The 56,339-nt window shown below is 64.1% G+C and carries 55 protein-coding genes (2 of these 55 cut by a window edge); 24 read left to right on the forward strand and 31 right to left on the reverse strand.

Annotation, left to right across the window (positions count from 1 at the left end):
• The 9 genes from ccmI to ccmA form a co-directional block, all read right to left on the reverse strand.
• Positions 1–1,164, reverse strand: the 5' portion of a protein-coding gene (gene ccmI, locus EL335_RS12070; RefSeq protein WP_126447250.1) for a c-type cytochrome biogenesis protein CcmI. The gene continues 69 nt to the left of window position 1, outside the view; 1,164 of the gene's 1,233 nt are visible here — the first part of the coding sequence; its start codon is at positions 1,162–1,164; its stop codon lies beyond the left edge, outside the window.
• A 56-nt stretch (positions 1,165–1,220) separates the two neighbouring features.
• The gene (locus EL335_RS12075) at positions 1,221–1,673 is read right to left on the reverse strand and encodes a cytochrome c-type biogenesis protein (protein WP_126447252.1); all 453 of its coding nucleotides are present in this window, start codon (positions 1,671–1,673) and stop codon (positions 1,221–1,223) included.
• Complete coding sequence (locus tag EL335_RS12080; protein ID WP_126447254.1) at positions 1,670–2,197, reverse strand: DsbE family thiol:disulfide interchange protein; 528 nt, start codon at positions 2,195–2,197, stop codon at positions 1,670–1,672. Before EL335_RS12080 ends, EL335_RS12075 begins: the two co-directional genes overlap by 4 nt.
• Entirely contained in the window at positions 2,194–4,149 is a 1,956-nt protein-coding gene (locus tag EL335_RS12085) for a heme lyase CcmF/NrfE family subunit (RefSeq protein ID WP_126447256.1), read from the reverse strand. Before EL335_RS12085 ends, EL335_RS12080 begins: the two co-directional genes overlap by 4 nt.
• A gap of 9 nt (positions 4,150–4,158) precedes the next feature.
• Positions 4,159–4,599, reverse strand: coding sequence for a cytochrome c maturation protein CcmE (gene ccmE, locus EL335_RS12090; RefSeq protein ID WP_126447258.1), 441 nt, complete (start codon positions 4,597–4,599; stop codon positions 4,159–4,161).
• Positions 4,596–4,781, reverse strand: a complete 186-nt coding sequence (ccmD, locus tag EL335_RS12095; RefSeq protein ID WP_126447260.1) for a heme exporter protein CcmD — start codon at positions 4,779–4,781, stop codon at positions 4,596–4,598. The genes ccmE and ccmD overlap by 4 nt, the downstream gene beginning before the upstream one ends.
• Positions 4,778–5,581 (reverse strand): heme ABC transporter permease CcmC, encoded by an 804-nt coding sequence (gene ccmC, locus EL335_RS12100; RefSeq protein ID WP_126447262.1) that lies wholly within the window; start codon positions 5,579–5,581, stop codon positions 4,778–4,780. The genes ccmD and ccmC overlap by 4 nt, the downstream gene beginning before the upstream one ends.
• Positions 5,582–5,853: 272 nt before the next feature.
• Positions 5,854–6,519: a heme exporter protein CcmB gene (gene ccmB / locus EL335_RS12105; RefSeq protein WP_126447264.1), complete on the reverse strand. Its 666-nt coding sequence runs from the start codon at positions 6,517–6,519 to the stop codon at positions 5,854–5,856.
• The gene (ccmA, locus tag EL335_RS12110) at positions 6,516–7,127 is read right to left on the reverse strand and encodes a cytochrome c biogenesis heme-transporting ATPase CcmA (protein WP_126447266.1); all 612 of its coding nucleotides are present in this window, start codon (positions 7,125–7,127) and stop codon (positions 6,516–6,518) included. The genes ccmB and ccmA overlap by 4 nt, the downstream gene beginning before the upstream one ends.
• Positions 7,128–7,574: 447 nt before the next feature.
• Here ccmA and EL335_RS12115 point away from each other — a divergent pair, with 447 nt between their 5' ends.
• From EL335_RS12115 to EL335_RS12150, 8 genes are read left to right on the forward strand one after another with little or no spacing between them, the layout of a single operon-like run.
• A complete protein-coding gene (locus tag EL335_RS12115) occupies positions 7,575–8,453 on the forward strand; it encodes an RnfABCDGE type electron transport complex subunit B (RefSeq protein ID WP_126447268.1) in 879 nt (292 codons plus the stop codon).
• 33 nt (positions 8,454–8,486) lie between these two features.
• Complete coding sequence (locus tag EL335_RS12120) at positions 8,487–13,409, forward strand: 2-oxoacid:acceptor oxidoreductase family protein (RefSeq protein ID WP_284155362.1); 4,923 nt, start codon at positions 8,487–8,489, stop codon at positions 13,407–13,409.
• Complete coding sequence (gene rsxC / locus EL335_RS12125) at positions 13,409–14,782, forward strand: electron transport complex subunit RsxC (RefSeq protein WP_126447272.1); 1,374 nt, start codon at positions 13,409–13,411, stop codon at positions 14,780–14,782. Before EL335_RS12120 ends, rsxC begins: the two co-directional genes overlap by 1 nt.
• Positions 14,779–15,957 carry an RnfABCDGE type electron transport complex subunit D gene (locus EL335_RS12130; RefSeq protein ID WP_284155363.1) on the forward strand — a complete coding sequence of 393 codons (1,179 nt, stop codon included), beginning with the start codon at positions 14,779–14,781 and terminating at the stop codon, positions 15,955–15,957. The genes rsxC and EL335_RS12130 overlap by 4 nt, the downstream gene beginning before the upstream one ends.
• 5 nt (positions 15,958–15,962) lie before the next feature.
• On the forward strand, positions 15,963–16,670 hold the full coding sequence (locus EL335_RS12135; protein WP_284155364.1) for an RnfABCDGE type electron transport complex subunit G: 708 nt from the start codon (positions 15,963–15,965) through the stop codon (positions 16,668–16,670).
• On the forward strand, positions 16,667–17,311 hold the full coding sequence (gene rsxE / locus EL335_RS12140; protein ID WP_126447274.1) for an electron transport complex subunit RsxE: 645 nt from the start codon (positions 16,667–16,669) through the stop codon (positions 17,309–17,311). Before EL335_RS12135 ends, rsxE begins: the two co-directional genes overlap by 4 nt.
• The gene (locus EL335_RS12145) at positions 17,304–17,882 is read left to right on the forward strand and encodes an electron transport complex protein RnfA (protein ID WP_126447276.1); all 579 of its coding nucleotides are present in this window, start codon (positions 17,304–17,306) and stop codon (positions 17,880–17,882) included. Before rsxE ends, EL335_RS12145 begins: the two co-directional genes overlap by 8 nt.
• Positions 17,879–18,064: a hypothetical protein gene (locus EL335_RS12150; RefSeq protein ID WP_126447278.1), complete on the forward strand. Its 186-nt coding sequence runs from the start codon at positions 17,879–17,881 to the stop codon at positions 18,062–18,064. The genes EL335_RS12145 and EL335_RS12150 overlap by 4 nt, the downstream gene beginning before the upstream one ends.
• 382 nt (positions 18,065–18,446) lie before the next feature.
• Here EL335_RS12150 and sixA read toward each other — a convergent pair whose 3' ends face one another.
• Positions 18,447–18,911, reverse strand: a complete 465-nt coding sequence (sixA, locus tag EL335_RS12155; protein WP_126447280.1) for a phosphohistidine phosphatase SixA — start codon at positions 18,909–18,911, stop codon at positions 18,447–18,449.
• Positions 18,912–18,942: 31 nt separating this feature from the next.
• On the reverse strand, positions 18,943–20,508 hold the full coding sequence (locus EL335_RS12160; protein ID WP_126447282.1) for a CYTH and CHAD domain-containing protein: 1,566 nt from the start codon (positions 20,506–20,508) through the stop codon (positions 18,943–18,945).
• Between the two features lie 140 nt (positions 20,509–20,648).
• On the opposite strand from EL335_RS12160, the gene EL335_RS12165 reads away from it, so the two are divergent.
• Positions 20,649–21,110: an EVE domain-containing protein gene (locus tag EL335_RS12165; RefSeq protein WP_126447284.1), complete on the forward strand. Its 462-nt coding sequence runs from the start codon at positions 20,649–20,651 to the stop codon at positions 21,108–21,110.
• Positions 21,107–21,901, forward strand: a complete 795-nt coding sequence (locus EL335_RS12170; protein WP_126447286.1) for a sulfite exporter TauE/SafE family protein — start codon at positions 21,107–21,109, stop codon at positions 21,899–21,901. Before EL335_RS12165 ends, EL335_RS12170 begins: the two co-directional genes overlap by 4 nt.
• Before the next feature lie 31 nt (positions 21,902–21,932).
• Here EL335_RS12170 and EL335_RS12175 read toward each other — a convergent pair whose 3' ends face one another.
• The 7 genes from EL335_RS12175 to EL335_RS14520 form a co-directional block, all read right to left on the reverse strand.
• A complete protein-coding gene (locus tag EL335_RS12175) occupies positions 21,933–23,639 on the reverse strand; it encodes a potassium channel family protein (protein ID WP_126447288.1) in 1,707 nt (568 codons plus the stop codon).
• A 53-nt stretch (positions 23,640–23,692) separates the two neighbouring features.
• A complete protein-coding gene (locus EL335_RS12180; protein ID WP_126447290.1) occupies positions 23,693–24,076 on the reverse strand; it encodes a DUF6394 family protein in 384 nt (127 codons plus the stop codon).
• A complete protein-coding gene (locus EL335_RS12185; protein WP_126447292.1) occupies positions 24,073–24,714 on the reverse strand; it encodes a ParA family protein in 642 nt (213 codons plus the stop codon). Before EL335_RS12185 ends, EL335_RS12180 begins: the two co-directional genes overlap by 4 nt.
• 196 nt (positions 24,715–24,910) lie before the next feature.
• The gene (locus EL335_RS12190) at positions 24,911–27,214 is read right to left on the reverse strand and encodes an NADP-dependent malic enzyme (RefSeq protein WP_126447885.1); all 2,304 of its coding nucleotides are present in this window, start codon (positions 27,212–27,214) and stop codon (positions 24,911–24,913) included.
• A 321-nt stretch (positions 27,215–27,535) separates the two neighbouring features.
• On the reverse strand, positions 27,536–28,312 hold the full coding sequence (pcaD, locus tag EL335_RS12195; RefSeq protein WP_284155365.1) for a 3-oxoadipate enol-lactonase: 777 nt from the start codon (positions 28,310–28,312) through the stop codon (positions 27,536–27,538).
• The gene (locus tag EL335_RS12200) at positions 28,302–29,195 is read right to left on the reverse strand and encodes an alpha/beta hydrolase (RefSeq protein WP_126447294.1); all 894 of its coding nucleotides are present in this window, start codon (positions 29,193–29,195) and stop codon (positions 28,302–28,304) included. Before EL335_RS12200 ends, pcaD begins: the two co-directional genes overlap by 11 nt.
• A gap of 1 nt (position 29,196) precedes the next feature.
• Positions 29,197–31,533, reverse strand: a complete 2,337-nt coding sequence (locus EL335_RS14520) for a 3'-5' exonuclease (protein ID WP_284155366.1) — start codon at positions 31,531–31,533, stop codon at positions 29,197–29,199.
• Between the two features lie 120 nt (positions 31,534–31,653).
• Here EL335_RS14520 and EL335_RS12215 point away from each other — a divergent pair, with 120 nt between their 5' ends.
• The 8 genes from EL335_RS12215 to xerD all read left to right on the forward strand — a co-directional run bounded on the left by EL335_RS12215 (position 31,654) and on the right by xerD (position 40,536).
• A complete protein-coding gene (locus EL335_RS12215; protein WP_126447296.1) occupies positions 31,654–31,986 on the forward strand; it encodes a hypothetical protein in 333 nt (110 codons plus the stop codon).
• Between the two features lie 190 nt (positions 31,987–32,176).
• Positions 32,177–33,199 carry a GGDEF domain-containing protein gene (locus EL335_RS12220; protein ID WP_126447298.1) on the forward strand — a complete coding sequence of 341 codons (1,023 nt, stop codon included), beginning with the start codon at positions 32,177–32,179 and terminating at the stop codon, positions 33,197–33,199.
• A 273-nt stretch (positions 33,200–33,472) separates the two neighbouring features.
• A complete protein-coding gene (gene leuS, locus EL335_RS12225) occupies positions 33,473–36,055 on the forward strand; it encodes a leucine--tRNA ligase (RefSeq protein WP_126447300.1) in 2,583 nt (860 codons plus the stop codon).
• Positions 36,055–36,555 carry an LPS-assembly lipoprotein LptE gene (locus tag EL335_RS12230; RefSeq protein ID WP_126447302.1) on the forward strand — a complete coding sequence of 167 codons (501 nt, stop codon included), beginning with the start codon at positions 36,055–36,057 and terminating at the stop codon, positions 36,553–36,555. The genes leuS and EL335_RS12230 overlap by 1 nt, the downstream gene beginning before the upstream one ends.
• Before the next feature lie 4 nt (positions 36,556–36,559).
• Positions 36,560–37,888, forward strand: coding sequence for a DNA polymerase III subunit delta (holA, locus tag EL335_RS14370; protein WP_172600098.1), 1,329 nt, complete (start codon positions 36,560–36,562; stop codon positions 37,886–37,888).
• A 2-nt stretch (positions 37,889–37,890) separates the two neighbouring features.
• Entirely contained in the window at positions 37,891–39,147 is a 1,257-nt protein-coding gene (locus EL335_RS12245; protein WP_126447304.1) for a glutamate-5-semialdehyde dehydrogenase, read from the forward strand.
• The gene (locus EL335_RS12250) at positions 39,144–39,644 is read left to right on the forward strand and encodes a methylated-DNA--[protein]-cysteine S-methyltransferase (protein WP_284155367.1); all 501 of its coding nucleotides are present in this window, start codon (positions 39,144–39,146) and stop codon (positions 39,642–39,644) included. Before EL335_RS12245 ends, EL335_RS12250 begins: the two co-directional genes overlap by 4 nt.
• The gene (gene xerD / locus EL335_RS12255; RefSeq protein WP_126447308.1) at positions 39,631–40,536 is read left to right on the forward strand and encodes a site-specific tyrosine recombinase XerD; all 906 of its coding nucleotides are present in this window, start codon (positions 39,631–39,633) and stop codon (positions 40,534–40,536) included. The genes EL335_RS12250 and xerD overlap by 14 nt, the downstream gene beginning before the upstream one ends.
• Here xerD and EL335_RS12260 read toward each other — a convergent pair whose 3' ends face one another.
• A complete protein-coding gene (locus tag EL335_RS12260; RefSeq protein WP_126447310.1) occupies positions 40,537–40,887 on the reverse strand; it encodes a dihydroneopterin aldolase in 351 nt (116 codons plus the stop codon).
• A 32-nt stretch (positions 40,888–40,919) separates the two neighbouring features.
• Between EL335_RS12260 and plsY the strand changes: the two genes are divergently transcribed.
• Complete coding sequence (gene plsY / locus EL335_RS12265) at positions 40,920–41,519, forward strand: glycerol-3-phosphate 1-O-acyltransferase PlsY (RefSeq protein ID WP_126447312.1); 600 nt, start codon at positions 40,920–40,922, stop codon at positions 41,517–41,519.
• Here the strand turns inward: plsY and tsaD are convergent.
• Positions 41,509–42,525, reverse strand: a complete 1,017-nt coding sequence (tsaD, locus tag EL335_RS12270) for a tRNA (adenosine(37)-N6)-threonylcarbamoyltransferase complex transferase subunit TsaD (protein WP_126447889.1) — start codon at positions 42,523–42,525, stop codon at positions 41,509–41,511. The two genes, plsY and tsaD, sit on opposite strands and share 11 nt — an antisense overlap.
• Positions 42,526–42,607: 82 nt before the next feature.
• Between tsaD and rpsU the strand changes: the two genes are divergently transcribed.
• The 4 genes from rpsU to rpoD all read left to right on the forward strand — a co-directional run bounded on the left by rpsU (position 42,608) and on the right by rpoD (position 47,433).
• On the forward strand, positions 42,608–42,820 hold the full coding sequence (rpsU, locus tag EL335_RS12275; RefSeq protein ID WP_126447314.1) for a 30S ribosomal protein S21: 213 nt from the start codon (positions 42,608–42,610) through the stop codon (positions 42,818–42,820).
• A gap of 68 nt (positions 42,821–42,888) precedes the next feature.
• A complete protein-coding gene (locus EL335_RS12280; protein WP_126447316.1) occupies positions 42,889–43,338 on the forward strand; it encodes a GatB/YqeY domain-containing protein in 450 nt (149 codons plus the stop codon).
• 19 nt (positions 43,339–43,357) lie between these two features.
• Positions 43,358–45,091 carry a DNA primase gene (gene dnaG, locus EL335_RS12285; RefSeq protein WP_126447318.1) on the forward strand — a complete coding sequence of 578 codons (1,734 nt, stop codon included), beginning with the start codon at positions 43,358–43,360 and terminating at the stop codon, positions 45,089–45,091.
• Between the two features lie 452 nt (positions 45,092–45,543).
• Positions 45,544–47,433, forward strand: coding sequence for an RNA polymerase sigma factor RpoD (gene rpoD / locus EL335_RS12290; protein ID WP_126447891.1), 1,890 nt, complete (start codon positions 45,544–45,546; stop codon positions 47,431–47,433).
• A 215-nt stretch (positions 47,434–47,648) separates the two neighbouring features.
• Here rpoD and EL335_RS12295 read toward each other — a convergent pair whose 3' ends face one another.
• The gene (locus tag EL335_RS12295) at positions 47,649–49,115 is read right to left on the reverse strand and encodes an NAD-dependent succinate-semialdehyde dehydrogenase (RefSeq protein WP_126447320.1); all 1,467 of its coding nucleotides are present in this window, start codon (positions 49,113–49,115) and stop codon (positions 47,649–47,651) included.
• Here EL335_RS12295 and EL335_RS12300 point away from each other — a divergent pair.
• Positions 49,114–49,665, forward strand: coding sequence for a C40 family peptidase (locus tag EL335_RS12300; RefSeq protein WP_284155368.1), 552 nt, complete (start codon positions 49,114–49,116; stop codon positions 49,663–49,665). The genes EL335_RS12295 and EL335_RS12300 overlap by 2 nt on opposite strands.
• Before the next feature lie 194 nt (positions 49,666–49,859).
• On the opposite strand, the gene EL335_RS12305 is transcribed toward EL335_RS12300, so the two are convergent.
• The 10 genes from EL335_RS12305 to EL335_RS12350 form a co-directional block, all read right to left on the reverse strand.
• Positions 49,860–50,282, reverse strand: a complete 423-nt coding sequence (locus tag EL335_RS12305; RefSeq protein WP_126447322.1) for a hypothetical protein — start codon at positions 50,280–50,282, stop codon at positions 49,860–49,862.
• Positions 50,283–50,357: 75 nt separating this feature from the next.
• Entirely contained in the window at positions 50,358–50,702 is a 345-nt protein-coding gene (locus EL335_RS12310; RefSeq protein WP_126447324.1) for a hypothetical protein, read from the reverse strand.
• A gap of 72 nt (positions 50,703–50,774) precedes the next feature.
• Positions 50,775–51,635: a dienelactone hydrolase family protein gene (locus tag EL335_RS12315; protein ID WP_126447326.1), complete on the reverse strand. Its 861-nt coding sequence runs from the start codon at positions 51,633–51,635 to the stop codon at positions 50,775–50,777.
• Positions 51,636–51,676: 41 nt separating this feature from the next.
• The gene (gene rng, locus EL335_RS12320; protein WP_126447328.1) at positions 51,677–53,125 is read right to left on the reverse strand and encodes a ribonuclease G; all 1,449 of its coding nucleotides are present in this window, start codon (positions 53,123–53,125) and stop codon (positions 51,677–51,679) included.
• Positions 53,122–53,739: a Maf family protein gene (locus tag EL335_RS12325; RefSeq protein WP_126447330.1), complete on the reverse strand. Its 618-nt coding sequence runs from the start codon at positions 53,737–53,739 to the stop codon at positions 53,122–53,124. The genes rng and EL335_RS12325 overlap by 4 nt, the downstream gene beginning before the upstream one ends.
• Before the next feature lies 1 nt (position 53,740).
• Positions 53,741–54,211 carry a 23S rRNA (pseudouridine(1915)-N(3))-methyltransferase RlmH gene (gene rlmH, locus EL335_RS12330; protein ID WP_126447332.1) on the reverse strand — a complete coding sequence of 157 codons (471 nt, stop codon included), beginning with the start codon at positions 54,209–54,211 and terminating at the stop codon, positions 53,741–53,743.
• Complete coding sequence (rsfS, locus tag EL335_RS12335) at positions 54,208–54,564, reverse strand: ribosome silencing factor (RefSeq protein WP_126447334.1); 357 nt, start codon at positions 54,562–54,564, stop codon at positions 54,208–54,210. The genes rlmH and rsfS overlap by 4 nt, the downstream gene beginning before the upstream one ends.
• 3 nt (positions 54,565–54,567) lie before the next feature.
• A complete protein-coding gene (nadD, locus tag EL335_RS12340) occupies positions 54,568–55,242 on the reverse strand; it encodes a nicotinate-nucleotide adenylyltransferase (protein WP_284155369.1) in 675 nt (224 codons plus the stop codon).
• Positions 55,235–56,032 carry a BPSS1780 family membrane protein gene (locus tag EL335_RS12345; RefSeq protein WP_126447336.1) on the reverse strand — a complete coding sequence of 266 codons (798 nt, stop codon included), beginning with the start codon at positions 56,030–56,032 and terminating at the stop codon, positions 55,235–55,237. Before EL335_RS12345 ends, nadD begins: the two co-directional genes overlap by 8 nt.
• A 16-nt stretch (positions 56,033–56,048) precedes the next feature.
• Positions 56,049–56,339: the 3' portion of a DUF2782 domain-containing protein gene (locus EL335_RS12350; RefSeq protein ID WP_126447338.1), read on the reverse strand. Its footprint extends 63 nt past the window's final position; the window shows 291 of its 354 coding nt (coding positions 64–354); the start codon falls outside the window, past its right edge; the stop codon is at positions 56,049–56,051.

The raw sequence follows: 56,339 nt of genomic DNA on the forward strand, positions 1-56,339 counted from the left end.
CAGGTCGCCCGGCTGCGGCAGAGCCTGCCCGCTGGCCGAGACGCGCGCTTCGATCAACAGTTCGGCGAACTGGGAAGGCTTCCTATCCGGGCTCATCGCCAGGCTGTCGTCGAGCGTGAATTCGAGTGGCGACTTGCCGAGTGGCGCGCGCAACACGGCCACCGGCATGCGCGAACCGTCCGTCGGACGCGCCACCACCATCAGCACGCCATTGGCGGGAACCTTGCCGGTAAGCTGGCTGGCGATCTCGACGCGCCCCTTGATGGTCGGCGCTGCCGCGGGTGCCGTCTTGTCAGCGCCGAGTTTCGGCGACTTGCGTGGCGCGGGTGCCAAGCCGCCCAGCTGGCGCGCCTCGGCGATGTTGGCCTCGACCGCCTTGGCATCCTCCGAGCCCGGCTCGAGCTGCGCGAGCAGCGCCTGCCAATCGGTGACAGCCTTCTCATACTGCTTGGCTTCGAAAGCAGCGGTGCCGCGCAGCCACAGCCCTTGCGGCTGTTGCGGGTCGATTTTGAGGGCGCGCTCCAGCACGGACATCGTCTTGGCGTCGAAGCCCTGTGTCGCTGCCAAGGTATCGGCATAGTCGACCAGCAGGTCGGCGCTCGATTCGAGCAGCGGGCCGCTGCGCTCATAGGCGCGCGCCGCCTCGGGGAAGCGCCCCAACGCCTTGTAAGAGCGACCGAGCATCGCCCAGCCTTTGTAGTTCTCCGGCTCGTTTTCCAACTTGGCGGCGAAATCGCTGACCAGGCGCTCGATTTCGGCCTGGGTGAAGCGTTGCTGGTGCGCGCCGGCATTCGCCGAGGCCTCGATCGCACCCGGATTGCCGAGCAGGAAATAGAGTAATGCCGCGCCCAACGGCAGAATGATGGCGAGCGCGACCGCGGTTGCGCGGCTGGCGGGTATACCCCTGCCTGCAACCCCTGCCTCGGCCTGGCTGTCTTCCAGCAGACGGCGCTGCAATTCGGTCTTGGCGACGTCGTAATCGGCTTGTGAGAGTTCGCCCAAGGCAAGATCGCGGTCGAGCTCGGCCAACTCGTCGCGGTAGATCGCGGCATTGATCTCGCGTCGCGATACCTCGCCGGACGCGCTGCCACGCCGCAACGGCCACAACAGCAAGGCCAGTGTGATCAGGGTGAGCAGCGCCGCACCGATGAGGAAAAAGGTCATGGCTGGTTACCCCAGATTGTCCATTGGAATGTAAGCGGATTTCATTGCCGTAGGGGTTACTTCAAGAGCGCCTCGGCGCGGCGACGCTCCTCTTCGGTCAGCGGCGCTTCTGTGAGCTGTCGATTGCGGCGGCGCAGATAGCGCATCAGGGCAAGAATGCCGGCAATCAACAGCAGAAACGGCCCACTCCAGAGCAGATAGGTCACCGGCTTGACCCGCGGGCGGTAGAGCACGAAATCCCCATAACGGCTGACGAGGAATTCCCTCACCTCGTCGTCCGACTTGCCGGACTTGATCAATTCGCGCACTTCCTGCCTGAGATCCTTGGCGAGATCGGCTTGAGAGCCAGCGAGCGATTCGTTCTGGCAAACGAGGCAGCGCAGCTCCTCGGTGATCTTCACCATGCGCTGCTCGACGGCCGGGTCCTCGGCCAACGGCGCGGCTTCCTTCGCCAGCGCAGCTTGGGCGAGCAGCACGAGCGCCGCCATGACTGCAATGAGCCACTTCATTTGTCGAGCTCCTTGACGAGCGGCAATATCTTCTTCTCCATCACTTCCGGCGTGATCGGCCCGATCTGTTTGAAGCGGATCACCCCGGCCTTGTCGATCAGATAGGTCTCCGGCACACCATAGACGCCGTAATCGATACCGACGCGGCCGTCGGCATCGAAGGCCGACAAGAGATACGGGTCACCGAAGCGCGCCAGCCAACGCAGGCCGTCTTCGCGCTTGTCCTTGTAATTGAGTCCGACGACCGGTGGCAGCAGCCCTTTCATCGCATACTCGACGATCACCGGGTGCTCCTCGCGGCAGGAGACGCACCATGAGGCCCAGACGTTGAGCAGCCAGACCTTGCCCAACATCTCCTTGGGCGAAAATTTGCGAGCGGGATCGGCAAGCTGCGCCACTTCGAAGGCCGGTGCTGGCTTGCCGATCAAGGGCGATGGCACTTCGCGAGGATTCAGATTGAGCCCGACCGCGAGCAGGCCGACGAGAAGGATGAAGATGACCAGAGGCCAGGTGAATTTGTTCATGCCACAGCTCCTGCCGGAACGCTCGCCGCGCGCGTAACGCGCAGGCGGTAGCGGCGGTCGCTGGCGGCGATGAGGCCCCCTAACGCCATCAGCAGACAGCCGCCCCAGATCCAGTCCACGAAAGGCTTGTAATAGACACGCACCGCCCAGGCGCCGTTTTCCTTGTCATTGGCAAGCGGCTCGCCCAGCGAGACATAGACGTCACGAGTGAAGCCGGCATCGATCGCGGCCTCGGTCATCGGCATCGAGCCAAGACCATAGTCGCGTTTTTCCGGATGCAGCGTGCGCAGCATACGACCATTGCGAAAGAGCTCGAAACTGCCCACCGACGCACGATAGTTCGGGCCGTCTGCCTCGCGCACGCCGAGGAACTTGAATTCGTGGCCGCCGACGCTGACCGTGTCGCCCGGCTCCATGCGCACATCGCGCTCTTCCTGGTAATTGGAGACCATCGTCACGCCGACGACGAAAGCCGCGAGACCGAAGTGCGCGAGCTGCATGCCCCACCAGGAACGCGTCGGCGCGCCGGGTTTCTTCAAGCGGTCGGCTGCTTGCAACACGATGGCGGCGGCCATCCAGCCGACCAGCGCCAGCCCCAGTGCCACGGCGCCGTTCCAGCCGCCGGCAAGGAAAGGCAGCGCAATGCCTGCCACTACGGCGACGATGGCCGCCGGCCAGAGCCTGGCGAGGATAGTTTTCAGGTCGTCGTGCTTCCAACGTGCGACCGGCCCGATGGCCACCAGGACCAGGAGAGGCAGCATGATCGGCACGAACACGGCATTGAAGTAAGGCGGGCCGACGGAGATCTTGCCCAAACCCAATGCATCGACGATCAGCGGATAGAGCGTGCCGAGCAACACGCTGGCGGCCGCGACCACCAACAGCACGTTGTTGACGAGCAGGAAGGTTTCGCGCGAGACGAGCGCGAAGCCGCCGCCCAAGCTCACCTTCGGTGCTCGTGCCGCGAACAGCAAAAGCGAGCTGCCGACGACGATCGCCAGGAGGATCAGGATGAAGATGCCGCGGCGCGGGTCGGTAGCGAAGGCATGCACCGAGGTGAGCACGCCGGAGCGCACCAGGAAGGTGCCCAACAGCGACAGCGAGAAGGCCGCGATCGCCAACAGCACGGTCCAGTTCTTGAAGCTGCCGCGCTTTTCGGTCACGGCCAAGGAATGGATCAGCGCGGTGCCGACCAGCCAAGGCATGAATGAGGCGTTCTCGACCGGATCCCAGAACCACCAGCCGCCCCAGCCGAGCTCGTAGTAGGCCCACCAGGAACCGAGCGCGATGCCCAGCGTCAGGAAGATCCACGCGGCGGTGGTCCACGGGCGCGACCAGCGCGCCCAGGCGGCATCGAGCTGGCCGGCGATCAGCGCCGAGATCGCGAACGCAAAGGCGACCGAGAAGCCGACATAACCCATGTAGAGCATCGGCGGGTGAAAGACGAGCCCCGGGTCTTGCAGCAGGGGATTGAGCGAGCGGCCCTCGGCCGGCGGCGGAAAGACCCGGTCGAAGGGGTTGGAAGTGAACACGACGAAGGCGAGCAGCCCGACCATCACCAGGCCGAGCACGCCCAGCACGCGCGCGACCATCGCCTCGGGCAACTGGCGCGAAAACGTGGCGACGGCCAGCATCCAGCCGGCGAGCATCAGAACCCAAAGCAGTAGCGAACCCTCATGACCACCCCAGACCGCGGAGAGCCGGTACATCGTCGGCAGCTGGGTGTTCGAGTGCGCGGCGACATAAAGGACGCTGAAATCGTTGCCATAAAAAGCCCAGCCGAGACTGGCGAAGGAAAAAGCGATCAAGAGGAACAAGGCCAGCGTCGCCGGTCGGGCCAGCGCCATCCATTGCGGCTTGCCGCGCTGGGCGCCGGCCAAGGGCAGGATGCCCAGTACCAGCGCGACGAACAGGGAGAGCAGCAGGGCGAAATGCCCGAGTTCTGGAATCATCGCAATGCCTTATTGTCGAAGGGTTTTTTGCGCTTTCTGCGCTTGCTCGATGGCGTGGCCCGCCTCTGGAGGCATATAGTTCTCGTCATGTTTTGCGAGCACTTCGGTGGCGGTGAAGGTGCCGTCGGGGTTCATGCGGCCCTGGGCTACCGCGCCCTTGCCTTCCTTGAACAGGTCGGGAAGGATGCCGGTGTAGATCACCTTCACGTCGCGGGCCGTGTCGGTGATCACGAAACTGACGGTCAGGTTGTCGCGCGTGAGCGAGCCTTCCTTGACCATGCCGCCGACGCGGAAGGTCTTGCCCTGCGGCGCCTTGCCTGCGGCGATTTCGGAGGGCGTGACGAAGAAGGCGAGATTGCTGTCCAGGGCGTTGAGCACGAAGGCGGCGGCTAGCCCGAGGGCGGTAAGGCCGCCGACGATCAGAGCGATGCGTTTGTGACGTGGTTTCATGGCGTTGTCTCGAAGGATTCGGCCAGCCGCTCGCGGCGGAGGATGCGCAAAATGTTCTTGTGACGCTGACGGACCAGAATTGGTTCCGTGATCATCAGCAAAGCGCAGACGCCAAAGCTGCCCCAGACATAGAGGCCGTAGCCACCCATCGCGAAGAATTCGGCCGCTGAGCCCCAGTTCATGCGTTTGCCCCTTTCACTTCCGGCAGTTCCTTGGCCCATTCGGTGTGCGCCTCGCGCTCCAGGATGATCGCGCGCACGCGCGTCAGGATCACGGCGATCGCATACATCCAGAACGCCAGCGCCATGATCAGCATCCCAAGAAGCATCGTCGTCGCCATCGCCGGCGCCTTGTTGATCGCCACCGAGGCGCCCTGATGCAGCGTGTTCCACCATTTCACCGAGAAATAAATGATCGGCACGTTCACCACGCCGACCAGCGCGAGGATCGCGCCGGCCTTGTCGGCACGGCGCGCGTCGTCGATCGCCGCCTGCAGTGCGATGAAACCGATGTAGAGGAAGAACAGGATCAGCGAGGAGGTAAGCCGCGCATCCCACACCCACCAGGCACCCCACATCGGCTTGCCCCAGAAGGCGCCGGTCCACAGCGAGAGGAAAGCCATCAGCGCGCCGGTCGGGGCGATGGCCTGTGCCATCATCCCGGAAAGGCGTGTGTTGAGCGCGAGACCAATACCCGCCCAGCCCGCCATCACGCAGTAGAGGAACATCGACATCCAGGCCGCCGGGACGTGGATGAAGATGATCCGGTAGCCTTCGCCTTGCTGGAAATCGGTCGGCGCGACGAAGAAGCTGATATAGAGCCCGACGACCAGGAAGATCGCCGCCAATCCCCAGAACCACGGGATCATCTTGCCGGCGAGAGGGTAGAAGCTCTGCGGGCTGGCGAACTTGAACCAGTTGATGAACCCGCCCCCCTTCGCCCCCCTCGCGGGGGGTTCCAGACTGGCTCGGTTTCCTCGCATACTCAAGGGGCTCTCCGTAGTCAGATCGTTGCGGTTTGCGGCTTCGCCGCGTGCCGCGTCGGCTTGGGGCGGCCCGGCACCGACGCTACGCAGTAGTTTTGCGACGGCCCGCCCCCCTTCGCCCCCCTCGCGGGGGGTTCCAGACTGGCTCGGTTTCCTCGCATACTCAAGGGGCTCTCCGTAGTCAGATCGTTGCGGTTTGCGGCTTCGCCGCGTGCCGCGTCGGCATGTATCGGCCCAGCGCCGACGCTGCGTGGTTCAGCTCGTTTTCGTTACTCAAGCGCAATCCTCAAAGCGGCCGTGGTCGCCCACGGCGCGAAAAACACTGCCAGCGCCAACAGCGCGGCCAACAAAGACAAATGTCCGGCGGGGCTCAAACCCGAGACGACCATCTCCACCGCACCGGCGCCGAAGATCAGCGTCGGTACATAAAGCGGCAGCACCAGCAGGGACAGCAGTACACCGCCGCCACGCACGCCGAGAGTGAGCGCCGCGCCGATCGCGCCGATCAGCGACAAAAGCGGCGTGCCCAGCAGCAAGGCTACCACCAGGATGCCGAGCGCCTCGGGTTCGAGATCGAACTGGATGCCGAGCACCGGCGCGAGCAGCACCAGCGGCAGTCCCGTCGTGAGCCAGTGACTGATGATTTTACCCGCGATCAGCAGGCCCAACGGGTTGGGCGAGAGCGCCATCTGCTCGAGCGTGCCATCGGCGTGGTCGGGCGCGAACAGACGCGTCAAGCCGAGCATCGTCGCAAGGAGCGCCGCCACCCAGAGGATGCCCGGTGCGATCTTCCTCAGCAGGGCTGGTTCCGGGCCGATGCCCAGCGGAAACAGGCTGACGACGATGATGAAGAAGAACAGCGCGGTGAGCACCTCGCTCTTCCGGCGCGCCGCCAGCAGCAGGTCGCGGCGGATGACGGCCAGCACCGCCTTCATGTGCCCACCTTGAGAACCTTGCCATTCGGCAGCGGAATGCTCTGGTGGCTGGTCAGGATCACGATGCCGCCGCTCGTGACGTGCTCGACGATCAAGCCGGAAAGCAATTCGACGGCCTTGACGTCGAGCGCGGTGAAGGGCTCGTCGAGGATCCACAATGTGGCCTTCTTCACCGCCAGTCGCGCGAGCAGCACGCGGCGCTTCTGGCCGGCGGAGAGAAAGCGCACCGCCAGGTCCTCGCGGCCTCTCAAGCCAAAGCGCGCCAAGGCAGCAAGCGCCTCGGCATCTGAAAGCCTGACCCCGTCGAGCAAAGCGGAGAAGGTGAGGTTTTCCAGCGGTGTGAGCTCTTCCTTGACGGCACCGTGGTGGCCGAGGAACAGCAGATGGCGATGGTACTCCTCGGCCAGCTCCCGGATCGGCTCATTGCGCCAACGCACTTCACCGGCCGCCGGTGGCGAAAGGCCAGCGAGGATGCGCAACAGGCTCGTCTTGCCGGCACCGTTCTCTCCTTGCACGTGCAGCCACTCGCCCGGGCCGACCGCGAGATCGAGCCCGGCAAACAGGCGGCGTTCGCCGCGCACGCAGGAAAGGGCGTTGGCTGTCAGCATGGAGGGCGCATTTTGCCTGATCCCGGCGCCGCTGGGCTTAATGCGCGTCAAGTCCCTGCGCAAAACTCGGCGCTGGCGGGACGGCACTTCGTGTAACCCATCTGGAAAAACGGTTTCTATGGTAAGCATAAAAACCATTGTTTGCTGCAGTGCCGCAAAGCTGCTTATACTTTGTTCGTCACGAACGCGCGCGGGGCGCAACCCTGCGCGTGGCAGTCTGGAAAGGCGATACGCCGCCTTTTCACCCCCGTGGCCGGAAACCACCGGCCGCGCCGTGATGGCCACCGAAGCGCATGCCCGCAAGGCGTGTGCTTCGAGTGGCCGGAATTCGCTGTGCGCTTGGTTCGTGCCCGTGTCACCGACGGGCGCAGGCGGGTACGCAGAGTTTTTTGGATCACGGCGCGGATTATTGCTGCGCGTCAATTTTGACGGGGTGGTGCGAGATTCATGGAATCGGTGTCGAATCTGGCGGTGGCGGGTGGATTCATGGCTGCGTTGGGGACCGTCTTGGCGGCGATCCTCGCGTTTGCTAGCCGCAAGCTCTTCGTCCGCGAAGACCCGCGTATCGAGCAAGTCGAGGAGCTGCTTCCCAAATCGAATTGCGGCGCCTGCGGGATGCCGGGCTGCCGCGGCTTCGCCGAAAAGGTCGTGGCGGGCGAAGTCGTGCCCGCGCAATGCACGGTGAGCTCGCCGCAACAACGCAAGGACATTGCGCATCTGCTCGGCGTCGATCCCGGCAACATCGAAAAGAAAGTCGCCCGGCTCGCCTGCGCCGGTGGCCGCCATGTTGCCTATCAGCGCGCGCGCTACGCCGGACTGAAGACCTGCCGTGCTGCGGCAGTGGTCGGCGGTGGCGGCAAGGAATGCGCCTGGGGCTGTTTGGGGCTGGGGGACTGCGAAGCCGTCTGCGATTTCGACGCATTGCATCTCGACGAGCATGGGCTACCGGTGGTCGATGCCGACAAATGTGCGGCCTGCAACGACTGTGTCGAAGTTTGTCCCAAGGGCCTGTTTTCTCTGGAGCCGGTCAGCCGTAAGCTTTGGGTGGCTTGCAAGAACCACGCCGATGGCGACACCGCCGAACGGGCCTGCGAGGTCGCCTGCACCGCCTGTGGCAAATGCGTCGCCGATGCGGCGCCAGGGCTGATCCGTTTGGACGACAACCTCGCGGCGATTCGCTACGAACTGAACCAGTGGGCGACACGCACGCCGATCGAACGTTGCCCGACCGGCGCGATCGTCTGGTTCGAAACACCGAACAAGGCGGTCAAAGGCGCGGCCGCCAAAAAGATCCTGCGGCAGGACGCCCTGCCCTTGCTGCAATGAATATCCTCAACCAGAGGGAGTGGAGAAATGTTGATGAAACTGTTCAAGTCCGAGAAGAGCGCGAGCGGCCAGCAGGCCCCGCAGGTCAAGTATCCGGGCATCCGCGATGCGGTCGATGGCAACACTGCGGTCATTCATGTCGAGCGTGAGGCGTCGGATGCCGCCGGCGCCTATCCGATCACGCCTTCGACACAGATGGGCGAATACTGGGCGGAAGAGGTCGCCAAGGGCCGTCTGAACATTTCGCAGCGGCCGCTGGTCTTCATCGAGCCGGAATCCGAGCACGCCGCCGCCGGGGTCACGGCCGGCATGGCAATGGCGGGCTTGCGGGCGACGAACTTCTCCTCGGCGCAAGGTGTCGCCTTCATGCACGAATCGCTCTACGGCGCGGTTGGCAAGCGCCTGCCTTATGTGCTCAACATGGGCTGCCGCGCGATCACCAAGGCCTCGCTGAACGTGCATTGCAGCCACGACGATTATCACTGCGTCGATGACACCGGCTTCATCCAGGTGATGGCGAAGAACGCCACCGAATGCGCCGATTTGAACCTGATCGCGCGCAAAATCGCCGAACTGTCGCTCACCCCGGCGATCGTCGGTCAGGACGGCTTTCTGACCACCCATCTGATCGAATCGACGTTGCTGCCGGAACGCGAGCTGATCGAGGAATTCGTCGGCCGGCCCGATGACATCATCGACACCCCCACTCCTGCGCAGGCCATGATCTACGGCCCGAAGCGCCGCCGCGTGCCGGCGATCTGGGATGTGGATGTGCCACTCGTTTCCGGCGTGGTGCAGAACCAGGATGCCTACATGCAGGCGACCGCCGGCCAGCGGCCTTACTTCTTCGATCACATCGAGGAAATCGCCGATGCCTGTATGGCCGAATATGCGGCGTTGACTGGGCGGCGTTACGGCCGCATTTCCACTTACAAGACCGAAGACGCCGACTGGCTGATCGTCGGGATGGGCAGCATGGTCGTCCAGGCCGAATGTGTCGCCGACTATCTGCGTAAGACGCGCGGCCTTATGGTCGGCGTGGTGAATGTCACGATGTATCGTCCCTTCCCCGGCGATCTGCTCGGCAAGGTTTTGAAGGGCAAGAAGGGTGTGGCGGTGCTCGAACGCACCGACCAGCCGCTCGCCGAAGATCTGCCGCTGATGCGCGAGGTGCGCGCCACCGTCACCAAGTGCATCGAGAACGGCCTGGCGCTCGATGGGGAGAAACCTTACCCCGGCTATGCGAGTTTCGCGGCGGGCGAGATGCCACGCCTGTATTCCGGCTGCTATGGCCTGGGCTCGCGTGACCTGCAACCCGAAGGGTTGATCGCTGCGGTCGAGAACATGCTGCCCAATGGGGCCAAGCGCAAGTTCTTCTATCTGTCGATCGACTTCGTGCGCGATCCGCTCAACCCCAAGGACGAGGTGCATCAGCAGGAGCTGCAGGAAAAATATCCGCAGATCCGCGCCTTGGGCATCCGCGGCAGCGAAAATCCCAACCTGCTGCCCCAAGGGGCGATCACGGTGCGCATGCACTCGGTGGGCGGCTGGGGCGCGATCACCACCGGCAAGAATCTGGCGATGACCCTGTTCGAGCTGCTCGGCTGGGACATCAAAGCCAACCCGAAATACGGCTCCGAGAAGAAGGGGCAGCCGACCACCTATTATCTTTCGGCCGCGCCGGAGCCGATCCGCATCAATTGCGAATATACCTATGTCGATGTCGTGCTCGCGCCCGACCCGAACGTGTTCGGCCACTCCAATCCACTCTCCGGCCTGAAGAAGGGGGGCGTGTTCATCATCCAGTCGAATCTGGGCGATGAAACCTGGGCCAGTTTCCCGGTCTGGGCGCAGAAGTTCATCGTCGACAACGATATCCGCGTCTTCTATCTCGATGCCTTCCAGATCGCGCGCGAAGAAGCCGGCTCGGCCGACCTGCAATTGCGCATGCAGGGTATCGTCTTCCAGGGCGCGTTCTTCGCGGCAAGCCCGGTGATGCAAAACGCCAAGCTTGGCGAAGAGGCGCTGTTTGCCGCGATCGAGGCACAATTGCAGGCCAAGTTCGGCAGCAAGGGCGCCCGCGTCGTGCAGGACAACCTGCGCTCAATCAAGCGCGGCTACACGGAACTCAAGGAGATCACCGCCAAGGAGGTCGGCAAGACGCGCAAGCGGCTGGTCAAAAAGGATGCCGGCCTGCCGGTGATGCTGAAAGAATTGCCCGCCGCCGATGGGCACGTCGCCGACATCCACCGTTTCTGGGAGCAGACCGGCCACTTCTATCTCACCGGCAAAGGCTCCGACAATCTCGTCGACCCGTTCATCGGCACTTCATTGATGCCAGCCGCTTCCGGCGTGTTCCGCGACATGACCGGCATCCGCTTCGAGCATCCGGTATGGATCGCAGAGAACTGCACCGCCTGCGGCAACTGCTACACCGAGTGCCCGGATTCGGCGATTCCCGGCCTGGTGAGCACGATCGGCGACGTCTTCAATACCGTCGTCAACCGCATCGAGACCGCCGGCACGCCGACGCGCTTCCTGCGGCGCGGCGTGCGCACGCTGGAAAAGAAGCTGCGCGCGCTGATCGGCGACAGCGACGGCGTCGCGGTGCGGCCGCTGATCGACAAGGCGATCGAGGAAACCATCGCCGAGGCGGACGAGGACGATTGGGAAAGAATGGGCGCCGAGTTCAAGCTGTTTGCCAGCGAACTCGGCGACTTCCAGTTCGCTACCACCAAGCCCTACTGGAGCCTGAAGGAGAAAAAGGCCAAGGGCACAGGCGGCCTGTTTTCGATCACCATCAATCCCTACACCTGCAAAGCTTGCGCGCTGTGTGTGACGGTGTGCGAGGACGATGCGCTGAAGATGGTGACGCAAACCGACGAAACGGTCGAACGCTTGCGCCGCGACTGGAATCTCTGGCTCGATCTGCCGACCACGCCGAAGGAATACAGCCGCATCGACAGCCTGGATGAAAAGATCGGCGCGCTCGAAACTCTGCTCCTCGACAAGCACAACTACAACTCGATGAACTGCGGCGACGGCGCATGTCTCGGTTGTGGCGAGAAGACGGCGATCCATCTGTTCACCTCGACGGTCACCGCGCTGATGCAACCCCGCGTGAAGGCCTTCGTCGCCAAACTCGATGACCTGATCGCGCGCCTCGAACAGCACATGCGCATCAAGCTGGCTTCCGCCGTCGACCTCACCGACACCCAGGCGGTGCTCAAGGCCGTCGAAGCCACTGGCCAGCATGACCTGACGCTGTCGAACCTCGCTGCCAAGCTCACCGAGAACAAACCTTCGCAGCTGCTCGACCCAGTGTGGGTGAAGAACACTGCCCAACTGCTGGAAAAACTGAAAGACCTCAAGTGGCGCTATGTCGCCGGCCCGACCGGCCGCGGCCGCGCCGAGATGGGCATCGTCAACTCGACCGGCTGCACCTCGGTGTGGGGCTCGACCTACCCCTTCCATCCTTATCCCTTCCCGTGGACCTCGCATCTATTCCAGGATTCGCCTTCCGTCGCGATGGGCCTGTTCGAGGGGCACATGGCGAAGATGGCCGAGGGCTTCAAGGCGGTGCGCATGGCCGAGAAGGAGCTCGCCGGCGATTATCTGCCGGAGCGCGACGACGGCTTCTTCCGCCGTTTCACCTGGCATGATTTCAATGCGGAAGAATGGCTGCTCTGCCCCCCGGTGGTCGCCTTGGGCGGCGATGGCGCGATGTATGACATCGGCTTCCAGAACCTATCGCGTGCGCTGATGTCCGGCATGCCGATCAAGGTGCTGGTGGTCGACACCCAGGTGTATTCGAACACCGGCGGTCAGGCCTGCACCTCGGGCTTCATCTCGCAGGTCTCCGACATGGCGCCGTATGGCAAGGTGCAGCATGGCAAGCAGGAAACGCGCAAGGAGATCAGTCTGATTGGCCTGGCGCATCGCACCGCCTATGTGATGCAAGGCACGATCGCCCATGTCAATCACCTGCTGGAAAGCTACATCGATGGCATCAACAGCCGCCGCCCGGCGCTGTTCAACGTCTATGCGGTCTGCCCGCCCGAACATGGCGTCGGCGACGACCGTAGCGTCGAGCAGAGCAAGCTGGCGGTGGAAAGTCGCGCCTATCCGCTATTCCGCTTCAACCCCGATCTGGGTACCACCTTCCACGAGACCGTCAGCCTGGAAGGCAACCCGGCGATCGATGCGGATTGGCCGACCTATACGCTCAAATACAAGGACGAGGCTGGCCACGAGCAAAGCATGACCCTGCCGATGACCTTCGCCGACTTCGCCGCCACCGAGACGCGTTTCTTGAAGCATTTCAAGAAGGCGCCGCCGGAGACCTGGAACGAGAACATGGTGCTGCTCGCCGATTTCATCCAGCTCGACGAAGACGAGCGCGAAGGCAAGTTCCCGTTCATCTGGGCCGTCGATGCCAAGAACCGCTTGATGCGCCTGTTGGTCACGGCGGAGATGGTGCGCTCGACCGAAGAGCGCCTCGCTTTCTGGCGTCAGTTGCGCAACATCGCCGGACTCGATGCACAGCCGGTGGATACCGCGGAGATCGCCGAGCGCGTGCGCGCCGATTTACTGGCCAAGATCAGCAACACGCTGGGGCTTACCGGCAGCGATTACGCTCCCGGTGCAGTTTTGCCAGCGCCGAGTCTGCAACAGCCAGTGGAAAGCGGCGCGTCGGCGGCGGGCGATTACGAACCGGTATGGATCGAGTCGCCCGAATGCACGGCATGCGACGAATGCATGACCATCGCGCCGAAGGTATTCGCTTACAACGCCCAGAAGCAGGCGATCGTCATCGATCCGAAGGGCGCCAAGTTCGCCGACATCGTCAAGGCAGCGGAGAAATGCACCGCAGGATGCATCCATCCGGGCACGCCGTGGAACCGAGCGGAACCTGGCATCGACAAACTGATCGCGCGCGCCGCGAAATACAACTGATGAAGCTCGTTTCCTGGTTCCGCGGCGAAGCCTTTCAGCGCGGCGTGCATCCGCCGTCCTGCAAGCTCACCGCGCACACCCGGATCCGCCGGCTGCCGTTTCCGCCGCGCGTGATCGTGCCGCTGTCGCAGCACATCGGCAAGCCGCCGCGGCCGATCGTCAAGGTCGGCCAGGAGGTGGTGCGCGGCCAGCCGATCGCCAAGGCGGAAGACTGGCTCTCCGTGCCGCACCATGCGCCGGTCACAGGCAGGGTCGAGTTCATTGGCCTCAAGCCCGGTATGCGCGGGCCGTGGGTCGAATCGATCGTGATCCGCGCCCATCCCGGCGCGACGCAAGAAGACCTCTGGGGCGAACCGCGTGACTTGTCCGGTGCGAGCGCCCAGGAGATCCTCCAGGCGGTTTGGGACACCGGCATGGTGGGGCTGGGGGGCGCGGCATTTCCGACGCATGCCAAGCTTTCCGTGCCGCAGCAGGCGAAAGTGCACACGCTCGTCGTCAATGGCTGCGAATGCGAGCCCTATCTGACCTGCGACCATCGCGTGATGGTCGAGCAGTCCGACGATCTGATCCGCGGCATCCGCTATGCGATGCGGGCCACCGGCGCACGACGCGCGATCGTCGGCATCGAGGACAACAAGCCGGATGCGTGCGATGCGGTGCGGGCGGCGATCGCGCGCGCAGGAACCCTTCCGGAAGGTGAGATCCACGCCGAAATGGTGCCGACCAAATATCCCCAAGGTTCGGAGAAGATGCTGATCATGGCGCTATTCGGCGTCGAGATTCCCGCCGGCGGTCTGCCGGTGAGCCTGGGCATGGTGGTCAACAACGTCGGCACATTGGCGGCGCTGGGCAGGTTGCTTCCGGTCGGGCAGGGGCTGACCGAGCGCGTCGTGACGATCACCGGCCCGGGGGTCGCCCGTCCCGGCGACTACATCGTGCCGATCGGCACGCCGCTTTCCTTCATCCTCGATTTCGCCGGCGCGTTTGACGCCCAGGCGAAGGAAGTAATCCTCGGCGGACCGATGATGGGCCAGGCGGCGGCCTCGCTCGAGGTGCCGATCACCAAGGGCATCTCCGGCATCGTCGTGATGCGTGCCCAAGACATGCAGCTCGATAGAGAGCGCAAGATCTACCCGTGCATCAAGTGCGCGCAGTGCGTCGAATCCTGTCCGATGGGACTCAATCCGTCGATGCTCGGCATGCTCGCCGCCAAGCGCGAATACGACCTGATGGGTAGCCGCTATCACCTCGGTGAATGCTTCGAGTGCGGCTGCTGTTCCTATGTCTGTCCCTCGAACATCCCGCTGGTGCAGCAATTTCGCGTCGCGAAACAAATCCTGCGCGAGAAGGCGGTGGCACGGAAATCGTCATGACCATCGAGATTCGTTCCGCTCCGCACATCAAAGCGCCAAGAAACGTGGCGATGATCATGCGCCACGTCGTCTTCTCGCTCATGCCGGTGTGCGCCTTCTTCGTCTATCAATATGGCCTTTCCGCGCTCGCCTCGCTCCTCGTCGTCACGGGAAGCTGCCTTCTCACGGAACGGCTGTTCGTCAAGACCGGCACGCAGGCCGGCGACATCTCCGACTTTTCCGCGGTGATCACCGGGCTCTTGCTCGCGCTGTCGCTGCCGCCGGCATTCCCCCTGTGGATGGGCGCCGTCGCCGGCTTCGTCGCCATCGCGCTCGGCAAGGCGCTGACAGGCGGCATCGGCTTCAATGTCTTCAACCCGGCGCTGGTCGGCCGCGCCTTCGTGCAGGCGGCCTTCCCCCAGGCGATCGCGACCTATTCGCCGTCGTTTTTGCCCGGCCGCTTCAGCGAGTTCGTGCCCTCCTCACTCGCCTGGCCGTTGATGCAGCCAGCCGATCTGATGCTCTGGCTCAAGGTGAAGCAGCTCGACGCACTGGCCGCCGCAACCCCCTTGGCACGCTGGAAATTCGAGGGCGTGCTCGCCGGCGCCGAAGAGCTGCTCACATCACTTTCCGGCCACATGGCGGTGGGCCCCTCGCCTTTGCTGATCCTGCTGTGCGGCAGCTATCTCGCCGTGCGGCGCTTCCTCGACTGGCGCATTCCGGCGGCGATCCTCGGCAGCGCGGGCTTGACTGCCTGGCTCCTCTTCGCACTTTCGCCCGAGCGTTTCCCGAATCCGTTCTTCATGTTGTTCTCGGGCGGCTTGATCCTCGGCGCGGTCTATATGGCCACCGACATGGCGACTTCGCCGGTCACCCCGAAGGGCATGTGGGTCTATGGCGCGCTGATCGGCTTGCTGACCGTGATCATCCGCTATTACAGCGGCCTGCCGGAAGGGGTGATGTATGCGATCCTGATTGCGAATGCCGCCACCCCGCTGATCGAAAAGGTGACGCAGCCGACGCCCTTCGGCAAGAGCGCGCTGGCCAAGATCGGCCATGCCAAGCGCGGTGCCTCATATCCGCTGCATCCGGGCTACATTTCACGCGAGGAGGCGCATGCGGTGACGCCGAAGAAGCGTTTCCTCTGGAACAAGCCGAAGCGCGATGAACGTCACAAACCAGGTGAGCACCGATGAATCACATGAGCCAAACCCTGCCGCAGATGACGCCGCCGGCGGCGATGATCCGTACGCTGGGACTCATCGCCGCAATCTGCGGCACGATCATCGTCGCCGCCTATCAGGGCACCTACGGCGCCGTGCAGGAAAACAAGCGCATCGCCGTCGAGCGCGGGGTGTTCCGCGTGATCCCGACCGCCAAGTCGATCGTCGAATACATCGCTCTGCCGACCGGCACAGTCGAAAAAGTCGGCGGCTTCGGGACGGCACCCTCGGCAGGAGCGGGCGGGACGGCGCCCGCCGGCGCGATCCGCTTCTTCGCCGGCTATGACGAAGCCGGCCGGCTCGTCGGCATCGCGGCCGAGGGCGCCGCGAAGGGCTATGCCGACAACGTGCGCATCCTGTTTGCCTGGGAGCCGACCAGCCGGAAGATTACCGGCTTTGGCGTCGTCGCCGCGCGCGAAACGCCGGGGATCGGCGACAAGGTCAGCAAGGATCGCGATTTTCTCGCCAACTTCCCGCTCGCTGCCGAGGTGGCGGAAGACGGCAAAGCGCTTGCCCACGAGATTCGCACCGTCAAGCACGGCACGAAGACGCATCCTTGGGAAATCGATGCCATCGCCGGGGCGACGATCACCTCGCGTGCCGTCGGCCGCGCGATCAACGATACGGCGCAAGCCTTGCTGCCGCGCATCGCGCCGCATCTGGACCAGTTGAAGGAAAAGCCATGAGCCAGACTGCCACCACCTGGGAAGAATTCATGGAGGGTGTCTGGCGCCAGAACCCGGTGTTCGTGATGGTGCTGGGCCTGTGTCCGTCACTCGCCGTCACCGTCTCGGCGGTCAACGCCCTATCGATGGGGCTCGCCACCACCTTCGTGCTGACCTGCTCCTGCCTGCTGGTGTCATTGCTGCGCAAGCTGATCCCGAAGGAGGTCCGCATCGCCACCTACATCGTCATCATCGCCACCTTCGTCACCGTCGTCGATTATCTGATCCAGGCCATCAGCCTGGCGCTTTACGATGCGCTCGGCGCCTTCATCCAGCTCATCGTCGTCAACTGCATCATCCTTGGCCGCGCCGAAGCGCATGCTTCGAAACATCCGCCGCTGACCGCCGTCGTCAATGCACTCGGCATGAGCGCCGGCTTCACGCTCGGCCTGCTGGCCCTCGGCAGCGTGCGCGAGATTCTCGGTGCCGGCACTTTGTTCGGCCTGCCGCTGTTCGGCGAACATTTCCAACCCTGGGTGGTGATGGTGCTGCCGCCGGGCGGTTTCTTCGTGCTCGGCCTGTGGTTGCTGGTATTCGCCGCCGGCACGCGTTGGCGCCAGCATCGCCAGGCCAGTCGGCAGGAGGTGAAGCAACATGCATGAATCCGTCGCGCAGATCTTCCTCAACGCTTTCCTCGCCAACAACTTCGTGCTGGCGATGTTTCTCGGCCTGTGTCCGTTCATCGGCGTCTCGGGCAAGCTCGAGACCGCCGCCCCGATGGGCGCGGCGACCACTTTCGTGATGCTCGTCGCCTCGCTATGCGCCTATGGCCTCAATCTGTTGCTCGCCTATTTCAATCTCGAATTCCTGCGCCTGATCGCCTATATCGTGATCATTGCCTCGGCCGTGCAGCTCGTCGAGATGGTGCTGAAAAAATACAGCCCGGCACTGTTCCGCGCGCTGGGCATCTATCTGCCGCTGATCACCACCAACTGCGCGGTGCTCGGCGTGGCGCTGTTCCAGACCGCGCGCGAATACGACTTCGTGCAGTCGGTCTCTTTCGCCTTGGGCGCTGGGGCCGGCTTCACGCTGGCCTTGGTGTTGATGGCCAGTGTGCGCGAACGGCTACGGCTTTCCGACGTGCCTGCCGTCGCCCAGGGCACCGCCTTGTCGCTGATGCTTGCCGGCATCCTGTCGCTCTCCTTCATGGGTTTCGCGGGACTGGGCGGATGAGCACCTGGCTCATCACCATCGTGCTGGTGTTCGCGCTGATGATCGGCGGCATCGTCGTGGATCGGTTCTACCGCGCTTTCGCCGCTCGTCATCCGCAGCTCGGGCCTTTCCGTAAGAACGAGGGGGGCTGTGGTTGTTGTGGTAGCAAATGCGACAAGCCTGATGCTGGCTGTACGGATTAGCGTGAAACACAAGGGAAACGCTGAAGAAGGCCGCGAGCGAGATGCAGCGCTAGGCGCACGGAGCGCAGCGACCGAGACATAACATGGAGTTAGGCGAGGGAGCGACAACGAAGTTGCGGCGAAGGCTAACCTCGGCTTTGCCGAGGTTAAGCGAAGCGGCCGAAGCCAACACCGCGCAACGCGGCGATGCGCCCGCGCAGCAACTTATTCAGCGTTTCCCAGGGCAATAAGTGCGCCATAACCTCAGTTTCCTAGACGGCAGCCAAACTTCGCAGCGCTTGCCGCGCTGACAGTCTCCCACCCGCGAGGGGGGCTTAAGGGTGGGCGGGTGTTTGCGCAAGGGTGTTTCATCCTCTGCGGGCGTCAGTGTGTGACATGCGCGTTAGCTCAGCATCTCTGGGTGGATCACCGCGCGCAGCACGGTCTGATCGCGGCCTTCGCGGCTGCGCTTGGTGAACCACCAGACCGCGGCTTTCTTGAAGCTCCAGTCGGCCTCGACGCCGGAAAGCAGTAAGGCGGCAAGGCGTCCCAGCGTCGGTTGGTGACCGATCAGCAGCACCGCGCCCGAATGCTCGGGCCACTGGGCGACGGCGAGCAGATCGGCGGCATCGGCGCCGACGCCGATTTTTGGCTCGATCTCGAAAGGCAGGGCGAGCGCATGCGCGGTCTGCTGGGTGCGCATCGTCGGGCTGACGAGGATGCGGGTTTTCTTCGGCAACTGCGCCCTGAGCCATTTCGCCATCACATGGGCCTGCTTGTCGCCGCGCGCGGTGAGCCGGCGCTTGGCATCCAGCTGACCTGCCTTGGCTTCTTCGGCCTCGGCATGACGCCACAGAATCAGATCCATTTTCACTCCGCCTCCATCAGGGTCGCGCAGCTTACGCTGCAGCTGTGACGGAACGATGACACTCGCGCAGCCGAGGCAGGCGCAACGTACCCAGCCGTTCGATATCATCGCGCACCTTTGCCAGCAGTTTCTGGTAGCGCGGGCCATGCCAGCCAGCAATCAGGCTGACGGCCTCGCGCAGCGCCGGGTCACTGCCAGCGCAAGCCGTCAACAGCGCACCGGCATTGGCCAGATCGTTGATCTGGCCCAGTACGTCCTGCAGCTCGGCAAGACGTTCGAGGAGACGGCGTGTCGGCTTCTTCGCGGCGAGCGGCACGAAGAATTCCAGCGCATAGCGCAGCCGTTTGATGCCGATGCGCAACGCATGCAGCGTTTCGGGCTTCGCGGCATCGGCCTCACTGGCCAGGGCGAGCACCGATCGGCGTAGGCGCTTTATGCGCTTTTGCGCGAACGCCGGCAACTCTGCCGTGACGACATCGGCAGAGGCCTCCGTCGTTTGCCCTTCCGGTTCCACTGCGATGATGCCATGCGTCAGGGCAAGGAGTTCGATGACGATCTGGCCATAGCGTGGCGTACGCAACAGATGTTGTGCTTGCCGACGGGCGGCCGATCGGCGCTCGGTGATGCTACCGATCAGCGCAGCCAGACGCGGTTCTTCGGGCAGCGCGGCAAGCACGGGCTGAGCAATCTCGGCGAGCAGCACGTCGTAATCACGTGCCTGTCCCAGCGGCCGCATCAGTTCGCGCAGCAAGGGCCGCATGCGATCGGAAAAGTCTGCTGGCAACAGCGATCGGAACAGCCGCAGCGCAGCACGCAGCCGGCGCAGCGCGATGCGCATTTGATGGATGTATTCCGGATCGTCACTCTCCAGCGCATGAGCATGGTTGCGCTGCAGCTGATCGAGGCTGGCAGCCGCGATGGCGCGGAATGCCTCGTGCGGGCGCATTCCTGCCGTGAGGGGAACCAGCGTGGCGCGGGCGGGCGCCGGCGTCGTCTGTAAAAACAGTGCATAACCGCGGTCCGCCTTGGAAAGCGGCGCAGGAATGAGTGGCACGCGTTCGGCCAGGCGGCGTGCGAGAGCGAACAGCTCGGTGGCATCGCCCGTGGTGAGCTCGATCTCCACTTCCGAAATCGACTCGCGCCGGCCAGCGGCGGCGATCCAGCCGCGGTCGAGCGCGAGCTCGATGCGCGTTTCGCGCGGCAGCTCGAATGTCCAGGCGATTCGTCGGAAACTGGTCTCGAAGACCGGCGTAAGCCGTGTGACGATCTTCGGCCGTTCCAGCCACGCGCGCACTTCGGCATCGTCGATCGGTGAAAAGTCGAAATGCCCCGCATAAGGCGTTTCCCATTCCGGGCGCGTGGAAAGCCCGCCGGCATCTCTACCGGCGCACTTGACCGTTTGCAGCCAGAGCTTGCCTGTGAAGCGCAGCCGCAAAGCGATACCACGGCGGCGCAAAGCGAAGTCGGGCGTGTCGTAGTAGAGATTGGTCAGCCGATGGACTTCCTTGCGCGCCGCCTGCCTGAGCAACGGCTGGCGCAGGAAAGCGCGTTGCGCGGCTTCCGGCAAAGCCAGCTTGAGCTCGATCTCCTCTGCCATGGCACGGCGATTGTAAGGCGGCGATCGGGCGAAATTGTTACAGTGTCTTGTCGGGTGACGGTACCGTTGCCGCTCGCTGGCTAGGCAAAAAATATCCGTACAATCAAAGAACGCTTTGACGAGAACCGCGAAGATCCGACATGCGCTATTGGCTGATGAAAACCGAGCCTTCCGTCGTTGGCATCGACGACGTGCTGGCGATGCCGAACCAGACCGTCGACTGGTGGGGCGTGCGCAACTACCAGGCGCGCAACTTCATGCGCGACCAGATGAAAGTCGGCGATGGCGTGCTGTTCTACCACTCCTCCTGCCCGCAGCCGGGCATCGCCGGCATCGCCGAGGTGGCGAAACTCGCCTATCCCGACCGCACCCAATTCGATCCGCAAAGCCCCTATTACGACCCGAAATCGACACCGGATAACCCGCGCTGGGTGAATGTCGATGTGCGCGTCATCCGCAAGATTCCACTGATCCCCCTCGACGAGCTGCGGCGGCATCCAGAACTGGCGAACATGCGCGTTTTGAAGCGCGGCAACCGGCTGTCGATCACGCCGGTCGACCCGGCGGAGTGGGAGTTCATCGTCAAAAAGCTAATCCAGTGACTTGGATCGCCGGTTATCTCGTGCTTGGCGCCGTGGCCGGCTTCTTCGCCGGACTGCTGGGAGTCGGTGGCGGCGCGATCATGGTGCCGGTGCTGGCGCTGATGTTCGCCGCGCAGGGCTTTGCCGATGCTCAGGTGATGCATCTGGCGCTCGGCACCTCGATGGCGGCGATCGTGTTCTCCTCGATTTCCAGTCTGCGTGCGCATCATCGTCATGGCGCGGTGCGCTGGCCGATCGTTAGAAGCATCGCGCCGGGGATCCTCATTGGCACCTTTCTCGGCGCGCAGCTCGCGAGCCTGATCCCCACCCGACCGCTGGCGATCTTCTTCACCGTGTTCATGAGCTATGTCGCCTTGCAGATGCTCGCCAACATCAAGCCGAAACCTTCGCGGCAGCTGCCGGGGCCTGTCGGCATGTTCCTCGTCGGCAGTGGCATCGGCGCGATTTCGGCTCTGGCCGCGATCGGCGGCGGCTCGCTGTCGGTGCCGTTCATGGTCTGGTGCAACGTCAGGATGCACGAGGCTATCGGCACCTCGGCGGCGATCGGCTTTCCGATCGCGCTCGCCGGAACGGCCGGGTATCTCTTCGGCGGCTGGTCAGCTACCGATCTGCCAACATGGAGCATCGGCTACATCTACCTGCCGGCGCTGGCCGCCTGTGTCATGATGAGCATGCTCACCGCACCTTGGGGGGCCAAGGTCGCGCATCGGCTGCCGGTGGCGACGCTGAAAAAAATCTTCGCTGCGCTGATCCTGTTGCTGCTGGCGAAGATGCTGCACGGGCTGCTTTGAGCAGCCACGTCTTTCCTACGCGACGAATCTTTCACAAGCGCTCTGGACGCTTTTTCGTCAGCACGCGCCACAGCCAGCCGCCTTCCTCGTAGCCGGTGACGAGGTAGTGGAGGACATTGCGATTGCGTGCGATGAGCTCCTGCTCGGCACGCGCCGCGGCGGTGCCGACGAAGAGGATCTGATCGCCGACCGACAGCACGGTCGTGTCATGCGGCAACAGCGTATCGGTCTCGTCGCGACGCAGGGCCAGCGCCGCGCAGGCAAGACGCCGCTCGCGCTCGGCAGGATCGTGCGTCAAGGCCGCCAGCGGCACATCGCGGCCCTCGGCGATCCAAGAGACGATCGCGGTCGCCACATTGTCGTCGATCGACAGCTGCCAGCACAGCGGTACGGCCGAACCCAGCTCGATGCGCAGCCGCGACTGCAAAGCCCAAGCCCAGTCGTCGCCCTGCGCTTCGGCGGCACGCAAAAAATCCGGCAGCAGCGGCTTGGTCAGCCGCGCCAGCGCCTCATGGGCGATGATCTCGGCCGGGGCCATGATCATCTCGGGCTGCAATGCGGCAAAAAGCTCGGCCCGGCTTTGCTGGTTTTGCCGCAGCACGATGAAGATTTCCGGATTCAGCACGCGTGCGGCGAGTGCGATCGATAGATTGGTCAAATCATCGTCAGTGGCCGCGATCAGCCCGTCGGCGCGATCCACGCCGGCGGCGCGCAATACCTCCGGCTCCACGCCGCTGCCGACGACCATCGTAAAGCCGTGCGCTTCGCGAGCATACTGGTCGATCAACGCGATTTCCATCCCTTCGCGCTTAAGCTCCGCAACCAGAGAATGACCGAAGCGACCGTAACCGCAGACGATCCAGCGCCCACGCGGCGGATCGCGCGTGGCGGCGAGCATCGTGCCTGGCGTGCCGGTCAACCAGTCATGCAGGCGATATAGCGCCGGCGCATGGATCGCCAAGGCCAGCAGCCGCGCGAAGGTAGCGAACGGGTTGATCGTCTGCGTCGCGCCGAAAGCGAGCATGCGCTGCGCGATCGCATCGTGCTCGACACGCAGGATCACCGGCAATTGCGGGCGCAGCAGGCGCGCATGCGCGGCGATCGCCAGGTTTGCCTGGTCGTCGTTGGTCAGCGCCAGGATGCCGCGGCAGAAACGATGCTGCAGTCCGGCAGCGAACAGATTCTGGGTCTGCGCCGCATCGGCGGCGAGCGCCGGCGTCTCGCTGCGGAAATCCTCGAGCTCCAGCTCGGCCAGACGATTCTCATCGAGATCGATCGCCACGGCGCGGGCATCCATCTTGTCCAGCGCCGTGAGCACCTTGCCGCCCGTCTCGCCACAACCGCAAACGATGTAGAACGGTTCGGCCAGATGCTCGACGCGCCGCTTGAAACGCCCGGCCGAGAGCGCCTGCTGGAAGGCGCGGTCGGAGAACAGCGCCAGGATGGAGAGGATCGCGTAGGTCCACACGATCACCGTGGCATAGATGATCGCCGTCACCCACATCCGCTGCGCCTCCGAGAACGCCTGCGGGATTTCGCCAAAGCCGATCGTCGTCGCCGTGTAGCTGACGAAATAGAAGGCATGCAAGAAAGACAACGGCGCCGTGGGCTTGCCTTGCGCATCGACGCCCGGAATCAGCGTCAGGCCGAGGATCGAGACGGCATAGACAGCGATCAGCAGGATCAGCGGCGCGCGCATGCGCCGCAGGACGATGAAGAACGCGCTACCCGGATGCATCAGCCGGCCCGAGAACTGCTGCAGGAGGTCATGGCGGCGATGGGGATACCGGGCTAGCGCCGCATCATCACCGTTTCGGCAACGAGGATCGCCAGCGAGACGATGTTGGCGAGCAAGGCGCCGCCGGACAGCGACACCACGCTGGCGGTGATCATCGGCGACATGCCTTCGCCCGTGACATGGACGGCGATGGCCCAGACGCTCGCCGCGGCGATCAGCTGCAGGTCGGCGACCAGGCTGGTGGCCAAATGGATCGCGCCGATCTGGGTGCGATCGCCGAATTTCAGCACCGTGGCGATCAGATTGACGATGATCGCTGCGAATAGCTCATAGATGTGGTGCAACTCGGGTCGGTCGATGTCGCCGATGAAGAAGCCGAAGTTCAGCGTCGCCGCCAAAACGATGAAGAAACCGAAGACGACCTTCTCAAAATTCATGACCGCTCCTCGATAGTCCCTTCCGCCCAGCGTAGGATCGGCTGCCATTGCTCCCAATCCTGCGCAGCGCGTCTTGGGGAAAGTTCGAAAATCGTCAACCCGTGCGCTGCGGCCTGCACGTAGTTCTGCGTGTCGCGCAGATGGGCGATTACCGGCAGCCCGGTGTCCTGAAGGAAGCGCTCGAGCTCGGCAGCCGCGCGCGTGCGCGCATCGACGCGCATGCCGACGACGACGATCTCGACCGGGTGTTTGCGCAGCGCTTTTTCTTCGAGCAGTTCGTCGAGAAAGCGGCGCGTGGCAAGGATGTCGAACAGCGAAGGGGCAAGCGGCACGATCAGCCTGTCGACCAGCTTGATCAGATGCGCGAGCTTCTTGCCGTGCAGCCCGGCAGGGGTGTCGAGCACGGCATGGGTGGTGCCTGCGGGCGGACGAGCCGGTTCGTCAGGGCGAATTTCCCAGGTCGAGATTCTCGGCAAAAGCTGTGAGCGCAACCGCAGCCACGCCGCCGTCGATTGCTGGCGGTCGACGTCACCAAGCATCACGCGGTGACCGAGCCGTGCCAGGCCACCGGCGAGGTTGGTCGCCAACGTGCTCTTGCCGACCCCCCCCTTGGGGTTCGCGATCAGACAGGTTTGCATGGCGGGTTATGGTAACAGGCTTAACGTGACATCCGGTCAGCCATGCCCTCGACGTTCGCGGCTCGACCAGCAGTCAGCGATCGCGGCGAAAGCCGCCCACAAAGTCTCCCCGCCAGCGAGGGCGGGGCTCAAGGGTGGGCTGGGGTTTGCGCATGGGGTTTTCATCCTCCGCGGCCGAAAGTGTCCGTCATGCGTGTTAGATGCTCAAATGGTTGGCATCGACCACCGCCAGCGCCGTCATATTCACCAGCCGGCGCACCGTCGCCGTCGGCGTCAGGATATGCACCGGTTTGGCGGCGCCGAGCAGGATCGGCCCGACGGTGATGCCTTCGCCATTGGTCTCCTTGAGCAGGTTGAAGGCGATGTTGGCAGCATCGACGTTGGGCATGATCAGCAGGTTCGCTTCGCCCTTCAGGCGACTACCCGGATAGGCGCGCTTGCGGATCGCCTCGTTCAACGCGGCATCGCCGTGCATCTCGCCATCGACCTCCAGCCCCGGGGCACGCGCGGCGATGATCTCGAGGGCACGCGCCATCTTGCGCGTCGCATCGGTCGGCACACTGCCGAAGTTCGAGTGCGACAGGAGCGCTACCTTCGGCACCAGGCCGAAACGCCGCACTTCGTCCGCCGCCATCAGCGTGATGTCAGCGATCAGCCCCGCATCTGGATCTTCATTGACGTAAGTGTCGCAGACGAACAGCGTATGCCGCGGCAGAAGCAGCAGGTTCATCGCCGCGAAGCAGTGAGCGCGGGGTTTGAGGCCGATCACATCGCTGACATGGCGCAGGTGCTGGGCGTGACGGCCAACGGTGCCGCACAGCATCGCATCGACATCGCCCCGTTTCAGGAGCATCGCGCCGATCAAGGTGGTGTCGGAGCGCAGCATCTGCTTGGCCAACTCGGGCGTGACCCCCTGGCGGCCCATCAGCGCGTGGTATTCGTTGCACAGCTCGCGGTAGCGCGGATCGGAAAGCGGATTGACGAGCTCGAAATCGAGGCCGGCGCGGATGCGCAGGCCGGCGCGGGCGATGCGCATCTCGATCACCTCCGGCCGGCCGATCAGCACCGGGGTTGCCAGCCCTTCGTCGCGCACCGCCTGCACCGCATGCAGCACGCGTTCGTCCTCACCCTCGCAATAGATGACACGGCGCGGCGCCAGTTTCGCGGCGGCAAACACCGGCTTCATCACGAAACCGGAGTGATAGACGAAGTTGTCGAGCTTTTCCCGGTAGGCTGCGAGATCCGTGATCGGCCTTGTTGCCACGCCGGATTCCGCCGCCGCCTGAGCGACGGCCGGCGCGATCTTGACGATCAGCCGTGGATCGAAAGGCTTGGGGATCAAGTATTCCGGGCCGAAGCCGACCGACTCTCCGCCATAGGCCATCGCCACGACGTCGGAAGCCTCGGCCTGCGCGAGTTCGGCCAGCGCACGCACGGCGGCGAGCTTCATCTGCTCGGTGATCGTCGTCGCGCCGGCGTCGAGCGCACCGCGGAAGATGAAGGGAAAGCACAGGACGTTGTTGACCTGGTTCGGATAATCCGAACGGCCGGTGGCGATGATCGCATCGTCGCGCACCGCGCGCACTTCTTCGGGCAGAATCTCGGGTGTCGGGTTGGCGAGGGCGAGGATCAGGGGTTTGGTCGCCATCTTCGCCACCATCTCTTTCTTGAGCACACCGCCGGCCGAAAGCCCGAGAAACACGTCAGCGCCAACGATGGCCTCGCCGAGCGTGCGCATCTCGGTTCGCTTGGCGTAACGCGCTTTGAGCGGGTCCATCTCCTCTTGGCGGCCCTCGAACACCAGCCCGTGGATATCGGTGACCCAGATGTTCTCGACCCGCACACCGAGCTGGACGAGGAGATCCAGACAGGCGAGCGCCGCCGCGCCGGCGCCGGAGGTGACGAGCTTCACCTCCTCGATTTTCTTGCCGACGAGCGCGAGGCCGTTGAGGATGAAGGCCCCGACGACGATCGCTGTGCCATGCTGGTCGTCGTGGAAGACGGGGATCTTCATGCGCTCCCGGAGCTTGGCCTCGATGTAAAAACATTCGGGCGCCTTGATGTCTTCCAGATTGATGCCGCCAAAGGTCGGTTCCAGCGCCGCGATCATGTCGATCAGCTTGTCGGGATCGCGCTCGTCAAGCTCGATGTCGAAGACGTCGATGCCGGCGAACTTCTTGAACAGCACCCCCTTTCCTTCCATCACCGGCTTGGCGGCCAAGGGCCCGATGTTGCCCAGCCCCAGCACCGCCGTGCCGTTGGTGACCACCCCGACCAGATTGGCGCGCGCGGTCAGCCGGCTCACGGCCGCCGGATCGGCGACGATCGCATGGCAGGCGGCCGCCACGCCCGGCGAATAGGCGAGCGCCAAATCGCGCTGGTTGGTCAGCCCCTTGGTCGGAATGACCGCGATTTTCCCTGGGGTCGGGAAAGTGTGATACTCGATGGCGGCCGCCGAGAGATCCGCGCCTGCCTCGTCGTTTTTCGTTTCTCCACTCATGATCTTGGCGTTATTGAAATCGCGCAATGTTACTCTTCAACCCAGATTGTCCATTGGAACGCGAGCGGGTATCAAAAGCGAGGGCGAGCAGGTTTGCGTCCCCGCGACGAGCCAATAACGGTGTCTATTGGCGACGAGCGCGGGCGCAAAGATGCCGCCCGCAGGCAGAAAGCCGCCACGTAGGGCATTTAAACGCGATTTCGAACACCTCATGAAGCTCCTCGCTCGGTCTAATGGACAATCTGGGTTCAAGACACCTGCCAAGCTTTCGCCCCAACGTGCCGGGGTGCCGTCCCGCCAGCGCCGACTTTCGTTCCGGGCTTAGCCGAGGAAATCCATCAGCAGGCGGGTGAAGCCATCCGCCTGCTCGATCACCAGCTGGTGAGAGGCATTCGCCAGCATCTCGAATCGCGCGCCAGGGATCGCCTCGGCAATGGCCCGATTCGCCGCCGGCGGCGTGCCGGGGTCATCCGCCCCGCAGACGACCAGCGTCGGCGCCCTGATCGCGCCGAGCCGATCGGTGAGATCGAGCGAAGAAATCGCCGCGCCCCAGCCGGCATAGCCTGCGACGGGGGTGGCCGCCACCATTGCGCCGATCCTTGCCATCACCTCGGGGTGGGCGGCGCGATACGGCGCGGTAAACCACCGTTCGAGCGTGCCGGCGACATGCGCCTGCATCCCCTGGGTGCGGGCGACGGCGATCCGCTCATCCCACAAGGGTTTCGCCTCGGGCGGCACGCGGCTTATCGTGCTCACCAGCACCAAGCGGTCGAGCCGCTCGGGATGTGTAAGGGCAAACTGCTGGCCGAGCATGCCGCCCATCGACAGGCCGACGAAATGCGTGCGCTCGATCTTCAATGCATCGAGCAGGCCGACGAGGTCAGCGACGAGCATCGGCCAGGTGTAAGGCCCTTCCGGCGCCGAGGTTTGCCCATGCCCGCGCGCGTCATAGCGCAATACGGTGAAGCGTTTGCCGAGTTCGGCGGCAAGATCGTCCCACAGCGAAAGATCGGTCGCCAGCGAATGGACGAGGGTGACGACCGGCCCGCTGCCTTCGATCCGGTAATGGATGTCGATGCCGTTGGCACTAACTTTCATGGACTGCTCCTTTTGCCAAGAGATGACGTGACAAGAACTCAAGCACAGCATCGATGCCGGCGTCCATCTCGGCGTATTCATCGTGGCTGCCGGCGATGAGCAACAACTCTACTGCATCGTGGGCGCGGTTCGCAAAGATCTGCCGCACCTCTTCAACCGGCACGGTTTCATCCGCCGTGCCATGGGCAAGCAGCACCGGCCAGCGCACTGTGCGGATCGTATTCACCGGCGCGATGGCGTCGAAGCGGTGGCCGATCGCGTGCTGCACATAGCCGAGGATGGCCCAGCCAAGCGGCCAGTAGGGGATGTGCTTCCATGCCAGCCAGCGACGCATCATCGCCTCGGGATGAGCGAAGGCGGCGATGCTGACGCCGGCGGCCAGCGGTGCACCGCGTGCGGCGGCGAACAGGCAGGCGCCGGCTCCGACCGAATGGCCGATCGCCGCGACGCGCGCCGCATCGATGCCGACCTGCTGCCGCAGCCAGGCAAGAGCGTGCTCGAGGTCCTCGGCGAAACGCGGCAGCGAAGCGAAACTGTCGTCATCGCTCATGCCATGGCACCGCGCATCGAATAGCAACTGGGCATATCCTGCCCGATGCAGCGGGCCGGCCAGCGGCAGCATCGTTTCGGCATTGCCGCCCCAGCCATGCAGCAGCACGACCGCCGGGGCCGTCTGCCTTTGTGCTGGGATGAACCAGCCGCGCAGCGTACGTCCGTTGCTGGTCGGGAATGCGACGGTGCGGAACGTCAGGCCGAGATCGGCGGGCGTGCTCCGCTCGATCAGGCGCGGCGCGGCCAGTGCGCGGCGGATCGCCCAGCTGGCAAGCAGCAGGAAAACAAGGACGAGCAGCAGGCCCAGCGACAGGCCGAGAGCAAGGCTCAACTCAGACCGCCTCCAGTTTCGCAACCGACAGCGCCAGCCACTTCATGCCGGCGTCGCCGAAATTGACCTGCACGCGCGCATCATGACCGCTGCCTTCGGCATTGACGATCACACCAAGACCGAATTTCGCATGTCTCACCGTCTGGCCGATGCGCAAGCCCGAATCGGGCCGCGAGCGCGCATAAGTCGGCGCTGGCGGAAATGAGGACGTCCCGCCGGGCGCCGCCCCACCTCGGAAGGTCGGCGCTGGCGGGACGGCACCAGCTCGGGTCGCACGCGCATTGAGAGTCTTGATGAGCGCAGCCGGAATCTCGTCGATGAAGCGCGAAGGCAGGTTGTAGCGCGTCTGGCCGTGCAGCAGGCGCATCTGCGCATGGGTCAGATACAGGCGTTTTCTGGCGCGCGTGACGGCGACATACATGAGGCGCCGTTCTTCCTCGAGGCCCTTCTCTTCGACGAGCGAATTCTCGTGCGGAAACAATCCTTCCTCCAGCCCGCAGATGAAGACGACGTCGAATTCGAGTCCCTTCGCGGCATGCACGGTCATCAGCTGCAGCGCGTCCTCCCCTTCGCCGGCCTGGTGCTCGCCGGCCTCGAGCGCGGCATGGGCGAGGAAGGCGGCGAGATCGCCGGAGAGCTCGCCTTCGCCGTCTGCCGCGCCTTCCTCGGCGATGAAGGCGGCGGCGGCATTGACGAGCTCGTCGAGGTTGGCGAGCCGCTCCTGGCCTTCCTTTTCGTTGCGGTAATGCTCACGCAGGCCGGAAAGGTCCAGCACATGCTCGACGAGCTCGGGCAGCGGCAAATGCGCTGCTGCGCGCAGCTTATCGATCAACTCCGCAAATGCCGCGAGCTTGGCGCCACCGGCGCCGGCCACATGAGGGATCGCCGCATAAAGGCTCGTCCCCCGTGCCATCGCGGCGTCGGCGAGCAGCTCGAGTGTTCTCGCGCCGATCCCGCGCGTCGGGAAATTGACGACGCGGGAAAACGCCGTGTCGTCGTCGGGATTGGCGATCAGCCGCAGATAGGCGAGCGCATGCTTGATCTCGGCGCGCTCGAAGAAGCGCAGGCCGCCATAGACGCGGTAGGGAATGCCGGCATTGAACAAGGCGTGTTCGAGCGCGCGGGACTGCGCATTGCTGCGGTAGAGCAACGCGATCTCGTGGCGAGCATGACCCTCGGCGACCAGTGCCCCAACCTCCTCGACGATGAAGCGCGCCTCGTCATTGTCCGAATACGCCTCGAAGAGGCGGATCGGCTCGCCCGCGCCCGCTTCGGTCCACAGGTTCTTGCCGAGCCGCGAGGGGTTGTTTTTGATGATCGCGTTGGCGGCGTCGAGGATGTTGCCGTGCGAACGGTAGTTCTGCTCGAGGCGAATCACATTCTTGACCGCGAACTCACGCTCGAAGTCGCGCATGTTGCCGACTTCCGCACCGCGGAAGGCATAGATGGATTGATCGTCATCACCGACGCAGAACAAAGACCCGCCCCCCTCGACCTCCCCTCGCGGGGGGAAGCTTCCGAGCTCGCTGCGCTCGTCTGTTACGGGCGACTCCGTTGCACCGTCAGCGCGGGTTGCGGCTTCGCCGCGTGCCGGCCGGCCTTGGGACGGCCCTGCGCCCGGCCTGCGCCCTATCTGACCGGCCAGCAGCTTCAGCCAGCGGTATTGCAGGCGGTTGGTATCCTGGAACTCATCGACGAGGATGTGGCGGAAGCGCTCCTGGTAATGGCGGCGGATCGGCTCATTGCGCTCCAAAAGTTCGTAGGCACGCAGCAGCAATTCGGCGAAATCGACCACGCCCTCCTTCTGGCACTGTTCCTCATAGGCGGCGTAAAGCTCGACGCGCTTTTTCGTCCAGTCATCCCAAGCTTCGACCGCGGCCGGCCGCCGGCCGGCCTCCTTCTGCGCGTTGATGAACCAGGTGATCTCGCGCGGCGGATATTTCTCGTCAGAGACGTTCAGGGTCTTCAAAAGCCGTTTCACCGCGGCGAGCTGGTCGGCCGCGTCGAGGATCTGAAACAGCTGCGGCAGATGGGCATCACGGTAGTGCGCCCGCAACATGCGGTTCGCCAAGCCGTGGAAAGTACCGATCCACATCCCGCGCAGATTCATCGGCAGCATCGCCGACAGGCGCACGAGCATCTCTTTCGCCGCCTTGTTGGTGAAGGTGACGGCGAGCACCCCCTGGGGGGTGACCTGCCCGGTCGAGATCAGCCAGGCGATCCGGGTGGTGAGCACCCGCGTCTTGCCGCTACCTGCGCCGGCGAGGATCAGGGCATGCTGCGGCGGCAGGGTGACCGCAGCCAGCTGCGGTTCGTTGAGACCTTTCAGTAGATTCAATGGCTTAGCCTTTTCGTCAAAGTATGTAGTCTAGCCGATGGGGCTTGAACTTTTCTGGCGACGCTCTATCTTATGGTTAAATGTTGCAGTGCAACAAAATTGCACTCGAAAGGAATTGCCATGAAACCGATCAATCCGAAAATCCTGCCCTGGCTGGCTCACAAGGCCGGCATTGCCGAACATCGTGCCGAAATCCTCTGGCACATCGCCTGCCACCATGCGGCCCACGTCATCGGCAAGACCGACACCCCTGCCTACTGGGCCACAGCGGTGGATCGCCTGCTCGAGCTCATCGCCGCCGAGCGTCTGCGCGAGGATGCCGCTTCCTTCGGCTGGCGTCGCTGGGCTCGTCTCTACCGCGACCTGTGGCAGGTGCCGATCGCCTGTCTTGATGCACTGATGCTCAACAGCCAGCGGGGCTGGCGGCATCTGAAACCGCTCTCTTTCGGCTGATCCATCCCCCCAGCCAGAAGACCAGTGCCATAATTCTAAAAATCAGTTGGACGCGCCCGATGGTGCGTGCCAGCTGGAGCAAAGCGGTGTCACCTTCAAGGTGAGCGCAATCAGTGATAATTCTTTTGATCCCCAGGGGCATTTCTCGCCTCCAGGAGCGGTCAACTGGGGTTTTTTGGATAATGATGACATGAACCTCGGCACGGTCCGTCATCGCTTGCACAATGACTTCCAACTGGCGATCCTGACATTGTTGGGTTCGCTGGCAGTGTTGAGCATCACGCCTTTCGCCATCTATCGCGCCATCGATCACGAATGGGTGCCTTTCGTGATGGATGTCGGCATCATCGCGGTCATCAGCGGCGGGCTCTGGTATGCCTGGCGAAGTGGCGACAGCGAGCGCCCCAGCACGATTCTTTCCTATTTCGTCGGCGTGATGGCCATAGTCGCCTCCCATGTGCTGGGCAAGCAAGGGACTTACTGGATTTATCCGGCGTTGATCGCCAATTTTTTCCTCACCCAGCGCAAGCATGCCCTCATCATCGCGGCAGCAGTGCTCGCGCTGATCATGGCGACCGGCGGGTGGCATCGAGAAACGCACGAGGCGGCATCGTTTGCGGTGACGCTGATCCTGTCCGTCTTGCTCGCCTATGTGTTCGCCTATCGCACTGCCGAGCAACGTGAACAGCTCCAACGCTTGGCCTCGCTGGATGCGCTGACCGGCATCCACAACCGGCGCGGGCTGCTGCGCGAGCTCGAACGCGCACGGAGAATCCTCGCCCGCGACGGCCGAGCTCACGGCCTGCTGATACTCGATCTCGATCATTTCAAGCAGATCAACGACCGCTTCGGCCATGCCCGGGGCGACGAAGTACTGATCCGTTTCGCCCGCCTGCTTGCAAACTCCCTCCGCCCGCACGACCGGCTGTTTCGCTATGGCGGCGAGGAATTCGTCGTCCTGACCCAGGCCGAGGATGCAGGCACCCTTCGCGCCATTGCCGAGAAATTGCGTTTGGCCGCCGAGAATGGGCTCGACGATGGGCATGGCCAAGCCGTGACCACTTCGATCGGCGGCGCGATCCTGCGTACTGACGAGAGCATCGAAACCTGGCTCGCACGCGCCGATGGTGCGCTGTATCTCGCCAAGCATGGCGGTCGCAACCGCGTCGTCATCGATACCGAAGCCGGAAAGGAAGCCCCGGCGGGCATATAATTCTAAAAACCCCAGTTGATCGCTCCTCAAGGCAAAAAAATGTCTTCGGAAATCAGCAGTTATCTCGCTTTTGCTGCTCACCAAAAAGGTGAGCCCGCTACGCACCCCCTGGCGCTTCCTAAGCGGGCGCCTGGCATTAAAGCTCCTCCTTGCAGGCATGAGCCTGCTGTCTCGATGCGTCGCGCCATGCACCCGCCGCAACAAACCATCGGGCGCGTCCAACTGAGGTTTTTAGGATAATTTCCTTTTCCGAATAAAGGCGTTACGGCAATCATGCAGGAAAGATACCTCCCGGCCGAGATCGAAGCGGCTGCCCAGGCCCACTGGGCCGCCACGCGCGCCTTCAACGTCGCCCCCGATCCTGCCAAGCCCAAGTATTACTGCTTGTCGATGTTTCCCTATCCATCGGGCAAGCTGCACATGGGCCATGTGCGCAACTACACGATCGGCGACGTGCTCGCGCGCTGGCACAAGATGCGCGGCTTCAACGTCTTGCAGCCGATGGGCTGGGATGCGTTCGGGCTTCCCGCCGAGAACGCGGCGATCCAGAACAAGGTGCCGCCGGCCAAGTGGACCTACGACAACATCGCCTACATGAAGAAGCAGCTTGAGTCGCTTGGCTTCGGCCTCGACTGGGAGCGGGAGCTTTCGACCTGCAAGCCCGAATATTACAAGTGGAATCAGTGGCTGTTCCTGCGCATGTTGGAGCGCGGCATCGCCTATAAGAAGACCCAGATCGTCAACTGGGACCCGGTCGATCAAACGGTGCTCGCCAATGAGCAGGTGATCGACGGTCGCGGCTGGCGTACCGGTGCGCTGGTCGAGAAGCGCGAGATCCCCGGCTACTACCTCGCGATCACGAAATACGCCGACGAACTCCTGGCCGACCTGGAGAAGCTTCCCGGCTGGCCGGAGCGGGTGAAGCTGATGCAGGCCAACTGGATCGGCAGATCGCAGGGCGTGCGCTTCGCCTTCCCCTACACGCTAGACGGCGCAGAGGAGAAGCTCTGGGTCTATACGACGCGCGCCGACACGATCATGGGCGTAACCTTCGTCGCGGTGGCGGCCGAGCATCCGCTCGCCACCCATGCCGCCCAACGTGATCCCAGGATCGCCGCCTTCGTCGAGGAGTGCAAGCGCGGCTCCGTCATGGAAGCCGATCTGGCCACGATGGAGAAGAGGGGGCTGCCCACCGGCATCTTCGTCGAGCATCCGCTGACGGGCGAGAAGATCGAAGTCTGGGTCGGTAATTACGTCTTGATGGGCTATGGCGAAGGCGCGGTGATGGCCGTGCCGGCGCACGACGAGCGCGACTTCGCCTTCGCCAAGAAATACGGCCTGCCGATCAAGCAAGTGATCGCTGTGCCCGGCAAGACGTTCTCGCTCGATGCCTGGCAGGACTGGTATGCCGACAAGGAGCACGGTGTCTGCATCAACTCGGGCAAATACGACGGCTTGGGTTACCAGGCTGCCGTCGATGCGATCGCCGCCGATCTCGCCGCCAAGGGCCTCGGCGAGAAGACGACCCAATACCGGCTGCGCGACTGGGGTATCTCGCGGCAGCGTTACTGGGGCTGCCCGATCCCGATCATCCATTGCGAGACCTGCGGCGACGTAGCCGTGCCCGACGATCAATTGCCCGTCGTGCTGCCCGAGGACTGCGTACCGGACGGCTCCGGCAACCCGCTCAACAAGCGCGAGGATTTCCTCGCCTGCACCTGTCCGAAGTGCGGCAAACCGGCTAGGCGCGAGACCGACACGATGGACACTTTCGTCGATTCGTCCTGGTATTACGCGCGCTATTGCGTCGATGCCGCGACGCGCGACAAGAACGATCGCATGGTCGATGCAGGCACCGCCTATTGGATGCCGGTCGATCAATACATCGGCGGCATCGAGCACGCGATCCTGCACCTGCTCTACTCGCGTTTCTGGAGCAAGGTGATGCGCGATCTGGGCTTGGTGCACTACGACGAGCCGTTTTCCAACCTGCTCACCCAGGGCATGGTGTTGAACCACGTCTTCTCGCGCCGCAGCGACAAAGGGGGCATCGAGTACTTCGCGCCCGACGAGGTGGAAATGAAGCGCGACGAGGCCGGCCATGTGATCGGTGCGACGCTCAAACGCGATGGCTCGGCCGTCGATTATGGCGGCATCACGACGATGTCGAAATCGAAGAAGAACGGTGTCGACCCGCAAGCGCTGATCGAGAAATACGGGGCGGATACCGCGCGCTTTTTCATGATGTTCGCCTCGCCTCCCGAGCAGACGCTCGAATGGTCGGACTCCGGCGTCGAGGGGGCCTACCGCTTCCTGCGCCGCGTCTGGGCGTTCGGGGTTCAGAGGTCAGGGATCAGGGATCAGGGATCAGAGGTCAGGGATCAGGGGTCGGCGTTACGCCGGGAGATCCACCTGTTGCTCAAGCAGGCCAACTACGACATGGCGAAGATGCAGTTCAACACCGTGGCGTCCGCCTGCATGAAGATGTTGAATGCGTTGGAGAAAGCGCCGGACGACCCGCACGCCCGGGAGGGCTTCTCGATCCTGTTGCGCCTGCTTTTCCCCATCGCCCCGCACATCACCCATGCGCTGTGGATCGAGCTGGGTTACGGCGACGATATCCTGAAGGCGCCCTGGCCAGAGCCGCTCGAAGAAGCGCTCGCGCAAGAAGAAGAAGAGCTCGTCTTGCAGATCAACGGCAAGCTGCGCGGCGCGATTCGCGTCAAAGTCGGCGCTGACAGAACGGCAATCGAGGCGGCAGCATTGGCTTCCGAAGTGGCGCAAAAGTTCATGGCGGGCCGGCCGGCATCGAGAGTCATCGTCGTGCCGGGCCGGCTGGTCAATATCGTCGTCTGATGCGCGCCATCGTCCTCGCCCTTGCCCTGCTGCTCTCGGCCTGCGGCTTCCAGCTCAGGGGCAGCTACGACCTGCCTTGGGAAACGCTGGCGATTTCCGGCCTGCCGGAAAACAGCGAGCTGTATTTCCAGATCAAGCGCAGCATCGAATCCGGCTCCCTGACCAAGGTGGTCACCGACAGCAAACAAGCCAGAGCCTCCCTCGTGGTGCTGCGCAACGACCAGCACAAGAGCATCCTCTCGCTGTCGGCGAAGGGTCTGGTGCGCGAATACCAACTGACGCGCAGTTTCATGTTCAAGGTCCAGGACGCCAGCGGCAAGCCGATCCAGCCCCCTACCCAGATCGTCCTGCAACGCGAGATGACCTTCGACGACGAGCACGTCTTCGCGAAGGAAGCGGAAGAAGCGATCATCTGGCGCGAGATGCAGAGCGATCTCGTCCAGCAACTGATGCGCCGGCTCGCCGCCGGCAAGGCGCGGCCCGCTACCGCAGGCGGTTGATGCCGTGATCCTGCGCCCCGAACAACTTCATGCCCACCTCGAAAAGCCCCTGCAGCCACTCTACGTGCTGCACGGTGACGAGCCGCTGCTGACCACGGAGGCCGGCGATCTGCTGCGCGCCGCGGCGCGCCGGCAAGGCTACACGGATCGCACGGTGCTCGTCGTCACCCCTTCTTTCAAGTGGGAAGAACTGTTCCATGCCGCCGGCAACCTGTCGCTGTTCGGAGGCCGCGCGTTCATCGATCTGCGCATTCCAACCGGCAAGCCGGGCCGCGATGGCGCCGAAGCGTTGCAACGCTACGCCCGCGCGCTACCTGCCGAGACCATTACGCTCATCACGCTGCCGGAAATGGATTGGCGCGCTCGAAAAGCGGCATGGTTTGCCGCGCTCGCCGGGGTCGGGGTGGTCATCGAAGGCAATGCCCCGCCGGTAGCGATGCTGCCGCAGTGGATCAGTCGGCGCCTCGCTGCGCAAGGCCAATCGGCGTCTGCCGAGGCTCTCGAATTCATCGCGCTCAATGTCGAAGGCAATCTCCTCGCCGCACATCAGGAAATCCAGAAACTCGGACTCCTTTATCCGCCGGGCGAATTGTCGCTGCAGCAGGTCTCCGCCGCGGTGCTGAACGTCGCCCGCTATGACATCGACGACCTGAAGAACGCTCTGCAAGCGAAGGATGCCGCGCGCGCCGCACGCACGCTCGAAGGTTTGAAGGCCGAAGACGCCGCCCCGCCGCTGGTGCTCTGGGTGCTGGCCACTGAGGCCAGAAGCCGCGCGCAACGCGCCGCCGCCTCCGTTCCGCCCTCGCAAAGTCAGCCTCCTAGGGGGTCGGCGTCCGGCGTCGCTCACGGCCGCTCCGCCCCCGCCTGCGGCGGGTCCCCCTCCGCTGTTCGCGCCGCCGCCTCCGTTCCGCCCTCGCAAAGTCAGCCTCCTAGGGGGTCGGCGTCCGGCGTCGCTCACGGCCGCTCCGCCCCCGCCTGCGGCGGGTCCCCCTCCGCTGTTCGCGCCGCCGCCTCCGTTCCGCCCTCGCAAAGTCAGCCTCCTAGGGGGTCGGCGTCCGGCGTCGCTCACGGCCGCTCCGCCCCCGCCTACGGCGGGTCCCCCTCCGCTGTTCGCGCCGCCGCCTCCGTTCCGCCCTCGCAAAGTGAGCCCCCTGGGGGGTCGGCGTCCGGCGTCGCTCACGGCCGCTCCGCCCCCGCCTACGGCGGGTCCCCCTCCGCTGTTCGCGCCGCCCTATTGCATGCGGCGCGGATCGATCGCATCATCAAGGGGTTGAGCAGTGGGGACGTTTGGGATGAATTCCTGCAACTTGCGTTGCGATTGACGAGAGCATGACGATGGATATCAAAAGCTACATGGAAACGCTCGGCCGCCAAGCGCGTGAAGCCTCGCGCGCGATGGCTAAGGCGACCACCGCAGCGAAGAATGCGGCGCTCCTTGCCATGGCGGCCGACATCCGCGCGCACCGTGACGAGCTTCTTGCCGCGAACGCCGAAGACGTCGCCGAGGCGAAGGCCAACGGGCTCGATCCGGCAATGCTCGACCGCTTGACGATCACCGCCAGGAGCGTCGAAGCGATGGCGCAAGGACTCGAGCAGGTAGCCGCGCTTCCCGATCCGATCGGCGAGATTTCGGACATGAAATACCGCCCCTCCGGCATCCAGGTCGGCAAGATGCGCGTGCCGCTCGGTGTCATCGGCATCATCTATGAAGCGCGGCCGAATGTGACGGCGGATGCCGCGGCGCTGTGCCTCAAGTCCGGAAACGCAGCGATCTTGCGCGGCGGCAAGGAAGCGATCCGCTGCAATCAGGCGATCGCCGCCTGTGTGCGGCGGGGCTTGACCGTCGCCGCTCTGCCGGAAACTGCGGTGCAGGTGGTGCAGACCACCGACCGCGCCGCGGTAGGCCATCTCGTGGCGATGCCCGAATACGTCGATGTGATCGTGCCGCGCGGCGGCAAGGGCTTGATCGAGCGCATCTCGAAGGAGGCGCGCGTGCCGGTGATCAAGCATCTGGACGGCAACTGCCACGTCTATATCGACACCGCCGCCGATCCGGGAAAAGCGCTGAAAATTCTGGAGAACGCCAAATGCCAACGGCTGGGTACTTGCAACACCGCCGAATCGCTGCTCGTCGCCCGCCCCGTCGCGGCCACACTGCTGCCGCAGCTGGCGGCGATGCTCATCCAGCACAGCGTCGAGATCCGCGGCTGCCCCGAGACCTGCGCGCTCGTGCCGCAGGCGAAACCGGCGACGGAGGAGGATTACTACACCGAATACCTCGCCGCGATCATCTCCTGCAAGGTGGTCGCCGACGTCGATGAGGCGATCGCCCACATCAACAAGTATTCCTCCGCGCACACCGAGGCGATCGTCACCGAAGACTACACCCATGCGATGCGTTTTCTGCGCGAGGTCGACTCGTCCTCCGTCATGGTCAATGCCTCGACGCGCTTCGCCGATGGTTTCGAATACGGGCTGGGCGCCGAGATCGGCATCTCGACCGACAAGTTCCATGCGCGCGGGCCGGTCGGCCTCGAGGGCCTCACTTCGCAGAAATGGATCGTCTTCGGCAACGGCGAAGTGCGGTCGTGAGCCCGCCCACCCCCAGCCCCGCCCTCTCGGGCGGGGAGACTTTGTGTGCCGTCCTGCCAGCGCCGAGCTTCAGCATCGGCATCCGCTGCAACGACGATGCGATCGCCGAGATCGTCTATCTCGAGCCGTGCCCCGAAATCAAGCCCTCCTCGGCGTTGGCGAAAGAGGCCGTGCGCCAGTTACGCGCTTATCTGAAAGACCCGCGCTTTCTCTTCTCGCTGCCGCTCGCCCTCGCCGGCACGGCCTTCCAGCGCCGGGTCTGGGCCGGTATTACGACCATTCCCGCCGGCGCGACGCAGACCTATGGCGAGCTGGCGCGCACGCTCGGCAGCAGCCCACGCGCCGTCGGCAATGCCTGCGGTGCCAATCCCTATCCCCTCGTCATCCCCTGCCATCGCGTCGTCGCCGCAGGCGGCAAGTTGGGCGGCTTCGCCCGCCAACGCGGCGGTTTCCTGCTCGAAGTGAAGCGCTGGCTGCTCGCGCATGAGGGAGCCTGATCGCGCACTCATCGACGAGTTCGTCGACAGTCTGTGGCTTGCCGACGGGCTGGCGAAGAACACGCTCGCCGCCTACCGTTCCGATCTCGCCCTGTTCGCCGCCTGGCTGGATGAGCGCCAGCGCACTTTGCTCGATGCGCAGGAAGCGGATGTCGACGCCTGGCTTGCCCACCTGCATCGGCGCAGCGAACGGGTTCGGCCGACGACGCTCAGACGCTTTCTGGCTTCCTTGCGGCGTTTCTACCGCTGGCTCATCGAACAAGGGCGACGCGCGCACGATCCGCTGCTCAACATCCAGCCACCGGTCGTCGCCGAACGTTTCCCGAAGACGCTGTCGGAAAAGAACGTCGAGGCGCTACTGGCCGCGCCGGACGTGGCAAAGCCGCTGGGCCTGCGCGACCGGGCGCTGCTGGAACTCCTCTACGCCACGGGCTTACGCGTCTCCGAGCTCGTGGCCCTCAAGCTCTTCAATCTGAGCCTCGACGACCGCGTCGTACGCACCTTCGGCAAAGGCGGCAAAGAGCGCCTCGTGCCGCTGGGCGAAGTGGCGGCCGAATGGCTGCAACGCTGGCTGCGCGAGGGACGGCCACGGCTCCTCAAGGGCCGCTCCAGCGATCACGTATTCGTCACCACGCGCGGCGTCGGCATGACGCGCCAGATGGCCTGGACGCTGATCAAGAAACATGCCGTGGCCGCCGGCATCCCGCGCGAGAAAATTTCGCCGCATGTGCTGCGCCATGCCTTCGCGACCCATCTCATCAATCACGGCGCCGACCTGCGCGTCGTCCAGCTTCTGCTCGGCCATGCCGACATCTCGACGACGCAGATCTACACCCACGTCGCTCGGGCACGGCTCAAGCAACTGCATGCGCAGCATCACCCGCGCGGCTGATCAAGCCCGCGCCCGCTCGATCTGCACGCCGACGCGCTTGACACCCTTGGCGATGCCGACCTTGGCGATCGACACCTTGACCCAGGGAGCGCGAAATTCGTCGAGCAGCAGCGCGATCACGAATTCACCCAGCGTCTCCAGCAGATTGAAATGGCGCTGGGCGAGTTCCTCGCGGATGCGCGCGATCACTTGCGCGTAGTCGATGGTCTTGGTGATGTCGTCGTCCTGCGCCGCCTCATCGGGCACGCCGAAGGTGAGCGACAGTTCCAGCGTCTGCGGCGCGACGCGTTCGCGCGCATAGATGCCGACATGAGCCTCGACGCGCATTTCCTCGATGAAGATGAAGTCCATGAAGCGGCCTCGAATAGAATGACGGGCATTCTATGGAATCCACCGCCCTTTACCTAATCCTCGGCTATCTGATCGGTTCGATCCCGTTCGCGGTGATCGTCTCGAAGCTCTTCGGACTTGCCGATCCACGCCGGCATGGCTCGGGCAATCCGGGCGCCACCAACGTGCTGCGCACCGGCAACAAGCTCGCCGCCGCACTGACCCTGCTCGGCGATGCGGCCAAGGGCTGGCTTCCGATGTTTCTCGCCGCGAAACTCGCGGCAAGCGGGACGGCACAGACGCTCGTCGGCCTCGCCGCTTTTCTCGGCCACCTGTTCCCGGTGTTTCTCAAGTTCAAGGGCGGCAAGGGGGTGGCCACCGCGCTGGGCGTGCTGATCGGCTTGGATGGCTGGCTCGCTTTCGGAGCAGCACTGACCTGGCTGGTCACTGCCATCATCACCCGCTATTCGTCGCTCGCCGCGCTCTTGGCGGCGTGCGTCGCAATGGCCCTGGCCTTCCTGCGTCACGGCAGCGACGCGGTCTCGCTCGTCATAGGCGCCATATGCCTCATCTTGATCTGGCGGCACAAGGCCAACATCGTGCGCCTGATCGAAGGTACGGAAAGCCGTATCGGCAATCGGACTAAGTCGTAGTCAACGGCCAGCGCGGCCGGACGACGAACGCACCGTTGTGCGCCCTGGCATCGACCAAACCAGCTTGCAGGCGCAGCGCGCCGGCGAAGGCGATCATCGCGCCATTGTCGGTGCACAAGGCCAGCTCCGGATAGCAGACGCGAATGCCCGCCTGGCCCGCTTCGAGATTCAGACGTTCCCGCAGCCGCCTGTTCGCGCCGACGCCGCCGGCGACGACCAGGGTTTTCAACCCGGTCACGCTGCAGGCGGCCAGCGCCTTCGTCGCCACGACCTCCGTCGCAGCTTCCTGGAACTCCGCGGCAAGATCGGCCTTGTCTTGCTCGGTGAGCGCTCGCTCGCGAACGGCAGTGAGCACCGCCGTCTTGAGGCCGGAGAAGCTGAACATGAAATCGCCGCTATTGATCATCGGGCGCGGCAGCTTGAAGCGGCCCGGCTTTCCCGTTTCGGCGAGCTTCGCGAGCGCCGGGCCGCCGGGGTAGCCCAGACCCAAGAGCTGCGCCGTCTTGTCGAAGGCTTCGCCAGCGGCATCGTCGAGCGATTCACCCATCAGCTCGTAAGCGCCCACTCCGGTCACGCGCATGATTTGGGTGTGGCCGCCGGAGACCAGCAGTGCGATGAAGGGGAAGGCGGGCGGATCATGCGCCAGCAGCGGCGAGAGCAGGTGGCCTTCGAGGTGATGGATCGGCAGCGCCGGAACCCCCAAGGCGAGCGCGAGACTCGCCGCGAAGCTCGCCCCGGTGAGCAAGGCGCCAGCAAGACCTGGCCCTGCTGTGTAGGCGATCGCGTCGATGTCCGCCCTCGCACACTGGCTCTCGGCCAGCACCTGCTCGAACAGTGGCACGAGACGGCGGATGTGGTCGCGCGAGGCGAGCTCGGGCACCACGCCGCCGTACGCTTCGTGCATGGCCACCTGCGAATGCACCGCATGGGCGAGCAAGCCGCGCACGCCGTCGTACAGGGCGACGCCGGTTTCGTCGCAGGAGGATTCGATGCCCAGCACCAACATCATGAAATTTTACTTTGACATCGGCGCCAAAATGGCTAGAATGCGCGGCTTTCATCACTTCAACCGATTAGGAAGCCACCGCATGCCCGGTATTCGCGTCAAGGAAAACGAGCCGTTCGAGGTCGCCATCCGCCGCTTCAAGCGCACCATCGAAAAGGCCGGCATACTCACCGAGCTGCGTTCGCGCGAGTTCTACGAGAAGCCCACCGCCGAGCGCAAGCGCAAGCTGTCTGCCGCGATCAAGCGCCACCACAAGCGCATCCGCAGCCAGCTCCTGCCGCCGAAGCTGTACTGATCCCTTTCCGATTTCCCGCGAAAACCGCCTATGTGGGCGGTTTTGGTGTTTGTCGAAGGAGATTCGCCATGAGCTTGAAGGAACGCATCCTAGATGACATGAAAACCGCTCTCAAGGCGAAGGAAACCGCGCGCCTGGGCGCCTTGCGCCTGCTCATCGCAGCGATCAAGCAGCGGGAAGTCGATGAGCGGATTCAACTCGACGATGCCGGGGTGATCGGTGTCATCGAGAAGATGATCAAGCAGCGCAAGGACTCGATCGCCCAGTATGAAGCCGCCAAGCGCCAGGATCTCGCCGACGCCGAGAAATTCGAGATCGAAGTCCTGTCGGCCTACATGCCTGAGCCATTGTCGGCCGACGAAGTCGCCGCCATCGTCGCGCAGGCGATCGCCGAATCGGGCGCCAAGGCAATGGCCGAGATGGGCAAGGTGATGGCGCTCGTCAAGCCCAAGATCGCCGGCCGCGCCGACATGGTCGAGGCTTCCAGGCTGGTGAAAGCCAAACTGTCAGGTCGATGAGCGGCGCATAATCGCGCCGATGATCCCGGAAAGTTTCATTCAGGAACTGCTCGCCCGCGTCGACATCGTCGATGTCGTCGAGCGCTACGTGCCGCTCAAGAAAGCCGGCGCCAATTACCAGGCCTGCTGTCCGTTCCATACCGAGAAGACGCCGTCCTTCACCGTGAGCCCATCGAAGCAGTTCTACCACTGCTTCGGCTGCGGCGCGCACGGCAGCGCGATCGGTTTTCTGATGCAATACAGCGGCCTCTCCTTCGTCGAGGCCGTCGAGGAGCTCGCCGGCTCGATCGGTTTGACCGTCCCGCGCGAAGTGAGTGTCCGCTCGCAGGAAAAAGTCCGCCAGCAGCCGCTCACCGAACGCATGGCGCGTGCCGCGCGCTTCTACAAGGAGCAGCTCAAGGCCAGCCCCAAAGCCATCGATTACCTGAAGGGGCGGGGACTGACCGGCGAGATTGCCGCGAAATACGGCCTGGGCTATGCGCCCGACGACTGGCAAGGGCTCACGCAAGTATTCGCCGACTATGCCGATCCGGCGCTGGTCGAATGCGGGCTCGTCATCGAGAACGAACAGGGCCGGCGCTACGACCGCTTCCGTGACCGCATCATGTTCCCGATCCAGGATGCGCGCGGCAACGTCATCGGCTTCGGCGGCCGCGTGCTGGGGTCGGGCGAGCCCAAGTATCTGAACTCGCCCGAGACGCCGCTGTTCCGCAAAGGCGAGGAGCTCTACGGATTGCCCCAGGCGCGGCAGGCAATCCGCGCCGAAGCTAGCGTCATCGTCGTCGAAGGCTATATGGATGTCGTCTCGCTCGCCCAGTTCGGTGTCAATAACGCGGTGGCCACCCTCGGTACGGCGACCACGGCCACGCATGTGCGGAAACTGCTGCGCCTTACGGACAAGGTGGTGTTCTGCTTCGATGGTGATGCAGCCGGGCGCAAGGCGGCCTGGCGTGCGCTGGAAGCCAGTCTCGAGGTGCTGGCAGACGACAAGCTGATAGGTTTTCTGTTCCTGCCGGCCGAGCACGACCCGGACAGCTTCGTCCGCGCCGAAGGAGCGGAGGCCTTCCGCCGGCTTGCCGCCCAGCCGACGACCCTGACCGAATTCTTCATGAGCGAGCTGAAATCCGGCGTCGATCTCACCACGCCCGAAGGGCGCGCCCGTCTCGTCCATGAGGCGAAACCGTTTTTGAAGAAACTGGCCGCCCCCCTCCTGCGCCTGCAGCTTGTCCGTGCGCTGGCCGAAGCTGCGCTGCTGTCGACGGCCGAAATCGAATCGCTGTGCGGCTTGAAACCGATACCACGTGGTCGGCTCGCACCGCCGCAGACGCGACAACGGCCTCGGCCTGCCGCGCTCGAGCGCACGCTGCTCCTCACCGTATTGCGCCGCCCTGAGCGTGCCGCGCGCCTGCCGCTCGAATTGATCTTGCGTGACAGCCCCGAAGGGGAGGCTTTATGGGCCATCGTCGCCGCGATCGAACAGGCCGCACTGCCGGTGGGAAATCTCGGTCTGCTGCTTGAACATTTCCGCGACAGCCCCCATGAAGCGATCATCGCGACGCTGGCGGCGGAAAGCGAAACGTTCGCCAGCGACGAAGGGGAGCTCGAAGCGGTTTTCGCCGATGCCGTCGAGCAGCTGCATCGTCGTGCGCTCTCCCGACAGATCGACCAGCTGACGGCCAAGGCCCGCGCCGGAACGCTCAGCCCCGAAGAGCGACGCCGACTGCCGGAGCTCCTTGCGCTCAAAAGGTCTTGATCTATAAAGTGTATAATTTAACGTTTCTCTGTGCCTGAAGTCGAACCATGTCCAAATCCGCCGCGAAGCAGACCAAGACGCCTACCCGCAAAACTGCCGCGAAATCCGTCAGCAAACCGGCCAAGGCCGGGGAGCAATCTGCTGCGAAAAAAGTGGTCAAGCCCATCGCTGCCGCAAAGCCCGTGCTGAAAAAAGCTGCGCCCGCCGCGCCAAAGCCGACGCCTAAGCCGGTGGGAAAGGCTACGGCCGCGGCTCATGAGGTCACTGAAAAAGCCACGAAAAAAGCCGCTCAGCCCAAGGTGCAGGACAACCCGGTCGCAGACTTCGCCTCTTCGCCCGCAAAAGAGCAGAACAAGGCCGCCGTCGCCGCTTCTCCCGCAGCCAGCGTCGTGCAGCCCTCCCCTGCCTCCGCCAAGCTTTCGGCCAAGGCCAAGAAGCTGCGCGACAAGCAGATGCTGGCCGCCTTCGAACAGGCGCAGCCGACGCTGGCAGATCTCGAATCGCGCCGCACGCGCCTGAAGACGCTGATCACGCTGGGCAAGGAGCGCGGCTATCTGACCTATGCCGAGATCAACGACCATCTGCCGGATGACATCGTCGATGCAGAGCAGATCGAGTCGATCATCAGCACCTTCAACGACATGGGCATCCAGGTCTATGACCAGCCGCCCGCTCCGGAAGAAATTTTGCTCGCCGAGCAGACCGCCGCGCCTGTCGATGCCGACGAAGCCGAGGAAGAGGCCGAACAAGCACTTTCCTCCGTCGATTCCGAGTTCGGCCGTACCACCGACCCGGTGCGCATGTACATGCGCGAGATGGGCACGGTGGAGCTCTTGACGCGCGAAGGCGAGATCGAAATCGCCAAGCGCATCGAGGAAGGCTTGCGCCACATGGTGCAGGCGATTTCGGCTTGCCCGACGACCATCGCCGAGATTCTCGACATGGCCGACAAGGTGGCCAAGGACGAGGTGCGCGTCGACGAGCTGGTCGATGGCCTGATCGACCCGAACGCCCCGGCCGAGGATCTCGAAGCCGAAGAAGCGGCTGACCTGGCCGAAGACCTTGGCGAAGAGCTCGACATCGACGACGAGGAAGCCGCCCAGGCGCGAGTCTCCGCCTCGCTGCTACAGCTCAAGAAGGATGCGCTGGAACGCTTCGCGGTGATCCGCCAGCTCTACGGCAAGCTGATGCAGACCTTGGCCAAGAAGGGCTCGCAGGACAAGGCGTATCTGAAGATCCAAAAGCAGATCAGCGAAGAACTGATGAACATCCGTTTCACCGCGCGCACCATCGAGCGCCTGTGCGATTCGGTGCGCGGCATGGTCGAGGCGGTGAGGAACCACGAACGCAAGATCCTCCACTTGTGCGTGGACAAGGCGCACATGCCACGCAACCACTTCATCAAGGTCTTTCCCGGCAACGAGACCAATCTGGAGTGGCTCAAGAACGAGGTGCAGTCGAAGCAGCCCTATGCCGCAGCGCTGATGCGCGCCGCACCGGCGATCCTCGAAGAACAGCAAAAGCTCATCGATCTACAGAACCGTCTCGGCATCCCGCTCAAAGAGCTCAAAGAGATCAACAAACAGATGTCGACGGGCGAAGCGAAGGCACGCCGCGCCAAGCGCGAGATGACCGAGGCGAACCTGCGCCTGGTGATCTCGATCGCGAAGAAATACACCAACCGCGGCCTGCAGTTCCTCGACCTGATCCAGGAAGGCAACATCGGTCTGATGAAGGCGGTGGACAAATTCGAATACCGCCGCGGCTACAAGTTCTCGACCTACGCCACCTGGTGGATTCGCCAGGCCATCACGCGCTCGATCGCCGACCAGGCGCGCACGATCCGCATCCCGGTGCACATGATCGAAACGATCAACAAGATGAACCGCATCTCGCGGCAGATCCTGCAAGAGACCGGCCAGGAGCCGGATCCGGCGACATTGGCGGAAAAGATGGACATGCCCGAGGACAAGATTCGCAAAATCCTCAAGATCAGCAAGGAGCCGATCTCGATGGAGACGCCGATCGGCGACGACGACGATTCCCATCTGGGCGATTTCATCGAGGACACGACGACGCTGGCGCCGGCGGACGCCGCGTTGTATGCCTCCTTGCGCGAGATCACCAAAGAAGTGCTCGACAGCCTGACGCCGCGCGAGGCCAAGGTATTGCGCATGCGTTTCGGCATCGAGATGAACACCGACCACACGCTCGAAGAGGTGGGCAAGCAGTTCGACGTCACGCGCGAGCGCATCCGTCAGATCGAGGCCAAAGCGCTCCGGAAGCTCCGTCACCCGTCGCGCTCGGAGAAGCTCAGAAGCTTCCTCGACGGCGCAGAGTAACGGCCTGTTCCTCGCTATAACAGGCCGTTGAAAAACGTCACGAGGATGGCCAGATGCAAGGCGTTTGGTGCGCAGCGACCGAAGTCTATCAATAAGATAGGCGAGGGAGCGACAACGAAGTTGCGGCGAAGGCTAACCTCGGTTTTGCCGAGGTTGAGCGAAGCGGCCGAAGCCAACACCGCGCAACGCGGAAGAACGCCCACCGCAGTAGTTTTTCAACGGCCTGATAAGCCGAGGCAGACGTATTTGATTTCGAGGAATTCCTCGAGACCGTATTTCGAGCCTTCGCGGCCGATGCCCGATTGCTTGACGCCGCCGAAGGGCGCCGCTTCATTGGCGATCAGGCCGACATTCACGCCGACCATGCCGTATTCGAGCGCCTCGGCGACACGCCACACCCTTCCCAGATCGCGGGCATAAAAATAGGCTGCTAGGCCATATTCGGTGGCATTGGCCAGCCGGATCGCCTCGGCCTCGTCCTTGAAGCTGAACAGCGGCGCCACCGGCCCGAAAGTTTCCTCGCGCGCGCAGCGCATCTCGGGCGTGACGTCGGCGAGCACCGTCGGCTCGAAAAAGGTGCCGCCCCGGGTGTGACGATGGCCGCCGGTGAGCACGCGCGCGCCTTTGGCCACGGCATCATCGATATGGGCCTCGACTTTGGCGAGCGCCTGGGCATCGATCAGCGGCCCAAGGCTTACGCCTTCCTCGGTGCCGGCGCCGACTTTCAGTTCGGCCACCCTTGCCGCGAGTTTGTGCGCAAACTCCTCGTAGACGCCTTCCTGGATCAGCAGCCGGTTGGCACAGACGCAGGTCTGGCCGGTATTGCGGTATTTCGACGCCATCGCCCCGGCCACCGCGGCATCGACATCGGCATCGTCGAAGACGATGAACGGCGCATTGCCACCCAGTTCGAGGGAAATCTTCTTCAGCGTCGGCGCACACTGCGCCATCAACATCCGGCCGACTTCGGTCGAGCCGGTGAAGGAGAGCTTGCGCACGGTCGGATTGGCGGTGAGCTCACCGCCGATGACCGGCGCGTTCGCGGCTGAAGCCGTGACGATGTTGAATACCCCGGCCGGGAAGCCGGCGCGCTCGGCCAGTACCGCCAGCGCCAACGCGGTGAGCGGCGTCTGCTCGGCGGGCTTCACCACCACGGTGCAGCCGGCGGCAAGGGCCGGGGCGACCTTGCGCGTGATCATCGCGCAGGGGAAATTCCACGGCGTGATCGCCGCACAGACGCCGACCGGTTGTTTGAGCACCAGCAGGCGCTGGTGGGCAGTGGTTTGGGGGATCACGTCGCCATAGGCGCGCTTTCCTTCTTCCGCGAACCATTCGACGAAACTGGCGGCATACAGCACTTCGCCCCGGGCTTCCGCCAAGGGCTTGCCCTGCTCGGAGGTCATCAAAAGCGCCAGATCGTCGGCATGGGCGACGATCAGATCAAACCACTTCCTCAGGATCGCGCTGCGCTGCTTGGCGGTCAGTTCGCGCCAGGCCGGCCAGGCCGCATTGGCCGCCTCGATCGCGCGGCGCGTCTCTATCGCGCCCATGTCCGGCACCTCGGCCAGCTTTTCGCCGCTGGCTGGATCGTAGACCGCCACGGTGGCGGCGCTGTCGGCGTCGATCCAGGCGCCGCAGATGAACGCCTGCTGGCGGAAGAGATCGGGATCGCGCAATTGCATGGTCTTGCTCCTTTTTTTCGTGGGCTCGATGATGAGTCTACCGGAACACAATCCTTACATGCGCTGGCTTTTTCCGCTCGCCCTGCTGCTCCTCGTCGCCGGCTGTGGAACGCTCACCCAGGTGCCGCCCGCATCCCGCAACGTCATTTGGGAAGACCGCCAGCCAGTCGATCCACGTGCCCATGAGGTGGTGATGTTCGCGCTGGGTTTGCTGGACACCGGCTATCGCTTCGGCGGCAAGAACCCGGACGCTGGCTTCGATTGCAGCGGCATGGTCAGCTATGTCTTCGAGAAGGCCGCCGGTATGCGGCTTTCTGGTTCGGCCGCCGACATCGCGCAACAGGGCCGGCCGGTGAATGGCGAGGGCTTACGCCCCGGCGATCTGGTGTTCTTCAACACCCGCAACCAACCCCATTCGCATGTCGGCATCTATGTCGGCAATGGGCGCTTCGTGCATGCGCCTTCGAGCAACGGCAAGGTACGCATCGACAGCCTCATGTCCGGCTGGTTCGCGACACGCTTCGAAGAAGCACGCAGCTATTTCGACTGAGCTTGTGAAAAAATTCGTCGCGAGCGGGCCGATGGCAAGACGCACGGAGCGCAGCGAACGAGACATCCATATAGGTAGGCGAGGGAGCGACAACGAAGTTGCGGCGAAGGCTCACTTTGGCTTTGCCGAGGTTAAGCGAAGCGGCCGAAGCCAACACCGCGCAACGCAGCCAGCGGCACGCGCAGCAGAATTTTTCACGAGCGCTGACGCAGGGCATTGCGCGCCACCCGATACACCGTGCCACATGGCAGCCGGATCGATTTTGGGCGGGTGAGATCGTGGTTGCGCCAGATCGCAGCGAGCCAGAATAGGCCGCCGAATGCGGCGCCTGCCAAGACGAACAGAAGTGCGACGAGGCCGAACAGATAAGGGCCGGCATAGAACGGCAACGCGCACAACAAGCCAGCGAGCGCGCCAAGCAGCGTGAAGCGCCAAAGTTCCCATACGCCATGCCGGCAACAGTAATACAGTGATGGCAGACCGACCACCAGCACGCTGACGAAGACACCCCACGCGCCACAGCCGGCAGCGCAACCTCCCTCACCCGGTCCCAACCAGAAGATCAGTCCAGCGAGCAGCCCCGCGGCACCAAACAGGGCTAGCATGACGCGACGCATTCCATCCCTCCTCCCCCGGCAGATTTTCCAGGCTATGGCCGGGATGGAGGGATTGTGCCACGGGTTGGATGTCGCTCAGTAGACCGTCACCGGTTGCCAGCCTTCCGGGCAATAGGGCACATTCGGATAGTAGGCTTGATAGCTCTGGCAGAACCAGGCGGTACGCGGCGGAAGGGGTGGTGGCGGCGCCACGACCACCGCCGGGGCGGCGACGACCGGCCGCGGTGGCATGATCGCAACGAGGGCGCTGCCCAGCGCGATCCCGCCCAGCAGCCAGGCCAGTGGCGCGGCACGATGCAGGTGATGGTGGTGATGCTCGACCGGTGGTCCATAGTAACGCCCATGACCGTGCGGACCGGCCTGCGCGGGCAGGGAAGTCGCCAGTAGGGCGGCGGCGGAAGCGATGGCGAGTTTTTTCATGGGGGCTACCTCCTGCTCCCTACAACGCCGTCCCGCCACGAGCTGCTGACAATGGATTTGTAAGGTTTTGTGTCATAGCCCGTGCTGCCTGAACCAGGCGATGAGTCGCTGCCAGCCATCCTCGGCCGCATCCTTCCGATAGGTCGGACGGTAATCGGCATGGAAGGCGTGGCCCGCCTCTGGATAGATCACGATCTGCGAGCGTCCGCCCGCCTTTGCAAGCGCTGTTTTCATCGCCTCGACATCGTCGAGCGGGATGCCCTGATCCTTGCCGCCGTAAAGGCCGAGCACTGCGCCCTCGATTTCGCCGGCAATATCGAGCGGCCATTGCGGCGTGCGTTCATTGACCTCGCCGTCGATGCGGCCATACCAGGCGACGGCCGCCTTGACGTTCGGATTGTGAGCGGCATACAGCCAGGTGATGCGGCCACCCCAGCAAAAGCCGGTGATGCCCAACCGGCCCGGATCGCCGCCGTTCTTCGCCGCCCAGGCTGCACAGGCATCGAGATCGGCCAGCACTTCCTTGTCCGGCACTTTCGCGACGATCGCCGAGAGGATCTCCTGCACATTGGTCATCTTCTTCGGATCGCCATGACGGAAAAAAAGCTCCGGCGCGATCGCCAGATAACCGAGCTTGGCGAGCCGCCGGCAGACGTCGGCGATGTATTCATGCACGCCGAAGATTTCCGAGACGACGAGGATGGTCGGCAGGTTTTGGCCGCCTTCGGGCTGCGCCCGGTAGGCCGGCAGCTCGCCCACCCGGATTTCGCCGGCAGCCAGCCCACTACTGTCGGTTTTGATCGCACTCTGCGCGATGACCGGCTGGACGGCCAGCGCGAAGCCGGCACCGAGCGCAGTGGCGACGAAGCCACGACGATCCAGCTTCGCGGCCGGTAACAGGCTGTCGAAATCGGGGTTATCGCTTTTCTTCATGGGGTTCTCCTCTCTCCGCTGGATGCTTCATGAATCTGGGTTCAGATCAGCACGATATCGTACTGCTCCTGCGTATAACTCGGCTCGGCCTGCAACGACACATCCCGGCCGATGAAATCGGAGAGCATCGCCAGCGCCTGCGATTCCTCGTCGAGAAACAGGTCGATCACCGCCGGTGAGGCGAGCACGCGCATTTCGCGCGCATCGAACTGGCGAGCCTCGCGCAGCAGCTCGCGCAGGATTTCATAAGCAACGGTCTGCGCGGTCTTGACGACACCGCGTCCGCCGCAGGTCGGGCAGGGTTCGCAGAGGATCTGGGCGAGCGATTCGCGGGTGCGCTTGCGGGTCATCTCGACCAGGCCGAGCTGGGTAAAGCCGTTGACCGTGATGCGCGTGTGGTCGCGTGCGAGCGCCTTGTTCAGCTCGGCGAGCACGGCGCTGCGATGCTCGCTCGATTCCATGTCGATGAAATCGACGATGATGATGCCGCCGAGATTGCGCAGCCGCAGCTGGCGCGCGATGGTCTGCGCCGCTTCGAGGTTGGTCTTGAAGATCGTGTCGTCGAAATTGCGCGCACCGACGAAGGCGCCGGTATTGACGTCGATGGTGGTGAGCGCCTCGGTCTGGTCGATGATCAGATAGCCGCCGGACTTGAGATCGACGCGCCGCGCCAGCGCCTTCTGGATCTCGTCCTCGACGCCGTAGAGATCGAACAGCGGCCGCTCGCCAGTGTAGTGGGTCAGCAATGGCGCCAGCTGCGGCATGAATTCCTGCGCGAAGGCGAGCAGCTTGTGGAAGTTCTCGCGCGAATCGACGAGGATGCGGGTCGTCTCCGCACCGGCCAGATCGCGCAGCACGCGCTGGGCGAGGTTGAGGTCGTGGTGCAGCACCATCGGCGCGTTGCCGTTTTGCGCCCGGTGGCGGATTTCCTGCCAGAGGCGGCGCAGATAGGCGATGTCGGCGGCAAGCTCCTCGTCGGAAGCATTCTCGGCCATCGTGCGCACGATGTAGCCACCGGCCTCGTCCGGCGGCAACAACTGCTGGATGCGCTCGCGCAGCCGCTCGCGACCGGCTTCGTCTTCGATCTTTTGCGAAATGCCGATGTGCCTTTCCTGCGGCAGATAGACCAGCAGCCGGCCGGCGAGCGAGATTTGCGTCGACAGGCGCGCGCCCTTGCCACCGATCGGGTCTTTGAGCACCTGCACCATCAGCGTCTCGCCTTCGCGGATCAGGCGTTCGATCGGCCGCCCGTTGCCGTTCTTCTCGCCGAAGATGTCGGCGACGTGCAAAAAGGCGGTGCGCTCCAGGCCCACCTCGACGAAGGCCGACTGCATGCCGGGCAGCACGCGCACGACGCGGCCGAGATAGACGTTGCCGACGATGCCGCGGCCGCCGGCCCGCTCGATGTGCAGCTCCTGCACGGCGCCTTGCAGCATCAGCGCGACGCGCGTCTCCTGCGGCGTGATGTTGATCAGGAATTCTTCGCTCATATCGGATAACCAAGATCGCGCAACAGGAGCGCCGTCTCGCACAGCGGCAAGCCGGCGATGCCGGAGAAACTGCCGCGGATTTCCGCGACGAAGATCGCCGCGCGCCCCTGGATGCCGTAGGCGCCCGCCTTGTCGTGCGGCTCACCGGTCGCGACATAGCGGCGCATCTCCGCATCGGTGAGCTCACGGAAGCGTACTTCGCTGATCGATAAGCGCGATTCGATGCGCGCCTGATAGGCTACCGCCACCGCCGTCAGCACGCGGTGGGCGCGGCCGGACAGGCGGCTCAGGATCGCCAGCGCGTCGGCAGCGTCACGCGGCTTGCCGATGATTTCGCCGTCGAGATCGAGGGTGGTGTCGGCGGCCAGCACGATGCGTTGCGGCAGATGGCGCAAGGCCTGGAGCCGCTGGCCGAAACGCGCCTTGGCCAGCGCCACGCGCAGCGCATACGCTTCGGGCGCTTCACCGGGCAATGCTTCCTCGCTGATCTCGGGGTCGCTGCGCGGTCCGCCGCGGAACGGCAGCAGATCGAAGCGCACGCCGATCTGCGTCAAGAGCTCACGCCGGCGCGGGCTTTGCGAGGCGAGATGGATGCGCGCATCGAGCGTAGCCATGTCATTCGCGGTGGTAGGGATGGCCGGCGTTCAGGCTCGCGGCGCGATACAAGGCCTCGGCCAGCACCACGCGCGCCAGACCATGCGGCAGCGTCAGCGACGATAGACGCAAGGTTTCGTGAGCGGTGTCTTTGAGCGCCGGATCGAGGCCATCGGGGCCACCGATCAGCAAGGCGACATCGTCGCCGCCGCTCATCCATTCGGCAAGCCGGCGGGCGAGCGAGCGCGTGTCGAGCGCTGCGCCGCGCTCGTCGAGCACGACGCGGCGGCAGCGGACAGGCAGCGCCGCTGCGATGCGTTTCGCTTCCGCCGCCATCATGGCAGCCACCGTCTTGCCGGTGCTGCGCGGTTCGGGCCTGATTTCGATGAGTTCCAGCGGCAACTCGCGCGGCATGCGTCGCGCGTATTCGGCGAAGCCGGCGTTCATCCAGTCCGGCAGGCGTGTGCCCACGGCGACCACGACGAGTTTCACGCCTGCCGGGCGGCCGGCGCAGCGCGCTTGGGCCGGGTCTGCCAAAGCGATTCGAGGTCGTAATAGGCGCGCGTCTTCGGCAGCATCACATGGCAGACGAGATCACCGCAATCGACCAGCACCCAGCTGCCTTCCTCCTCGCCTTCGACGCCGAGGATCTCACCGCCGGCGGCGCGCACTTTCTCCTCGACGTTTTTCGCCAGCGCGCGCACCTGGCGGGTGGAATCGCCCGTGGCGATGACGATGCGCCCGAACAGCTCGGAGAGCTTACGGGTGTTGATGACCTCGATGTCCTTGCCTTTGACGTCTTCGAGCGCCGTGACGACGATGCGCTGCAATTTGCGGATGTCCATGAATCAGTCGCGATAAAGGTGATGGCGGCGAATATAGTCGAGAACCGCCGGCGGCAGCAATTCGAGGAGCCTAGCGTCGGACGCGCCGGCAGCGATCAGCCTCCGCACCTCGGTGGCCGAGACGGTACCGGCGATGAGCTCGAAGGCATGGATGCCGCCGGCAGGCGCATGCGAAAAATCGGCGCTGGAAAGACGGCAGCGGCCGAAGAGATCGGCAAGCTGGCCGGACAGCCCCGTCAGCGGAAAGCCCGGCCGGGTCGCCACTGCAATGTGGGCAAGCCGGAGAATGTCCTCCCAGCGGTGCCACTTGGGCAGCCCATAAAAGGCATCGGCGCCCATCAAGAGCACCAGCGGCCGATCGGAGCCATAGTGCCGGCGCAGGCGCTCGAGCGTATTCACCGTGTAGCTCGGCAGCGCGCTCTTCGCCTCGCTGTCGTCGAGCTGATAGCGCGGCTCACCGGCGATCGCCAGCCGCACCATCGCCAGCCGGTCCTCGACGCTCGCCCGGGGCGGGGCACGATGTGGCGGATGGCCGGCAGGAATCCAGCGCACCTTGACCAGCCCCAGCCGGTCGAGCGCGGCCAAGCCTAGCGCGAGATGCGCCCGATGCACCGGATCGAAGGTGCCGCCCATGATGCCTACGGCATCATTGCTGGCGGTGCCGAGCGGCTCAAGCATGCGTTGCGTCGGCGGCCGTGAAGATGTCCCGGTAGCTCGCGTAGATGCTCGCCGTCAGCACCGGCGCGACGAGGAAGACGAGGACCATGCGCAGCACGACGAACGCGGCGGAGAGCGCCATGCCGGAGATCTGCGCCACGAGAATCAGGATGAAGCCGGGCAGGATGCCGGCGACAATGATGGCCGCCAGCGAGAACATCACCATCGCGCGCCAATTGCGCAAGGAAGCGACGGTGCTGAAAAACAGTGATTTCGCCGGCGTGACGCTATCCCAGCCGACCAGGAAGGGCGCGAACCAGAAGGCGATGATCAGCGGCGTGGCCAATAACAGCACTTGCGCGAGTTTGCCGAGTACTGCCGCCTGCATGGCGGGATCGACCGGGGCATCGGGCGCGTCGGACAGCAGCGCGTTCGCGAAAGGGTCTTCGCCGCCGCCGATCAGGGTCGCGAACAGCACGACCAGCAGCGCGCCAGCAAGTTGCAGTCCGCCCAGTCGCAGCAGCGCGGGAAAGTTGTTGTCACGGCCGGAGAGCCCGGCGAGCAGCGCTCTCTTGCTTGGAGGCTGTTGCCGGTCGACGATGCGGCAAGCATTGGCGACGGTCAGCGTCATCGCCGGCAGCAGCACTGGCAGCAACACGGGTCCGATCAGCGGCAGCAGCGCGAACAGCTGCACGGCGAGCAGATAGACGAGCGTGACGGCCGTGATCAACGGCGGGTTGCGGCGAAACAGCCGGAACCCTTCGAACAGCCAGAAAACGCCGCGGGCCGCGGGCAGGAGACGCGCTTGCATGGCCCAGCGCGGTGACTCAGAAAGTGTGGATGACCCACATCGGCACGGACATCCCCTTGTCGACGATCGCGGCATCCACCGGCGCGAAGGTGCCGGTGCCGGTGCGATCGACGAGGTAATAAGGCTTGCCGTGCGCCGGCGTCACCTTGATCATGTAAAGCCGTCCGTTGATCCGGAATTCCTCGACCTTGTCCTCCCCCTGCTTGCGGATCGTCACCTGGGGCTCGAGCGTGGCGTCGTCGATGAGGCCGGGCGGAGGGGGCGGCGGCTCAGGCAGCGGCTCGAGCGCAGGCTTCGTCTGGGCAAA

Source organism: Sulfuricystis multivorans, from assembly GCF_003966565.1.
GTDB classification, from domain to species: Bacteria; Pseudomonadota; Gammaproteobacteria; order Burkholderiales; family Rhodocyclaceae; genus Sulfuricystis; species Sulfuricystis multivorans.

Coding starts and splice junctions, on each gene's coding strand:
- EL335_RS12075 (WP_126447252.1), bottom strand. CDS start 1,673: ATGAAGTGGCTCATTGCAGTCATGGCGGCGCTCGTGCTGCTCGCCCAA.
- EL335_RS12080 (WP_126447254.1), bottom strand. CDS start 2,197: ATGAACAAATTCACCTGGCCTCTGGTCATCTTCATCCTTCTCGTCGGC.
- EL335_RS12085 (WP_126447256.1), bottom strand. CDS start 4,149: ATGATTCCAGAACTCGGGCATTTCGCCCTGCTGCTCTCCCTGTTCGTC.
- ccmE (WP_126447258.1), bottom strand. CDS start 4,599: ATGAAACCACGTCACAAACGCATCGCTCTGATCGTCGGCGGCCTTACC.
- ccmD (WP_126447260.1), bottom strand. CDS start 4,781: ATGAACTGGGGCTCAGCGGCCGAATTCTTCGCGATGGGTGGCTACGGC.
- ccmC (WP_126447262.1), bottom strand. CDS start 5,581: ATGCGAGGAAACCGAGCCAGTCTGGAACCCCCCGCGAGGGGGGCGAAG.
- ccmB (WP_126447264.1), bottom strand. CDS start 6,519: ATGAAGGCGGTGCTGGCCGTCATCCGCCGCGACCTGCTGCTGGCGGCG.
- ccmA (WP_126447266.1), bottom strand. CDS start 7,127: ATGCTGACAGCCAACGCCCTTTCCTGCGTGCGCGGCGAACGCCGCCTG.
- EL335_RS12115 (WP_126447268.1), top strand. CDS start 7,575: ATGGAATCGGTGTCGAATCTGGCGGTGGCGGGTGGATTCATGGCTGCG.
- EL335_RS12120 (WP_284155362.1), top strand. CDS start 8,487: ATGAAACTGTTCAAGTCCGAGAAGAGCGCGAGCGGCCAGCAGGCCCCG.
- rsxC (WP_126447272.1), top strand. CDS start 13,409: ATGAAGCTCGTTTCCTGGTTCCGCGGCGAAGCCTTTCAGCGCGGCGTG.
- EL335_RS12130 (WP_284155363.1), top strand. CDS start 14,779: ATGACCATCGAGATTCGTTCCGCTCCGCACATCAAAGCGCCAAGAAAC.
- EL335_RS12135 (WP_284155364.1), top strand. CDS start 15,963: ATGAGCCAAACCCTGCCGCAGATGACGCCGCCGGCGGCGATGATCCGT.
- rsxE (WP_126447274.1), top strand. CDS start 16,667: ATGAGCCAGACTGCCACCACCTGGGAAGAATTCATGGAGGGTGTCTGG.
- EL335_RS12145 (WP_126447276.1), top strand. CDS start 17,304: ATGCATGAATCCGTCGCGCAGATCTTCCTCAACGCTTTCCTCGCCAAC.
- EL335_RS12150 (WP_126447278.1), top strand. CDS start 17,879: ATGAGCACCTGGCTCATCACCATCGTGCTGGTGTTCGCGCTGATGATC.
- sixA (WP_126447280.1), bottom strand. CDS start 18,911: ATGGATCTGATTCTGTGGCGTCATGCCGAGGCCGAAGAAGCCAAGGCA.
- EL335_RS12160 (WP_126447282.1), bottom strand. CDS start 20,508: ATGGCAGAGGAGATCGAGCTCAAGCTGGCTTTGCCGGAAGCCGCGCAA.
- EL335_RS12165 (WP_126447284.1), top strand. CDS start 20,649: ATGCGCTATTGGCTGATGAAAACCGAGCCTTCCGTCGTTGGCATCGAC.
- EL335_RS12175 (WP_126447288.1), bottom strand. CDS start 23,639: ATGCATCCGGGTAGCGCGTTCTTCATCGTCCTGCGGCGCATGCGCGCG.
- EL335_RS12180 (WP_126447290.1), bottom strand. CDS start 24,076: ATGAATTTTGAGAAGGTCGTCTTCGGTTTCTTCATCGTTTTGGCGGCG.
- EL335_RS12185 (WP_126447292.1), bottom strand. CDS start 24,714: ATGCAAACCTGTCTGATCGCGAACCCCAAGGGGGGGGTCGGCAAGAGC.
- EL335_RS12190 (WP_126447885.1), bottom strand. CDS start 27,214: ATGAGTGGAGAAACGAAAAACGACGAGGCAGGCGCGGATCTCTCGGCG.
- pcaD (WP_284155365.1), bottom strand. CDS start 28,312: ATGAAAGTTAGTGCCAACGGCATCGACATCCATTACCGGATCGAAGGC.
- EL335_RS12215 (WP_126447296.1), top strand. CDS start 31,654: ATGAAACCGATCAATCCGAAAATCCTGCCCTGGCTGGCTCACAAGGCC.
- EL335_RS12220 (WP_126447298.1), top strand. CDS start 32,177: ATGAACCTCGGCACGGTCCGTCATCGCTTGCACAATGACTTCCAACTG.
- leuS (WP_126447300.1), top strand. CDS start 33,473: ATGCAGGAAAGATACCTCCCGGCCGAGATCGAAGCGGCTGCCCAGGCC.
- EL335_RS12230 (WP_126447302.1), top strand. CDS start 36,055: ATGCGCGCCATCGTCCTCGCCCTTGCCCTGCTGCTCTCGGCCTGCGGC.
- EL335_RS12245 (WP_126447304.1), top strand. CDS start 37,891: ATGGATATCAAAAGCTACATGGAAACGCTCGGCCGCCAAGCGCGTGAA.
- xerD (WP_126447308.1), top strand. CDS start 39,631: ATGAGGGAGCCTGATCGCGCACTCATCGACGAGTTCGTCGACAGTCTG.
- EL335_RS12260 (WP_126447310.1), bottom strand. CDS start 40,887: ATGGACTTCATCTTCATCGAGGAAATGCGCGTCGAGGCTCATGTCGGC.
- plsY (WP_126447312.1), top strand. CDS start 40,920: ATGGAATCCACCGCCCTTTACCTAATCCTCGGCTATCTGATCGGTTCG.
- tsaD (WP_126447889.1), bottom strand. CDS start 42,525: ATGTTGGTGCTGGGCATCGAATCCTCCTGCGACGAAACCGGCGTCGCC.
- rpsU (WP_126447314.1), top strand. CDS start 42,608: ATGCCCGGTATTCGCGTCAAGGAAAACGAGCCGTTCGAGGTCGCCATC.
- EL335_RS12280 (WP_126447316.1), top strand. CDS start 42,889: ATGAGCTTGAAGGAACGCATCCTAGATGACATGAAAACCGCTCTCAAG.
- dnaG (WP_126447318.1), top strand. CDS start 43,358: ATGATCCCGGAAAGTTTCATTCAGGAACTGCTCGCCCGCGTCGACATC.
- rpoD (WP_126447891.1), top strand. CDS start 45,544: ATGCTGGCCGCCTTCGAACAGGCGCAGCCGACGCTGGCAGATCTCGAA.
- EL335_RS12300 (WP_284155368.1), top strand. CDS start 49,114: ATGGTCTTGCTCCTTTTTTTCGTGGGCTCGATGATGAGTCTACCGGAA.
- EL335_RS12295 (WP_126447320.1), bottom strand. CDS start 49,115: ATGCAATTGCGCGATCCCGATCTCTTCCGCCAGCAGGCGTTCATCTGC.
- EL335_RS12305 (WP_126447322.1), bottom strand. CDS start 50,282: ATGCGTCGCGTCATGCTAGCCCTGTTTGGTGCCGCGGGGCTGCTCGCT.
- EL335_RS12310 (WP_126447324.1), bottom strand. CDS start 50,702: ATGAAAAAACTCGCCATCGCTTCCGCCGCCGCCCTACTGGCGACTTCC.
- EL335_RS12315 (WP_126447326.1), bottom strand. CDS start 51,635: ATGAAGAAAAGCGATAACCCCGATTTCGACAGCCTGTTACCGGCCGCG.
- rng (WP_126447328.1), bottom strand. CDS start 53,125: ATGAGCGAAGAATTCCTGATCAACATCACGCCGCAGGAGACGCGCGTC.
- EL335_RS12325 (WP_126447330.1), bottom strand. CDS start 53,739: ATGGCTACGCTCGATGCGCGCATCCATCTCGCCTCGCAAAGCCCGCGC.
- rsfS (WP_126447334.1), bottom strand. CDS start 54,564: ATGGACATCCGCAAATTGCAGCGCATCGTCGTCACGGCGCTCGAAGAC.
- nadD (WP_284155369.1), bottom strand. CDS start 55,242: ATGCTTGAGCCGCTCGGCACCGCCAGCAATGATGCCGTAGGCATCATG.
- EL335_RS12345 (WP_126447336.1), bottom strand. CDS start 56,032: ATGCAAGCGCGTCTCCTGCCCGCGGCCCGCGGCGTTTTCTGGCTGTTC.